50 protein-coding genes and 1 pseudogene (1 of these 51 running past the window's edge) are annotated in these 57,671 nt (G+C 72.3%); 28 read left to right on the forward strand and 23 right to left on the reverse strand.

What is annotated here, in order from left to right; genetic code table 11:
• The 3 genes from HF577_RS10690 to HF577_RS10700 all read right to left on the reverse strand — a co-directional run.
• The coding region (locus tag HF577_RS10690; protein WP_169395627.1) for an NAD-glutamate dehydrogenase domain-containing protein at nt 1-3,289 on the reverse strand (3,289 nt) is incomplete at its 3' end.
• A gap of 156 nt (nt 3,290-3,445) precedes the next feature.
• Nucleotides 3,446-3,910 carry a thioredoxin gene (gene trxA, locus HF577_RS10695; protein WP_312859063.1) on the reverse strand — a complete coding sequence of 155 codons (465 nt, stop codon included), beginning with the start codon at nt 3,908-3,910 and terminating at the stop codon, nt 3,446-3,448.
• A gap of 365 nt (nt 3,911-4,275) precedes the next feature.
• The gene (locus HF577_RS10700) at nt 4,276-5,064 is read right to left on the reverse strand and encodes a class I SAM-dependent methyltransferase (RefSeq protein ID WP_169395629.1); all 789 of its coding nucleotides are present in this window, start codon (nt 5,062-5,064) and stop codon (nt 4,276-4,278) included.
• 517 nt (nt 5,065-5,581) lie between these two features.
• On the opposite strand from HF577_RS10700, the gene HF577_RS10705 reads away from it, so the two are divergent.
• The 4 genes from HF577_RS10705 (at nt 5,582) to HF577_RS10720 (ending at nt 10,428) form a co-directional block, all read left to right on the forward strand.
• Entirely contained in the window at nt 5,582-6,598 is a 1,017-nt protein-coding gene (locus HF577_RS10705; RefSeq protein ID WP_169395630.1) for a P-loop NTPase family protein, read from the forward strand.
• Complete coding sequence (locus HF577_RS10710; RefSeq protein ID WP_169395631.1) at nt 6,595-7,689, forward strand: hypothetical protein; 1,095 nt, start codon at nt 6,595-6,597, stop codon at nt 7,687-7,689. Before HF577_RS10705 ends, HF577_RS10710 begins: the two co-directional genes overlap by 4 nt.
• A complete protein-coding gene (locus HF577_RS10715; RefSeq protein WP_169395632.1) occupies nt 7,686-9,494 on the forward strand; it encodes an ABC transporter ATP-binding protein in 1,809 nt (602 codons plus the stop codon). The genes HF577_RS10710 and HF577_RS10715 overlap by 4 nt, the downstream gene beginning before the upstream one ends.
• 64 nt (nt 9,495-9,558) lie before the next feature.
• Complete coding sequence (locus HF577_RS10720; protein WP_312859064.1) at nt 9,559-10,428, forward strand: class I SAM-dependent methyltransferase; 870 nt, start codon at nt 9,559-9,561, stop codon at nt 10,426-10,428.
• A 39-nt stretch (nt 10,429-10,467) separates the two neighbouring features.
• On the opposite strand, the gene HF577_RS10725 is transcribed toward HF577_RS10720, so the two are convergent.
• A complete protein-coding gene (locus HF577_RS10725; protein WP_169395634.1) occupies nt 10,468-11,268 on the reverse strand; it encodes an SDR family NAD(P)-dependent oxidoreductase in 801 nt (266 codons plus the stop codon).
• 196 nt (nt 11,269-11,464) lie between these two features.
• On the opposite strand from HF577_RS10725, the gene HF577_RS10730 reads away from it, so the two are divergent.
• The 8 genes and pseudogenes from HF577_RS10730 to HF577_RS10765 all read left to right on the forward strand — a co-directional run bounded on the left by HF577_RS10730 (nt 11,465) and on the right by HF577_RS10765 (nt 18,024).
• A complete protein-coding gene (locus HF577_RS10730; RefSeq protein ID WP_169395669.1) occupies nt 11,465-12,349 on the forward strand; it encodes a LysR family transcriptional regulator in 885 nt (294 codons plus the stop codon).
• 262 nt (nt 12,350-12,611) lie between these two features.
• The gene (locus HF577_RS10735; protein WP_169395635.1) at nt 12,612-13,679 is read left to right on the forward strand and encodes a TerC family protein; all 1,068 of its coding nucleotides are present in this window, start codon (nt 12,612-12,614) and stop codon (nt 13,677-13,679) included.
• Nucleotides 13,680-13,824: 145 nt separating this feature from the next.
• The gene (locus HF577_RS10740; RefSeq protein ID WP_169395636.1) at nt 13,825-14,232 is read left to right on the forward strand and encodes a hypothetical protein; all 408 of its coding nucleotides are present in this window, start codon (nt 13,825-13,827) and stop codon (nt 14,230-14,232) included.
• Between the two features lie 143 nt (nt 14,233-14,375).
• Nucleotides 14,376-15,053, forward strand: coding sequence for a DsbA family protein (locus HF577_RS10745; RefSeq protein ID WP_169395637.1), 678 nt, complete (start codon nt 14,376-14,378; stop codon nt 15,051-15,053).
• Nucleotides 15,054-15,055: 2 nt separating this feature from the next.
• Entirely contained in the window at nt 15,056-15,730 is a 675-nt protein-coding gene (locus tag HF577_RS10750; protein WP_169395638.1) for a vitamin K epoxide reductase family protein, read from the forward strand.
• Between the two features lie 58 nt (nt 15,731-15,788).
• Nucleotides 15,789-16,133 (forward strand): ArsR/SmtB family transcription factor, encoded by a 345-nt coding sequence (locus tag HF577_RS10755; RefSeq protein ID WP_169395670.1) that lies wholly within the window; start codon nt 15,789-15,791, stop codon nt 16,131-16,133.
• Nucleotides 16,130-16,741, forward strand: a pseudogene (locus tag HF577_RS10760) (cation transporter); the annotation flags it as partial. The gene HF577_RS10755 and the pseudogene HF577_RS10760, both read left to right, overlap by 4 nt.
• Nucleotides 16,742-17,025: 284 nt before the next feature.
• Nucleotides 17,026-18,024: a DUF1996 domain-containing protein gene (locus HF577_RS10765; RefSeq protein WP_169395640.1), complete on the forward strand. Its 999-nt coding sequence runs from the start codon at nt 17,026-17,028 to the stop codon at nt 18,022-18,024.
• Between the two features lie 10 nt (nt 18,025-18,034).
• Here the strand turns inward: HF577_RS10765 and HF577_RS10770 are convergent, their stop codons facing one another.
• The gene (locus tag HF577_RS10770; RefSeq protein ID WP_169395641.1) at nt 18,035-19,384 is read right to left on the reverse strand and encodes an MFS transporter; all 1,350 of its coding nucleotides are present in this window, start codon (nt 19,382-19,384) and stop codon (nt 18,035-18,037) included.
• Between the two features lie 210 nt (nt 19,385-19,594).
• On the opposite strand from HF577_RS10770, the gene HF577_RS10775 reads away from it, so the two are divergent.
• Complete coding sequence (locus HF577_RS10775; protein WP_169395642.1) at nt 19,595-19,882, forward strand: hypothetical protein; 288 nt, start codon at nt 19,595-19,597, stop codon at nt 19,880-19,882.
• Nucleotides 19,883-19,916: 34 nt separating this feature from the next.
• Here the strand turns inward: HF577_RS10775 and cydD are convergent, their stop codons facing one another.
• The 4 genes from cydD to HF577_RS39670 are packed head-to-tail and all read right to left on the reverse strand — an operon-like array spanning nt 19,917 to nt 27,738.
• Nucleotides 19,917-23,339: a thiol reductant ABC exporter subunit CydD gene (cydD, locus tag HF577_RS39195; protein ID WP_169395643.1), complete on the reverse strand. Its 3,423-nt coding sequence runs from the start codon at nt 23,337-23,339 to the stop codon at nt 19,917-19,919.
• 22 nt (nt 23,340-23,361) lie between these two features.
• The gene (locus HF577_RS10785; RefSeq protein WP_211174080.1) at nt 23,362-24,720 is read right to left on the reverse strand and encodes an NAD(P)/FAD-dependent oxidoreductase; all 1,359 of its coding nucleotides are present in this window, start codon (nt 24,718-24,720) and stop codon (nt 23,362-23,364) included.
• A 27-nt stretch (nt 24,721-24,747) separates the two neighbouring features.
• Nucleotides 24,748-26,124: a glucose-6-phosphate dehydrogenase gene (gene zwf, locus HF577_RS10790; RefSeq protein WP_169395644.1), complete on the reverse strand. Its 1,377-nt coding sequence runs from the start codon at nt 26,122-26,124 to the stop codon at nt 24,748-24,750.
• A gap of 33 nt (nt 26,125-26,157) precedes the next feature.
• The gene (locus HF577_RS39670; RefSeq protein ID WP_169395645.1) at nt 26,158-27,738 is read right to left on the reverse strand and encodes a GMC oxidoreductase; all 1,581 of its coding nucleotides are present in this window, start codon (nt 27,736-27,738) and stop codon (nt 26,158-26,160) included.
• A gap of 247 nt (nt 27,739-27,985) precedes the next feature.
• On the opposite strand from HF577_RS39670, the gene HF577_RS10800 reads away from it, so the two are divergent.
• From HF577_RS10800 to cydB, 3 genes are read left to right on the forward strand one after another with little or no spacing between them, the layout of a single operon-like run.
• The gene (locus HF577_RS10800; protein WP_169395646.1) at nt 27,986-29,827 is read left to right on the forward strand and encodes a glycoside hydrolase family 15 protein; all 1,842 of its coding nucleotides are present in this window, start codon (nt 27,986-27,988) and stop codon (nt 29,825-29,827) included.
• A 1-nt stretch (nt 29,828) separates the two neighbouring features.
• Nucleotides 29,829-31,214 (forward strand): cytochrome ubiquinol oxidase subunit I, encoded by a 1,386-nt coding sequence (locus HF577_RS10805; protein ID WP_169395647.1) that lies wholly within the window; start codon nt 29,829-29,831, stop codon nt 31,212-31,214.
• A gap of 12 nt (nt 31,215-31,226) precedes the next feature.
• The gene (gene cydB, locus HF577_RS10810; protein WP_169395648.1) at nt 31,227-32,447 is read left to right on the forward strand and encodes a cytochrome d ubiquinol oxidase subunit II; all 1,221 of its coding nucleotides are present in this window, start codon (nt 31,227-31,229) and stop codon (nt 32,445-32,447) included.
• A gap of 174 nt (nt 32,448-32,621) precedes the next feature.
• Here the strand turns inward: cydB and HF577_RS10815 are convergent, their stop codons facing one another.
• Nucleotides 32,622-34,424, reverse strand: coding sequence for an ABC transporter ATP-binding protein (locus tag HF577_RS10815; protein ID WP_169395649.1), 1,803 nt, complete (start codon nt 34,422-34,424; stop codon nt 32,622-32,624).
• Between the two features lie 80 nt (nt 34,425-34,504).
• On the opposite strand from HF577_RS10815, the gene HF577_RS10820 reads away from it, so the two are divergent.
• The gene (locus tag HF577_RS10820; protein ID WP_169395650.1) at nt 34,505-34,930 is read left to right on the forward strand and encodes a MarR family winged helix-turn-helix transcriptional regulator; all 426 of its coding nucleotides are present in this window, start codon (nt 34,505-34,507) and stop codon (nt 34,928-34,930) included.
• Here the strand turns inward: HF577_RS10820 and HF577_RS10825 are convergent.
• Entirely contained in the window at nt 34,919-35,869 is a 951-nt protein-coding gene (locus tag HF577_RS10825) for a LysR family transcriptional regulator (protein ID WP_169395651.1), read from the reverse strand. The two genes, HF577_RS10820 and HF577_RS10825, sit on opposite strands and share 12 nt — an antisense overlap.
• A gap of 117 nt (nt 35,870-35,986) precedes the next feature.
• On the opposite strand from HF577_RS10825, the gene HF577_RS10830 reads away from it, so the two are divergent.
• Nucleotides 35,987-37,222 (forward strand): MFS transporter, encoded by a 1,236-nt coding sequence (locus HF577_RS10830; RefSeq protein WP_169395652.1) that lies wholly within the window; start codon nt 35,987-35,989, stop codon nt 37,220-37,222.
• A gap of 7 nt (nt 37,223-37,229) precedes the next feature.
• Here HF577_RS10830 and HF577_RS10835 read toward each other — a convergent pair whose 3' ends face one another.
• On the reverse strand, nt 37,230-38,228 hold the full coding sequence (locus HF577_RS10835; RefSeq protein WP_169395653.1) for a zinc-dependent alcohol dehydrogenase family protein: 999 nt from the start codon (nt 38,226-38,228) through the stop codon (nt 37,230-37,232).
• A 78-nt stretch (nt 38,229-38,306) separates the two neighbouring features.
• On the opposite strand from HF577_RS10835, the gene HF577_RS39200 reads away from it, so the two are divergent.
• A complete protein-coding gene (locus tag HF577_RS39200; RefSeq protein ID WP_281359727.1) occupies nt 38,307-38,441 on the forward strand; it encodes a hypothetical protein in 135 nt (44 codons plus the stop codon).
• A 78-nt stretch (nt 38,442-38,519) separates the two neighbouring features.
• Here the strand turns inward: HF577_RS39200 and HF577_RS10845 are convergent, their stop codons facing one another.
• Nucleotides 38,520-39,947: an MFS transporter gene (locus tag HF577_RS10845; RefSeq protein WP_312859065.1), complete on the reverse strand. Its 1,428-nt coding sequence runs from the start codon at nt 39,945-39,947 to the stop codon at nt 38,520-38,522.
• Entirely contained in the window at nt 39,944-40,864 is a 921-nt protein-coding gene (locus tag HF577_RS10850; RefSeq protein ID WP_169395654.1) for an MBL fold metallo-hydrolase, read from the reverse strand. Before HF577_RS10850 ends, HF577_RS10845 begins: the two co-directional genes overlap by 4 nt.
• 101 nt (nt 40,865-40,965) lie before the next feature.
• On the opposite strand from HF577_RS10850, the gene HF577_RS10855 reads away from it, so the two are divergent.
• The gene (locus HF577_RS10855; protein WP_169395655.1) at nt 40,966-41,883 is read left to right on the forward strand and encodes an AraC family transcriptional regulator; all 918 of its coding nucleotides are present in this window, start codon (nt 40,966-40,968) and stop codon (nt 41,881-41,883) included.
• A 91-nt stretch (nt 41,884-41,974) separates the two neighbouring features.
• On the opposite strand, the gene HF577_RS10860 is transcribed toward HF577_RS10855, so the two are convergent.
• A complete protein-coding gene (locus tag HF577_RS10860) occupies nt 41,975-42,871 on the reverse strand; it encodes a universal stress protein (RefSeq protein ID WP_169395656.1) in 897 nt (298 codons plus the stop codon).
• Between the two features lie 179 nt (nt 42,872-43,050).
• Between HF577_RS10860 and HF577_RS10865 the strand changes: the two genes are divergently transcribed.
• On the forward strand, nt 43,051-44,829 hold the full coding sequence (locus tag HF577_RS10865; protein ID WP_169395657.1) for a GAF domain-containing sensor histidine kinase: 1,779 nt from the start codon (nt 43,051-43,053) through the stop codon (nt 44,827-44,829).
• Between the two features lie 12 nt (nt 44,830-44,841).
• Here the strand turns inward: HF577_RS10865 and HF577_RS10870 are convergent, their stop codons facing one another.
• Nucleotides 44,842-45,444: a cytochrome b gene (locus HF577_RS10870; RefSeq protein WP_169395658.1), complete on the reverse strand. Its 603-nt coding sequence runs from the start codon at nt 45,442-45,444 to the stop codon at nt 44,842-44,844.
• A complete protein-coding gene (locus HF577_RS10875; RefSeq protein WP_211174082.1) occupies nt 45,434-46,528 on the reverse strand; it encodes a catalase family peroxidase in 1,095 nt (364 codons plus the stop codon). Before HF577_RS10875 ends, HF577_RS10870 begins: the two co-directional genes overlap by 11 nt.
• A gap of 322 nt (nt 46,529-46,850) precedes the next feature.
• Between HF577_RS10875 and HF577_RS10880 the strand changes: the two genes are divergently transcribed.
• Nucleotides 46,851-47,615, forward strand: a complete 765-nt coding sequence (locus HF577_RS10880; protein ID WP_169395659.1) for an alpha/beta fold hydrolase — start codon at nt 46,851-46,853, stop codon at nt 47,613-47,615.
• Between the two features lie 62 nt (nt 47,616-47,677).
• On the opposite strand, the gene HF577_RS10885 is transcribed toward HF577_RS10880, so the two are convergent.
• The 5 genes from HF577_RS10885 to HF577_RS10905 all read right to left on the reverse strand — a co-directional run bounded on the left by HF577_RS10885 (nt 47,678) and on the right by HF577_RS10905 (nt 51,806).
• A complete protein-coding gene (locus HF577_RS10885) occupies nt 47,678-48,538 on the reverse strand; it encodes a sigma-70 family RNA polymerase sigma factor (protein WP_169395660.1) in 861 nt (286 codons plus the stop codon).
• Between the two features lie 244 nt (nt 48,539-48,782).
• Nucleotides 48,783-49,727 (reverse strand): alpha/beta hydrolase, encoded by a 945-nt coding sequence (locus tag HF577_RS10890; protein WP_407692199.1) that lies wholly within the window; start codon nt 49,725-49,727, stop codon nt 48,783-48,785.
• A gap of 227 nt (nt 49,728-49,954) precedes the next feature.
• Complete coding sequence (locus HF577_RS10895; RefSeq protein WP_169395662.1) at nt 49,955-50,689, reverse strand: DUF6319 family protein; 735 nt, start codon at nt 50,687-50,689, stop codon at nt 49,955-49,957.
• A 101-nt stretch (nt 50,690-50,790) separates the two neighbouring features.
• The gene (locus tag HF577_RS10900; RefSeq protein WP_169395663.1) at nt 50,791-51,297 is read right to left on the reverse strand and encodes an ATP-binding protein; all 507 of its coding nucleotides are present in this window, start codon (nt 51,295-51,297) and stop codon (nt 50,791-50,793) included.
• 62 nt (nt 51,298-51,359) lie between these two features.
• Complete coding sequence (locus HF577_RS10905; protein WP_169395664.1) at nt 51,360-51,806, reverse strand: STAS domain-containing protein; 447 nt, start codon at nt 51,804-51,806, stop codon at nt 51,360-51,362.
• A gap of 80 nt (nt 51,807-51,886) precedes the next feature.
• Between HF577_RS10905 and HF577_RS10910 the strand changes: the two genes are divergently transcribed.
• Complete coding sequence (locus tag HF577_RS10910) at nt 51,887-52,600, forward strand: HAD family hydrolase (RefSeq protein WP_312859066.1); 714 nt, start codon at nt 51,887-51,889, stop codon at nt 52,598-52,600.
• 15 nt (nt 52,601-52,615) lie between these two features.
• Here the strand turns inward: HF577_RS10910 and HF577_RS10915 are convergent, their stop codons facing one another.
• Complete coding sequence (locus HF577_RS10915) at nt 52,616-53,509, reverse strand: AraC family transcriptional regulator (RefSeq protein WP_246266220.1); 894 nt, start codon at nt 53,507-53,509, stop codon at nt 52,616-52,618.
• Nucleotides 53,510-53,698: 189 nt separating this feature from the next.
• Between HF577_RS10915 and HF577_RS38160 the strand changes: the two genes are divergently transcribed.
• The 5 genes from HF577_RS38160 to HF577_RS10935 form a co-directional block, all read left to right on the forward strand.
• Complete coding sequence (locus HF577_RS38160) at nt 53,699-54,022, forward strand: acyl-CoA dehydrogenase family protein (protein WP_246266207.1); 324 nt, start codon at nt 53,699-53,701, stop codon at nt 54,020-54,022.
• Nucleotides 54,023-54,322, forward strand: a complete 300-nt coding sequence (locus HF577_RS38165) for an acyl-CoA dehydrogenase family protein (RefSeq protein WP_312859069.1) — start codon at nt 54,023-54,025, stop codon at nt 54,320-54,322.
• A gap of 94 nt (nt 54,323-54,416) precedes the next feature.
• Nucleotides 54,417-56,237 carry a flavin-containing monooxygenase gene (locus tag HF577_RS10925; protein ID WP_312859067.1) on the forward strand — a complete coding sequence of 607 codons (1,821 nt, stop codon included), beginning with the start codon at nt 54,417-54,419 and terminating at the stop codon, nt 56,235-56,237.
• Between the two features lie 65 nt (nt 56,238-56,302).
• Complete coding sequence (locus HF577_RS10930) at nt 56,303-56,791, forward strand: universal stress protein (RefSeq protein ID WP_169395666.1); 489 nt, start codon at nt 56,303-56,305, stop codon at nt 56,789-56,791.
• Between the two features lie 101 nt (nt 56,792-56,892).
• Nucleotides 56,893-57,671: the 5' portion of a hypothetical protein gene (locus HF577_RS10935; protein WP_169395667.1), read on the forward strand. It continues 127 nt past the right edge of the window; 779 of the gene's 906 nt are visible here — the first part of the coding sequence; it begins with the start codon at nt 56,893-56,895; its stop codon lies off the right edge, out of view.

Consider the following 57,671-nt stretch of genomic DNA (forward strand, 5'->3'; position numbering starts at 1 on the left):
CGCCCTCCCCCACCACCTTCACCCGCAGCTCCCCGCCGTTCACGCGCACCGCGTCGTTCGCCTTGTCGCCGACGTCGGCGTGCGACTCCCCCACGGCCTTCACGTACGTGCCGATGCCGCCGTTCCACAACAGGTCCGCCGGCGCCCGCAGCACCGCCCGGATCAGCTCGGGCGGGCTGAGCCGCTCGACGGCATCGGCGATCCCCAGCGCGGCCCGCATCTCCGGGCCGACCGGCACCGCTTTGGCCGTCCGCGGCCACACCCCGCCTCCCGCGCTGATGGCTGCCCGGTCGTAGTCGTCCCACGACGATCGGGGCAATCCGAACAACCGCTCCCGCTCCCGGTGGCTGCGTGCCGGGTCCGGATCCGGATCGACGAACACGTGCCGGTGGTCGAAGGCGGCGAGCAGCCGGATGTGGCGTGACAGCAGCATCCCGTTGCCGAACACGTCACCGGACATGTCCCCCACGCCCACCACGCTGAACGGCTCCCGCTGGGTGTCCACCGCCAGCTCGCGGAAGTGCCGTCTCACGCTCTCCCAGGCGCCCCGGGCCGTGATGCCCATCGCCTTGTGGTCGTAGCCGACCGAACCGCCCGAGGCGAACGCGTCGCCGAGCCAGAAGCCGTAGGAGGCAGCCACCTCGTTCGCCAGGTCCGAGAAGCGTGCCGTGCCCTTGTCCGCAGCCACCACCAGGTAGCTGTCGTCACCGTCGTGACGCACCACGCCCTGCGGGGGCACCGCCGCCTCCCGACCGTCGACCATCGCCCGGTCGTCGGTCACGTCCAGCAACCCGCAGACGAAGGTCCGGTAGCAGGCCGCCACCTCGTCGGGGCCGGCGTCCGAGCGGCGCACCACGAAGCCGCCCTTCGCCCCCACCGGGACGATCACCGCGTTCTTCACGGCCTGGGCCTTCACCAGGCCGAGGATCTCGGTCCGGTAGTCCTGCGGCCGGTCCGACCACCGCAGGCCGCCCCGCGCGACCGGGCCGAACCGCAGATGCACGCCCTCCACGCGCGGTGAGTACACGAAGATCTCGAACATCGGCCGGGGTACCGGCATGTCCGGCACGGCACCCGGGTCCAGCTTGAACGACAGGAACGGGCGCTCCCGGTAGTAGTTGGTGCGCAGCGTCGCGGTGATCACGCTGAGGTAGGCCCGCAGGATCCGGTCCGCGTCCAGCCCGGGCACCTCGTCGATCAGGGCGGATGCCTGCGCGAGTGCCGTGCGGTACGCCCGGTCGCGCCGGGCCGGGCCCGGTGCCGGGTCGAACCGGGCCCGGAAGAGGCACACGAGCGCCGCCGTCACCGCCGGGTGGGCGATCAGGGTGTCGACGACGTACTGCAGCCCGAACGGGCCGCCGAGCTGGGCGGTGTAGCGGGCGTAGGCGCGCAGCAGCGCCGCCTCCTGCCACGGCAGTCCGGCGCGCAGCACCAGAGCGTTGAACCCGTCGACCTCGGCGTCGCCCCGCCACGCGGCGAGAAAGGCGGCGCAGAACAACCGTTGCGTCTCCTCGGGGTCCCGCCCGGCCACCGCCTCCCGGGTCGCGCCGTCGAGCCGCAGCCCGAAGTCGTAGATCCAGCACCGGCTGCCGTCGGGTCGGGTGAACTCGTGGGGCCGCTCGTCGAGCACCTCCACACCGAGGCTCTGCAGCACCGGGAGCACGGCGGACAACGTGACACCCGCGCCGAGCAGGAAGAGTCGGAACCGCATCTCGCCCGCGTCCGGGCCCGCGTCGATCGTCAGCTGCAGCTGCGGATCCGCACCCAGGTCGCGCACGACCCTGAGGTCGCCGAGCGCCCGAACCGGGTCCACGTCGTCCTTGTAGCCCTCCGGGACCCCGGCCACGTAGTCCGCGATCTCGGCGTCGTCCGCCCCGGCGACGTCGAGCACCCACTCGTCCCACGTCATGATCGCGGCGGCGAGCTGACCCTGCAGCCGGGCCTGGTCGGGCGGCGCGGCCGCCAGGTCGCAGTGCACGGTGAAATGGACGAGCGCCAGGTTCGATCGGCCGACCCGGGCCGTGTGCTCCACCCGCCACCCGTGCAGCTCGTGCATCAGCACCTTCTGCATGGCCAGCTGGGTCCGCGTGGAGTAGCGGTCCCGCGGCAGGTAGACCAGGCAGGAGAAGTACCGGCGGTAGGGTTCGCGGGCCAGGAACAGCCGCAGCCTGCGGGGCTGGGTGAGCGCAGGCACTCCGACGGCGATGTCCCGCAGGAGCTGCTCACCGGCCCAGAACAGCTCCTCGCGCGGGTACTCCGAGATCACCTCGAGCATCCGCTGCCCCGCGTAGGACTCCGGTGGCGCCCCCGCCGCACGGATCGCGGCCCGGACGCTACGCTCGATTCCCGGGATGTCCAGCACGCTCTCGTGCAGCGCGGCCGCCGTCAGCGCCCCGAGGAACCGGTGCTCCACCACCCGGCCGGCGCCGTCGACGAGCCGCAGGGCCAGCAACGACGGATGCTCCGGGCGGTACACCCGGCTCGGCGCGCTCGCCCGCGTGAGCACCAGCACCTGCCGGGCGGCGGGCCCGCCCGTGTCGAGCGCCTCGGGGAAGACGCGGGCGGCGACATCGCTCCTGCGCAGCAGCCCGAGCCCGGACGCGGGCACGGGCTGCGGCCCGGCCCGGCCGTCCGCGGTTGCGTCGCTCTCGTGACGGAGGTAGCCGAGGAGCGCGAACCGGCCGTCGGCCAGCCACCGCAACAGCCGGGCCGCGTCCTGCACCTCGGCGCGGGGCGACGCCGGGGAGAGGTCGGGCAGACCGGCGGCCACCGACCGCGCCGTCTCGACGAGCCGGGACCGGTCCAGTGCCACGGCACGCACGTCACGCAGCACCAACCGCAGCTCCGCCGCCAGCTCGTCGTCAGCGGGGAACGGCTCCAGCTCGATGCGTATCCACGTCTCGGCCGTGGTGCCCGGCGGCAGCCGGTCCGCCAGCGCGGCGGTCAGCACCTCGGTGAGCTCACCGCGTGCCGTGCGCCGCACCACCACGGTCGGATGGATCACCCGGCGGACCTTGGCCTCCACCCTGTCGAGGCCCGCGAGCAGGGACTCCACGACGAAGGGCATCTCGTCGGTGATGACGTCGACGATCGCTCCCGCGTCCGGGGATCCGGCGGTGCCGACCACGACCAGCGGGTCGTCCGGGGTCCGCCGGGCCGCCAGGTGGCGATGTCCACGCACGACGGCGAGGAGCTCGGGATCGATGTCCACGCCGATCGCGGCCGGACCGTCGGGCGCGAGGTGTCGCGCGTAGAGCCGGTGGAGATCGGCGTCGCGGGTCTGCCCCATGGCCTTCCCCCGAACCGGGTCCGACGGCAGAGCCTGGCACCTTAGTACCGGAACGGCGGCTGCAGTACCGGAACGACGGCTGCGGATCGCTCGACGGCGCGGGGAGATGACCGCCGACCGCGGCCGGCCCGGCGCTCCCACCAGGCCGGAAGGAGCTCAGTCGCGGTCGTCCGGGGTGCCTGGCGCCCCGATCGCGTTGTCGAGCCACGTGCGCAGCGCCGCGAGCGGTGCCGCACCGGCCTGGCGTGCGATCACCTGGCCGTCACGCACCACCATCAGGGTGGGCACCGCCTGCACCTCGAACCGCTGCGACAACCGCGGAGCGGCATCGACGTCGACCTTGACCAGCTTGACGTGGCCGGCTCGTTCCGTGGCGAGCTGTTCCAGCGCGGGGCTGACCATCCGGCACGGCCCGCACCAGGTGGCCCACAGGTCCACCAGCACCGGCAGCGTCGCGCGTTCGACGACCTCCGCGAAGTCGTCGTCGCCCGCCGAGGTGATCCAGGGCAGGGGACGGTGGCAGTTGCCGCAGCGGACGGACCCCCCGGCGGCTGAGGGCACCCGGTTGGCCTTCCCGCAGTGCGGGCATCTGATCGTCCCGCCCGGTGCGGCGGCGCTCACCGCGCCGCTCCCGCCCACTCGGCCTGCCGCTCCATCAGCACGTGCCGACCATCCCATGCCCGGAACCGCCCTGAACAGCGGTGGCCCCCATCCGTCGGGGGAGAACGGCTGCGCCGGGCACCGGCGGAGCCCACCCGGCGGCCGGGTGCTCCGTCGCGAGTGCATCCGGAAGCCGGGTCGTGAGATGAGCCATGCGAGCTCCTTCGGGGATGCCACGAGGAACCGTCTGCGTACCGTCCACGCGGCCCTGTGACAAATCGGCCCGCGTCGGCCGGCCGCTATTGCCCGACCGCATCGACGGACGTATGTCGGAGCGGAGTGGACAGTACGTCGACAGCTCGTCGACGGAATGCGACCGGGCCGCGCTACACGGGCGCGGCAACCACGAGGCGATAGCCGAGATCAAGCTCGGGGAGGTCGAGCAGGTCGGCGTGGCGCGTGTGCCACGCTCCACTGTCGAGATCCTCCCGCAGCCGTTGCAGCGCTGGTTCGACAACGTCCGCGGAGAGCAGAGCCAGCCCTGACATCGCCTGCCGAACAGCCGCATCGAGGTAGGCATACGGGCGCCGCCAGTAGGCGCCGAGGACTCCGTCGGTGCAGTCGGCAGGAATCGGCACCGGGACGACTTCGACCCGCCGACGACGACGGCGAAACTCGGCCACGACGGTTTCAACGCAGGCCAGTCCCGCCTCATTCCGCGCGATCTCGGGCAGGTAGTCGGTGATCAGCCAGAAGGAGGAGGCCAGCCACCCGGGGTCCCACGTCAGCACGACCTGGCGGCGCGAGACCCGGACCATCTCGGCGATGCCGGCGCCCGGGTCGGGCCAGTGGTGGACGGTGAGCACGGCCATCGCCGCGTCGGCGGACCGGTCGGACAGCGGCAGGGACTCGGCCGAGGCCCGGACGGCGGGGGCGGCGCCCACCTGGCGCTGCGCCAGCATCGTCCAGGACGGCTCGACGGCGAGCACGGTGGCGCCGGGGGGCTCGTACGAGCCGGCCCCGGCACCGATGTTGACGACCGTGCGGGCATCGCCGAGCGCCTGGGCGACCGCGCGCGCGATCCGCGGATCAGGACGCCGGTGCGCGGCGTACCCGCGGCCGAGATGCTCGTACGGGTCGGCCACGTTTATTCCGACGTGTGACCGGACGTTCATCCATTCATTCATGGTTACTGTTTGCCCACCCCTCGCTCGGCCGTCCGAACTGCGCGCCGCAGCACTGCGCCCGGCGTGATGAAGTGTCGCCACATTGCCTCGACAATATACGGACTTTGCCTGCGCCTGACCGAGCGTCAGGTAGATTCGAGTGGGCCGTCTTCGGACGGGAACTCAGCGTTCTATGACCAGGGGCGGCGCGGTCTTCGAGCCGGTTCCACGGAATGAGCCGTGGCAGCATGCCAGCCCTGAGATCACGAACCGCCCACAGGAGAAGCAGTGTTGATTTCCACCGATCCCAACCCTGCCGAGGTGGATTACGCCGGCCGCCCACCCGGCCCGGCCGACGGACGGCACACAACGCCGCCGCGGTCGCTGGTGACCACTCGTCGACCATGTATCCGCATTCGCTCGTGAGGTCACCGGGGTCCTCCCGGGCCAGGTTCACCGCCACCACGGACAGGAAGGAAAGCAAGGTGCCCGAGATCTCGCGGAGCACCTCTGCGAGGGGGAAGTAATGCAACAGTTCTCGGACGCCAAATGGAGCTTCGTCACCCGCGGCGTCGTCGATCGGGAAGCGACCAGGTTGGGGAGCCTGACTCGTGAGCCCCGGCTGGGCGACCTCGTGGCGGCCCGCGTGGTCAGCCTGAACGCGCACGACAGCCTGGAGAACGCCCACGGCCGACGGGTCCGTCTCTACCCGGGGGATGTCGTGGTGGGAGCGTACGGCAACCGGTACGCCACCGACTACTACGAGGGCTACCTGCCGACCGGTACCGCGGCGCACCTGCTCACCGCCGGTGGAGTCATCGGGCAGGTCGCCTCCGCACACGCCCACCGGAACGAGCCCACGGAGCTCGAGGTGCTCGGCTTCCTGACCGGGCCGACCGGCGCGCCGCTGTCGCTGGACGACTTCGCGGTCCCGCTGCCGGCGCCCGCGGCACCGGAGCTGGGCACGTTCGTCGTCGTGGGTTCCTCGATGAACGCGGGCAAGACCACCACGGCGTCCGCGTTGGTGCAGGGCTGGGCGCGAGCCGGACTGCGGGTGGGAGCAGGCAAGGTCACCGGTTCCGGCAGCGGCAAGGACCGCTGGATGTACGAGGACGCCGGAGCTGCGGCGATGGTGGACTTCCTCGACTTCGGGATGCCGTCCACCTTCGGCTACCCCCAGGAGCGGCTGACCGCCACGATGGTCGGCATCCGTGACGAGCTGGTGCGCCGGGGCGCGTCCGTCGTCGTGCTGGAGATCGCGGACGGGCTGCTGCAGTCCGAGACGCGCGCACTGACGGCCTGCCTGCCCGGTTTCGCCGACGCAGGCGTCCTGGCCGTGGCCGACGCGCTCAGCGCCGTCGCCGGTGTCGAGATCATGCATGCGCTCGGCGTCCCGGTCCGCACGATCAGCGGCCTGGTGACCGCCAGCCCGCTGGCGTCGCGGGAAGCCGTGGAGGCGACCGGGATTCCCGTGCTGTCCCCTTCCGAGCTCGTCACCGGCGGGGCGCTGGATCTGCTGAGCGCCGTGGCGGTGCCGGCGTGATGCGCGCCGCCGTCCACCTTCCGGACGGAGGCAGGGGGCCGGGCCGCCACACGGTGGTCGACCTGGACGTGCTGGAGCTCCGGGCGGCGGAGCTGGTCCTGCCCGAGGCCACGATCCGCGACGAGCGCGGCGGCGACCTGTTCGGCGACGGGTCACTCGTGTTCGACCACGCCCAGGGTGGTGGCCCGCTGGTCAGCCCGGAGCTGGACCGGCAGGCGAGGGCGTTCGGCGTGGTCAACGCGGCCTACCACACGCAGCGGGCGCTCCGGTTCGTCGCTGCCGTGCTCGGCCGTCCGCTCCCGCACCTGGTGGTGCGGATCGGCATGCACGACCAGCCGCGGCGGTGGGGTGGCGGCCACTACCGGCTGCCCGGGCAGGGTGCGCAGTCCGACCCCGAGGCGGTGAGCCCCGCGGGGGAGGTCCATCTCGGTGGTGGCGCCGGTTTCGTCAGCACGCACCACACGCAGCGGTACTTCCACGCGCCGGCGCACAACCCGGCCATCGTGAGCCACGAGGTCGGCCACCACCTCTGCCGGCACACCGCGGACTTCCGGCTCAACCGGCTCCGCCCACCCCAGCAGCAGACGAACAAGAAGACGGCGCTGGACGAGGGCACCGCCGACGTCTTCACCGCCGTCCTGCTCGGCACCCCCGACATCTACGGCTGGCACCGCCAGGCCGTTCCGGAGGGCGAGCAGCGGCGCCGCAAGCTCGACCGGCGCTGGACGATGGCGCATTTCCAGGGCGGGCGCGACCGCGACCCGCACACCGACGGCACCGTGTGGGCGTCGGCGTGCTGGACCGCCCGGCAGCGGGTGACGGAGGCGGGCTTCGATCCGGGCCGCTTCGACTCCCTGCTGCTGCGAGGCCTCGAACTGGCCGGGCGCGACGGCGGGAAGGGCCTCGCCGAGGAGGCGTTGCGGGAGCGGCGCCACTTCTCCCGGCTGGTGGCCGCCATGGTGCAGGTCGACCAGCACCTCGGCCCCGTGGTGCTGGGGGCCATGGCGGAGCACGGGATCCACCTCGGCATCAGCAACTCCGACCTGAGCCGAGCCGCCCGAGCCGGACAGGACCGGCTGGTGGACGCATGATCCAGGAAGCAGCCGACGGCGGCCTGCTCCGACAGCTCTGGCAGTTCCGCTCGTACGGCCGTCCGCACCTGCGCACGCTCTCCTTCGGGGTCGGGCTGCGCATGTGCGAGCTGGTCGCCGACCTGGCCCAGCCCTGGCCGCTGGCGCTGGTCGTCAACGGCCTGTTCCCCGGCGCCGGGTCGCACGGACCACCGGCACTGCTCGCCTCGTGGGTGGGCGGGTCGACGCGGAGCCTGCTGCTCGCTGCGGCCGTGGCGGTGCTGGTCATCACGCTGGCCTCGGGGGCCTTCGACTACCTCGGCGACCGCGTGATGAACGGCGCGGGCGAGAAGATGACCGCCGCCATCCGCAGGGACGCCTTCGCGAACTTGCAACGGCTGCCGATGGCCTTCCACGACCGGCACGCCGTCGGGGAGCTGACCAGCCGCGTCTCCACCGACACCGACCGGATCGAGACCAGCCTCACCGCTGTGTTCTCCACGCTGTTCCCCGGCCTGCTCTCCATCGTCGGGTTCGCGGTCGTGCTGCTGTCGGTCGACTGGCGCCTGGGGCTGATCGCCGTGGGGTGCGCCCCGCTGGTGTTCCTCAGCTCGGCGCGGTACTCCCGCCTCATCCGGCTGTCCGCCCGCCGGCAACGGGCCGCCGAGGGCCGGCTCGCGGGCTTCGTCGCCGAGTCGCTGCAGGGCATCCGCACCATCCACGCCTTCGGCAGCCACGACCTGCACGACGCCCGCTTCGCCGAGGACAATGACAACACCCTGAGCGCGGGGCTGCGCGCCGTCGAGCTGAGGGCCCGGTTCACGCCGCTCCTGGAGGGCATCACCGCCGTCGGCACGGGTGTGCTGCTGTGGGTCGGCGGCATCGGAGTACTCGACGGGTGGTGGAGCGTCGGCCTGCTCGTCGTCGTCACGAGCTACCTGCGCGACATGATCAAACCCGTGCGCGGGCTGTCCAAGCTCTCGATCACCTTCACCCAGGGCGCGGCCTCGGCGGAACGCGTCGCCGACATCCTGGCCCGCACGCCACCGCCGAACGGCCGTGCGCGGCGGCTGCCCACGCGGGCGGCCGGGCGGATCGACCTCCAGGACGTCGTCCTCGACTACGGCCGCGGCCCGGTCCTGCACCATCTGGACCTCACCATCCGCCCCGGTGAGCGGGTGGCCCTCCTCGGCCCGAACGGGGCGGGCAAGTCCACCGTGCTCGCCCTCATCGCCGGGCTCTACCAGCCGACCCACGGTTATCTGTACCTCGACGGCCACCGCATGACCCACCTGCCGGAGTCGTGGCGCCACCGGCAGGTGGCCGTGGTGCTCCAGGACACGTTCCTGTTCTCCGGCACCCTCGCGGAGAACATCCGCTACGCCCGCCCCGACGCCACGCCGGAGGAGGTCGCCAGGGCGGCGCAGACCGCACTGGTCTCGGACTTCGCCGACGATCTCCCCGACGGGCTCGACACCCGGCTCGGGGACGGCGGCGTCGGGCTCTCGGGTGGCCAGCGCCAACGCGTGGGCATCGCTCGGGCCCTGCTCCTCGACGCCCCCGTCGTGCTGCTCGACGAACCCACCGCGGGCTTCGACTCCCAGGCCGAGCGGGTCGTGGTCCAGGCGCTGACCCGCCTCGTCACCGGGCGCACAGTGGTCATGACCACCCACCGGCCCGCCCTCATCCGGCTGGCCACGCGGACCGTCGACCTGCACGACGGCGTCCTCCAGGACCTCGGCGGGGGCGCTGCCCCTGACGACCACGGCGAGGCCGAAGCGGTCCGGTCCTCCGGTGGGCCGGCCGGGAGGAGCGCCGCGTCGTGAGCACGCCGGGGCCGCCGGCCGATATCGGTGGGCTCCGGCGACGGCGATGCCCGAGACTGCGGGTGTGGGACATGAATCCGTGGGCGCCATCGCCGTGCATACCGACCCGTCCAACGTCGAGCAGTTCCGCGCCTGGGACGGCGACAGGGGATCGCACTGGGCCACCCACGCCGAGCGCTACGACGAGGGCGTCGCGGGCTACCAGGACCGGTTCCTCGCCGCGGCGGCGATCGGCACGTCCGAGACGGTGCTCGACATCGGGTGCGGCACCGGCCGGACGACGCGCGACGCCGCGCGACGCGCCTGCGCCGGGTCGGCACTCGGAGTGGACCTCTCGTCCCGGATGATCGCGCTCGCGCGCGGGCTGGTCGAGCGGGAGCGGGTGGGGAACGCGACGTTCCGGCAGGCCGACGTGCAGGTCCAGCCGTTTCCTGAACAGCACTTCGACGTCGCGGTCAGCCGCCACGGGTCGATGTTCTTCGGCGACGCCCCGGCCGCTTTCGCCAACATCGCGCGGTCGCTGCGCCCCGGCGGGCGCCTCGTGCTCCTGACCTGGCAACCGGCGCGGGACAACGAATGGATCAGCAGGTTCGGCGCGATCCTGGCCGCCGGCCGTGAGCCGCCCGCCGCAGCGCCGGACGCACCGGGCCCGTTCTCGCTGAGCGATCCCGAGCGGGTGCGCCGGGTACTGACCGCGGGCGGCTTCACGGACGTGCATCTGCAGAGCCTCACCGGGCCGATGTACTTCGGCCCCGACCCCGAGGACGCCTGCCGGTTCGTCGCCGGGCAGCAGGCCGGGATGCTCCGCGATCTCGACGCCGACACCCGGGCCCGCGCCCTCGACGCCCTGCTGGCCGACATGGCCGAGCACCGGACCGAGCGAGGTGTGCTGTACGGGTCGGCGACGTGGCTGATCCAGGCCCGGCGCGGCTGAGCGGTCGCGGTCCGGGCGGCGGTGCCGTCCCCGGGAGCCTCAGGCCGGGCGCTCCGCCACGGTGGGACCGGACCCCAGCTTCACGCCGGTGAGCTCGGCGCACGCGGCGAGCAGCCCCTCCTGCACCGTCTCGTCCCGGGCTGCGGGGTGGGTCGCCTTCCGGCGCAGGTGGTAGAAGTACCGGCCGCTCACCCTGGCTTCCGGATCGGCGCTCGCGGCGAGCCACGCCTGGGTGACCGGAGCCTGCACCAGGTCGTCCGGGGCGCCGGGGCCGCCCATTTTGGTCGGCACCCAGCCCGGTTCGACGGCGTTGGACAGCACGCCGGGCCAGCGACGGGCCATCGCGAAGGCGAGCACCGCGTCGAACAGCTTCGAGTCGGTGTAGGCCTGTGAGCCGTCCCACCGGCGCCGGGTCCACTGCAGGTCGTCCAGGGCGGGATCGCCTCCGGTCGCCATCCCCGAGCTCAGGTACACCAGTCGCCGGGGCGGGGTGACCAGTGCGGTGAGCAGGTAGGGGGCCAGGACGTTGACGGCGAAGACGTGGGCCAGCCCGTCCACCGTCTCGATGCGCCGAGGTTCGCGGTAGCCCACCGCGGCGTTGTGGATCACGGCGTCGAACGGACCCGACGCGTTCGCGTCGGCCGCGAGCGCGGTGGTCTGCTCGATGCTCGACAGGTCGGCGACGAGCACGCCGCCTGCTCCCGGCGCCGCGGCAGCGGTGTCCGCAGCGCGGGCGGCGTTGCGGGCGTGCAGGACGACATCGTGGCCTGCGGCGATGAGCAGGCGCGCCGCCTGGAGGCCCAGCCCGTCGGACGAGCCGGTGATCAGGATGCGAGACACAGCGTTCTCCTCGAAGCTCGGACGTGCGGTGCGTCGCGTGGCCGCCCGGGTCGCGATCCCCCGGGAGCACGCGGCCGGCGAGCGCGATCGACGTGGTCGTCGAACCTCAGGTTGTGACGGGAGACGCCATCACGTCCAAGACCTCTTCCCGCGTCGGCAATACCCTGGGGGTATCCCGGGGAGAGGGGTGAACATCATGGACGTGGACCTGCGCAAGCTCCGGTACTTCGTCGCGGTCGCCGAGCACCTGCATTTCGGGCGCGCCGCCGCTCATCTCCACATCGCCCAGCCCGTGCTGTCCCGCCAGATCCGGGCGTTGGAGGTGGAGCTGAAGTCCCAGCTGTTCGACCGCACCAAGCGCTCCACCGAGCTGACGCGGGCGGGCGAGCAGCTACTCGCCGACGCCCGGCCGCTGCTCGCGAGCGCCGCGGCACTGCAGCACAGGGTGCGGCAAGCCGGGCGAGGGTCCGAGACCTTCACGGTGGGCTTCATGCCCGGGCTCATCGTCACGCCGGCCGTGCGGGTCCTCGCGGCGCGGCACCCCGGCCTCACCGTCGACGTGTTCCGTACGAGCTGGACCGACCAGACCGAGGTCGTCCTCGACGGGCGGGTCGATGTGAGCTATGTGCGCCTGCCGGTCGACCAGCAGGGGCTGGGGATCCGGCCGTTGCTCGCCGAGCCGCGCGTCGCCGTGCTCCCGCTCGACCACCCGCTGGCCGCCAAGGACGGGATCAGCATCTCCGACCTCGCCGCCGAGCACCTGCTGCAGCCTCCCGACGCGGTGCCCGAATGGCGTGACATCGCCGTGGAGCTGCGCAGCGGCCGGCCGGTGGAGGCACCGTCGGTCACGTACACGGTGGAGGAGAAGCTCGAGCACGTCGCGGCCGGGCGCGGGCTGTCGGTCCTCCCGCTGTCGACTGCCACCTTCTACACCCGCCCCGACATCACCTCGGTGCCGATCGACGACATCGGGCCGAACCAGGTCTGCCTGGCCTGGGACAAGACCCGCGAGAGCCCGCTCATCCACGAGTACGTCGAGATCGCCACGGCGCTGCTGGAGGGGAAGGGCTGCGGCGACTGACGAGCCGCTCCGCGAGCAGCGGAGACGGACACTTCGGACGATCTTCGCGTGTCCCCCGTCACTCGCAATCGGTCCTGAGCCCGTAACATGGTTCGATAGCACCGCACCGCAGGGGAGTATCCCGTCAGCGGTGGCGTCGTCAGCACGGAACCGATCGCCTGTCGGTCCCCGGCGCCATCGATCAGCCTGTATACGCTCCTCGGGCTGGTGGGAGAGACCTCGGGCCGCTTCGTGTTGCCCGAGACATCCGGAGGTTCCACCTGTGAACGTGCCCACCTGGCTGTGGTTCGCCACCATCGGCGGCCTGTTGGCGATCATCATCGCCGACCTCTTCCTGGTCGACCACAAACCGCACACCGTCACGATCCGGGAGGCCACCCGCTGGGTGCTCTTCTACGTGGCGCTCGCGGTGGTATTCGGCGTCGGGATCTGGTTCTTCGCGGGAGGCGGCTACGCCGGCGAGTTCTTCGCCGGGTACATCACCGAGTACTCGCTGTCGGTGGACAACCTCTTCGTGTTCGTCGTGATCATGGCCGCGTTCAGCGTGCCGTCGGAGCACCAGCACCGCGTGCTGCTCGTGGGCATCGTGATCGCGCTGGTGATGCGCGGCATCTTCATCGCCATCGGGGCCGCCGCGATCGCGGCGTTCAGCTGGGTGTTCTACCTGTTCGCGGTCATCCTCGTGGTCACGGCCGTCAACCTCGCTCGGCAGGGCACCGAGCACGAGGGCGGCGAGCCAGCACCGGTGCGGCTGCTGCGCAAGTACCTGCCGGTCAGCGACGACTTCCACGGCACCAAGCTGTTCACCCGGATCAACGGCAAGCGCCTGGTCACGCCGATGCTCATGGTGATGCTGGCGATCGGCTTCACCGACCTGCTGTTCGCGCTCGACTCGATCCCCGCCATCTTCGGCCTCACGCAGGAGCCTTACCTCGTCTTCACCGCCAACGCGTTCGCGCTGATGGGTCTACGACAGCTGTTCTTCCTGCTCGGCGGGCTCCTCAGCCGGCTGGTCTACCTGTCCTACGGGCTGTCGGTGATCCTCGCCTTCATCGGTGTGAAGCTGGTGCTCGAGGCACTCCACGAGAACAACCTGCCGTTCATCAACGGCGGCGAGCCGGTGCCCGTCCCCACGGTCGGCATCGAGCTCTCGCTCAGCGTGATCATCGGCGTGCTGGTCATCACCACCATCGCGAGCCTGATCAAGGCCCGGCGCGACCCCTCGGTCATCCACGCGCCGGGCGCCCCGGCCACGGACTCGCCGGACCAGCCGGTTCCCGACGCCAAGGAGCAGGCAGCCGAGCTGGACCGCAACAACGCCGGCAACTAGCCGCTCCACCGCTTTCCGGAACTGCAGCAAAGCCACGTTCATGCCACCTCGTTGCATGAACGTGGCTTTGCTGCAACCGGGGCCCGGGCCCCTGCACCGGTCCCCCGATCGGGAGCGCAGGCGCCTTGCTACCGTCGCCGCCACTGTGAGCACCGCCGACGTGAGACCCAGCCGCCGAGGGCCCGCGCTCTCGGCCCGGTGGACCGTCCGCCTCGTGCTCGCACTCCTGCTGCTCGTCCAGGGCGGTATCGGCGCGGCGCTGTCCTCGTCCGACCCCGGCCCCGCCCCGGCGGCGCCGACCGCCGCGTGCCAGCACGGCGCACCGGCCCACGACGTGCTCTGCGGGCCCGCACACGGTGTCGTCGGCGCGGCGCAGCGCCTGGCACCCCGCGACCGCGGCGTGCTCGCCGTGGGTGCCGCGGTGGCCGTGCTGCTCGTCGGCCTCCTCGTCGCCCCGTCGTCCCGGCGCGGTCCGGACGGTCCCCCGTGGGCGCGCCGACGCGCACCGGTCGGCCGTCACCTGTTGCAGTCGCTGGGCATCGTCCGCGTCTGATCAGCCGTCGGAGTAGCGCTGCGTCGCCGCTGCGACCACGCCGCCACTCCCCCGGAGCCGTCGACCGGCTCCTCCCGACGCGTGCCGGACGGATGCCGGCCCACGTCCTCGACTCCCTTCGAACCCCGAGGAAGACCCAGCTCATGAACAGAAACGTGGTACTGACGGTCGGGCTCGTCGTCGCCGCGACGATCGGTTTCGTGGTGGCGCTGACCCTGTCCGGGCCGACCGCCCCCGCCGACGACGCGGCCCCGGTGGCCGCGCCCGGGGCCGTGGCCCCGGCCGAGCTACTGGTCCGCCCCGACAGCCACCTGCTGTCCACCGCTCCCGACGGCAAGGTCACCTTCGTGGAGTTCCTCGACTTCGAGTGCGAAGCCTGCCGCGCCGTGTTCCCCGCCGTCGAGCAGCTGCGGGAGGAGTACGCGGGCCGGGTGAGCTTCGTGCTGCGCTACTTCCCGATCCCCAGCCACGCCAACGCCGAGAACGCCGCCGTCGCGGTGGAGGCCGCTGCCCGGCAGGGCCGGCTGGAAGCGATGTACCAGCGGATGTACCGGACCCAGCCCGAGTGGGGCGAGCAGCGGGAGTCGCAGGCCGGCGTCTTCCGGGGCTTCGCCGAGGACCTCGGCCTGGACATGGGCGCGTACGACCGGACCGTCGCCGAGCCCGCCACCCTGGAGCGGGTCCGCTCCGACCAGAAGGACGGCATCGCCCTCGGGGTGGAGGGCACCCCGACGTTCTTCGTCAACGGCACCCGCCTCGAACCCCGCACGACCGACGACCTGCGCGCAGCCATCGACCGCGCCCTGACCGAGGCGGCGTGACGATGGCGGCACCGACTGCGGTTCCCGCCGGCGGGGGTCCTCCCGGGCCGAGCGCGCCGTCCACGGCCGCCGAGCCGCACGCCCGGTTCCTCGGCCGGGCGACCGGGTGGGTCCTCGCCGTCGGCGGGACGGTGGGCGCGGTCGCGGCGCTCGCCCTGATCCTCGACCGGATCGCGCTGCTGAAGGACCCGGCGTACGTGCCGAGCTGCTCGATCAGCCCGCTGCTGTCCTGTGGGCCCGTGATGGCGTCACCGCAGGCCGAGCTGCTCGGGTTCCCCAACCCGCTCATCGGGCTGGTCGCGTTCCCCGTCGTCGCCACCACCGGCGTCGTCGTCCTCACCGGCGCGGCGCTCCCGCGCTGGTACTGGCTGGCGCTGCAGGGCGGCGCCACGGCCGGGGTGGTGTTCGTGCACTGGCTGATCGCGGCGAGCCTCTACCGCATCGGGGCACTGTGTCCCTACTGCATGGCGGTGTGGGTCGTCACGATCGCCACCTTCTGGTACCTCACGCTGCACAACCTCTCGGCGGGGCGGCTGCCGGTCCCGGACCGGTGGCGGGGGGCCACCGCCGGCCTGGCCCGCTACCACTCGACGGTTCTCGCCGCCTGGTTCCTCGTCATCGCCGCGATGATCGCGAACGCCTTCTGGCCCTACTGGGTCGGCCTCGTCGCCGCCTGACTTCGTGACCGCCCGCCTTCCGATCATCGCCACGCGGCGCTAGCATCGCCGCGTGGCGATGGATTGTTGCGGGAACGACCTGACGCCGGCCGTGGCGCTGTTCCGGTCGCTGGGCGATCCGGCGCGGCTGGCCATCGTGCGGCGGCTCGCCGAGGGAGAGGCCCGGGTCGTCGACCTGACGCGCGTGCTCGGCCTGGCCCAGTCGACCGTCTCGAAGCACATCGCGTGCCTGCGGGACTGCCGGCTGGTGGACTTCCGCACCGAGGGTCGGCAGTCGTTCTACTCCCTGACGCGCCCGGAGCTGATCGACCTGCTGCGCAGCGCGGAGCGGCTGCTGACCGAGAGCGGCGACGCGGTGGCGCTCTGCCCGGTCTACGGCGATCCGGCCGAGGTGGCGCCGTGAGCCGCCCGGCCGTCGCCCCGGACCGCCGGGCCGTCCTGCGCCGCCGGATCCGGCTGCTCGTCGCCGCGACGATCACCTACAACGTCGTCGAGGCGGTCGTCGCGGTCACCGCGGGGACCATCGTCTCGTCGGTCGCGCTCGTCGGCTTCGGCCTGGACTCGGTCATCGAGGTCGGCTCCGCGGCCGCGGTGGCGTGGCAGTTCGCGGCGCCGGACCCCGAGCGCCGGGAGCGGGTCACGCTGCGGGTCATCGCCTGCTCGTTCTTCGCGCTCGCCGCCTACGTGACCGTGGAGGCACTGCGCACGCTCATCGGTGGTGACCGGCCGGGGCACTCCACCGTCGGTATCGTGCTGGTCGCGGTCAGCGTGGTGATCATGCCGGCGCTGTCGTGGGCCCAGCGGCGCGCCGGGCGAGAGTTCGGCTCGGCCAGCGCGGTGGCCGACTCGAAGCAGACACTGCTGTGCACCTACCTGTCGGCCGGCGTCCTCGTCGGGCTCGTGCTCAACGCGGTGCTCGGCTGGTGGTGGGCCGATCCGGCCGTCGCGCTCGGCCTGGCCGTCGTCGCCGTCCGGGAGGGTCGCGAGGCGTTGCGTGGCGAGACGTGCTGCCCGCCCGTCCTGCTGAGTGACGAGAGCAACGCCGTCGAGGGGAGCGACGCCCGCGGCGCGATGCACGAGCGCGGTTGCGGCGGCGCGCCCGGCTGCACCTGCTGCTAGAGCGGTTGTCGCCGTCCACCGGGCCGCCCGGGAGCCGGCCGGCCGCGACCGGTTGGCCATTACGGATCCCTGTGATGATCACGACCGCGCCGACGGCCCCCGCAGCAGAGGCCTAACCTCGGAGCCAGTGATCATGCGGTCCGCACCATCGGGGCCCGCAGACACGGGAAGGGGGCGTGGTGATCGGTTCGGGGGGCAGGCCGGTCCGTTCCGAGTGGACCGGGTACGTGGTCATCGCGGTCGTCGTGGTCCTCTGGGCGGCCCTGGTCTCCTGCGACGTCGGTGGCGGTGGCGGGGGCCACGGCGACCACGAGGGGCCCGTCGCCGCGGACTTCGTGCAGATCGCCGACGTGGCACCCGCGCCACCCTCGCCCGCGGCCGCGAGCACGGGGTCGGCCGGCACGTTCAGCGAGGACTGCGGCCGCAACCAGCAGGGCATCCGCAACGCCGACAACCTGATCACCAGCCCTGGCGAGTCCGGGGGCGCTCACCATGCCCACGACTACGTCGGCAACGTCTCCACGAACGCGTTCTCCACCGACGACAGCCTCGCGGCCGCGGCCACGACGTGCGCCGACGGCGACCGCTCGACGTTCTTCTGGCCGGTTCTGCTGGTGTCCGACGGCTCGGCGGCAACCGCCACCAACGGCGACAACCTGCGCGTGCGGATCCCGGACTCGGTACTCGTGGAGTTCCGCGGCAGCCCGGTGAGCAACGTCGTGCCGATGCCGCGCTTCCTGCGGGTGCTCGAGGGCAACCCGCACGGGCTGACCGCAGGCGGGGCCGACACGGAGCACGTGCAGTGGAGCTGTTCCGGGGACCGGGAGCGCGTCACCCGGCAGTACCCGCTGTGCCCGGCGGGCCAGCAGGTGGTGCGCATCTTCGACTTCCCCAGCTGCTGGAACGGCAAGACCCTCGACAGCCGCGACCACCACTCCCACCTGCTGTACCCCGGGCCGTCCGGGCTCTGTCAGGGCGGGACGTTCCCGGTGCCGCAACTGCACATCGAGGTGGCCTACACGGTCCCGCCGGGCGCCCAGTACGCCGTCGACTCGTTCCCCGAGGAGCTGCGCAGCCCCATCAGCGACCACGCCGGATACGTGAACGTCATGACGGACGCGCTCATGGCGAAGGTCGTCGACTGCCTCAACTCCGGGCAGCACTGCACCTCGTGACCGTGGGCCCTCAGGCGTCCGCTTCGAGCCGCAGGTCGCGGCCGCGGGTCTCCGGCATCCGGATCGCGGTGACGAGGGTGACCAGCATGATCGCCGTCATGTAGACCACGACCCCGATCCACCCCGCGAACAGCTGCACGAGCACCCCCGACAGCAGCGGCGCGATGCCGCCGCCGAGCACCGCCGAGAACTCGCGCCCGAGCGCGACGCCCGCGTAGCGGTAGCGCGAGCCCGAGAGCTCGGCGAACGCGGCGGCCTGCGAGCCCACGGTGCCGTACGCGGCGAAGACGAAGCCGATCACGATCACGATCACGACGAGTGCGGGGTTGCCGGTGTCCAGCAGCAGGAACGCCGGCGCCGGGAACACCACGAGGAACGCGGCCACCGCGATGATGACCGGCCGGCGGCCGAACCGGTCGGTGAGCACGCCGGTGACGAACGCCGACACGCAGCCGAAGAGCGCTCCCACGAGCAGCGCCTGCGGCACCAGCCGCGAGTCCACCCCGACGGTCTGGATCAGGTAGCTGCCGATGAAGACCTGGAACACGTACGACTGCGTGTTGCCGCCGATGTTCAGTGCGAAGGTGCGGAAGAACGGGCGGCGCCCGACGGTGAACACGCTTCTGATCGGCGAGTCGAGGACGTCGCGCTCCTGCTCCTGCTCCCGTTTCGCCTGCTCGAAGACGGGGGCGTCGCGCAGCTTCCGGCGCAGGACGTACGCGGCGAGGGTCACGAACGCGCTCGAGAAGAACACGATCCGCCATCCCCAGGCGAGTAGCTGCTCGTCGGGCATCAGCTGCACGAGGATCCAGACCACGGCACCGAGCGCGGTGCCCGCCGAGGCGCCAACGAACACGAGCGAGGCGTACCGGCCGCGACGCTCGCGGGGGGCGGTCTCGGCGAGCAGCACCACACCGCCCGCCTGCTCGGCCCCCGCTCCGAACCCCTGGAACAGCCGCAGCAGGACCAGCAGCGCGGGCGCGAGCACCCCGACCTGCTCGTAGCTCGGCAGAGCACCGATGAGGAACGTCGAGATGCCCATCAGGAACAGCGTGGCGACGAGCACGAACTTGCGGCCGAGCCGGTCGCCGTAGCGCGAGAAGAACAGTCCGCCCAGTGGCCGGGCGAGGAAGCCGACCGCGTAGGTGGCGAACCCCGCGATGACGCCGACCGCCGGATCCGCGTCGGGGAAGAAAATGCGGTTGAAGACGAGGGCGGTGGCGGTGCCGTAGATGACGAAGTCGTACTGCTCCAGCGCGGTCCCGATGAGCCCGCCCCACGCCGCGGTGCGCAGGTTGCGCCGGTCGACCCGGTTGCCGGAGCCGTCGTCGATCGTGTCCGCTGCCGCGTCCTGCGTCATCGCCGGCCCCCTGTCATCAGCGGCCGGCACCGCTCCGGCCGGCGTGATCGTAAGTGGGATGCGGTGCCGGCGCCGGGCGGCGCCGGCACCCGGTCAGCCGTGCCGGTCATCCCCGCCGGGTGATGTGGACCTACCGGCGACGTTGCGACGCTCCCGCCGGCGGGGCGGGTCTGCCGCACGTCGTGACCGTGCCGAGCCAGGCAGCAAGAGATGACCGACCGTCGGACCGACCCGTCGCTCGAGGACCTCGACCGCAGGCTGGTGATCGGCGCCGGGGTGGCGTTCGCCGTCGCGGCCCTGGCCGGACTGGCCGGTGCCGTGATGGGTGGCGTCGCGGTGCTGACCGCGAGCAGCCGCTGGTACCGCCGCGCCGACCTGACCCCCCAGGAGCTCGCGAACCTGAAGTGGCAGCAGGCGAAGGCGGCAGTGGGGGCGGGGGCAGGCGCCTGGAGCGACGCGGAGCGCTCGTCCTACTCCCCGCGATCGAAGCGCGGCTGACATCCGAGCACGGCGCGGCGAGGCCCCGGGCCGGTCACGTCCGCTCGCTGACCGCGGGAGGTGCGTCCCTGCGGGGCGCCGGGGCCGAGAGGCTCACCCGCGGGAGCCCCGGTAGCTCCTCGGGGCGGTGGGTGACCACGAGCGCCGTACGTCCGGTGGTCACCCGCAGCAGGTCGGCGCACACGTGCGCCGCGGTGACGGCGTCGAGGTGGGCCGTCGGCTCGTCCAGCAGCAGCACCGGCCGGTCGGCGAGCAGCGCCCGCGCGAGACCGATGCGTTGTCGCTCGCCGCCGGAGACGGCACCACCGTGCCTGCCGACCGCGGTCTCCATCCCCTCGGGCAGGCAGGCCAGCCACTTGCCGAGCCCCGCACGGCGAAGCGCGTGGACGATCTCGTCATCGCCTGCCTCCGGGCGGGCGAGCAGGAGGTTCTGCCGCAGGGTGCTGTCGAACAGGTGCGTGGCGGGGCCGCACCACGCGATCCGGGCGCGCAGGTCGTCCCCGAGTACCTCGCGGGTGTCGATCCCGTCGAGGTGCACGGCGCCGGCCCACGGTTCGAGGGTGCGCAGGAGCGCGGCCAGCACCGTGGTCTTGCCGCTGCCCGTCGGGCCGGTGAGGACGAGCCGCTCGCCCGCGGGGAGGCGCAGGTCCAGGCCGGCCACCGCGTCCCGGTCGGAGCCCGGCCACCGGACGGAGAGCGCGCGGGTGTCCAGCCGCTGCCCCGGCGGCACCGCACGTGGGCGGTCCGGTTCGGACACGGCAGCGGGCGCCCGCTCCAGCTCGGCGAGCCGACGTGCCGCCGGCAGCGCGGTCGCGAGCCGCTGCGCGGCGTCCGGCAGCGCCGCGACCAGCTCGGCGGTGGCCAGCGGGGTCAGCGCCAGCACCGCCAGCGCCGTGCCGGGGAGCACGCCCGCCCGCACCGCCGCCACGCCGAGCGCCGTGCACAGCACGGTGGCACCCCCGACGGCCAGCACCGTGAGCGCGACGCCGAGGCCGGTGGCCGTGGCCGCGCGCCGGTGCAGCGCGAGCAGCCGACCGTCGAGGGTGGCCAGCGTGCGGCGGCGGTCGCCGGCGGCGCCGAATGCGAGCAGGTCGGGGCTCCCGTCCAGCAGTTCGACCACCGCGCCGACGACCGCGCCCCGGGCCGCCGCGGTGCGCCGGGCCGCCCGCCGGGCGAGCGACACGGTGAGAGCCGGGGCGACGACGCCGGCAAGGACCAGGCCCGCCGCGAGCACGACGCCCGCCTCCGGGAGCAGTACGGCGAGCAGGGTGACGGTGCCGGCTCCCACCACCGCGGCGGACGCCGCCGGCACCAGTGCCCGGACCAGCACGTCCTGCTGGGCGTCGACGTCGCCGACCATCCGGGCCAGCAGCTCGCCCGACCGCAGCCGCCCGCTCACGGCCGGTCCCAGCCGGACGAGCGCGTCCCACAGCCGGACCCGCAGCACCGCGAGCACCCGCAGGGCGACGTCGTGCGACGCCAGCCGCTCGGCGTAGCGGAGAAGGCCCTTGGCCAGCCCGAACGTCCGCACCGCGACGATCGCCACGATGAGCGTCAGCACCGGCGGCTGCAGTGCCGCGGCCGAGATCAGGTACGCCGAGGTGGCCGCGAGCGCGACCGCGGACCCCAGCGCCCCGCTGCCCGCGAGCACCGCGACGGCGAGCCGGCCCCGGTGCGGGTGGACCACGGCGAGCAGCCCCCGCAGGCCGGCAGCCGGTGAGTCCGGCACCCCCGCGGCCGCGGGCTCCGGATCCGGCGGGCGGGCCGGAGCCGGTCCGGGCGCGGGTGCCGGCTCCGTGCCTGCTGGGACGGTGCCTGCCGGGATCGGGGCAGCCGGGGCTCCGGGCAGCGCGACCACCCGGTCGCACAGGCCGAGCACCGCGCGCCGGTGGCTCACCACCACCGTGGTGCGGCCGGCGAGCGCCGCCGGCAGCGCGGCCAGCAGCGCGGCCTCCGACTCCGCGTCGATGCCCTCCGTCGGCTCGTCGAGCAGGAGCAGCGGGCGGTCGGCCAGCAGCGCCCTGGCGAGCGCGACGCGCCGCTGCTGGCCGGTGGAGAGCCCCTGCCCGCGCTCGTGCACCGCGGTGTCCAGTGGCAGGCCCAGCGCGACGGACGCGGCGACGGCGGCCACCCGGGCGTCGCTGGCGTCGGGGGCGCCCAGCCGCAGGTTCTCCCCCACCGTGCCCTCCACCAGCACCGGACGCTGCGGCACCCAGGCGACGCGGCGCAGCCAGTCGTCCCGGTCCACGTCGGCGAGGTCGGTCCCGGCCACCGTCACGGCACCCCGGTCCGGCCGCCGCCAGCCCAGCAGCAGGTCGAGCAGCGTGGACTTGCCCGCACCGCTGGGGCCGGTGAGGCCGAGCACCTCGCCGGGAGCGATCGTGATCGACACCGCGTCGAACACCGGTCCGGAGCGCCCGTCCACCCCCACCGCGTCGAGCCGGACCGCCCCGTCCGCGGGGTCGGGTGCGGGCTCCGCCCGTCCCGGTGCCGGCTCCGCGCACGGCGTGTCCAGCACCGCGAGGATGCTCTCCGCCGCGACCGCACCCTCGGCGCTGTCGTGGAACCGGGCGGCCACGGCGCGCAACGGCTGGTACACCTCGGGCGCCAGGATGATCACCAGCAGGCCGGTCGCCAGGTCGAGCTGCCCGCCGACGAGGCGAAGCCCCACCGACACCGCGACCAGCGCCACCGACAGCGTGGCCAGCAGTTCCAGCACGAGCGACGACAGGAACGCCACCCGCAGGCCCCGCATCGTCTCCACGCGGTACCGCTCGGACATCGCCCCGATCTGCTGCCCCTGCCGGCGCGCGCGCCCGTACGCGGTCAGCACGTCGAGCCCGGCGACGACGTCGACGAAGTGGTGGCCCAGCACCGCCAGCGCACGCCACTGCCGGCCCGTCCTTGCCCGCGTGTGCAGCCCGATGAGCACCATGAACACCGGGATCAGCGGGACGGTGACGCCCACGACCAGCGCCGAGACCCAGTCGGCCGTGAGGATCCGGACGGCGACGACGAGCGGCACCACGGCGCCGACGAGCAGCTGGGGGAGGTAGCGGCCGACGTAGCCGTCGAGGCCGTCGACACCACGGCTCGCCAGGGTCGCCAGCCCTCCCGTGGCGGGGAGTCCGGGGTGGCGCGGGCCCAGCCGCAGCACGTGGTCGAGCACCGCGGCGCGCAGCTGCGTCACCGCCGCTGCCGCTGCCCGCTGGGCGGCGACCTCCGCCCCCCAGCTCAGCGCGGCCCGGCCCAGCACGACGGCGGACAGGGCCATGAGCGGTGCCGCGAGCTCGGCGACCCCGGCGCCGCCGAGGAACCCGCTGGCGACCGTCGTCGCGAGCAGCTCGGCCTGCGCGATCACCAGGAGCGCGGTGGCCACCCCGATCGCCGCCCCCACCCCGACGAACCGGCGGACGGCCGGGGCGTGCCGCAGCAGCCGCCTGGTCGGTGCGGTCATGGAGGCACGGGGGGCACGGTCGTTACGGCCCGACGGCCGGCAGGTCCTTGCCCGGCGGCGCGTCGTAGACGGTGCGCAGCTCGTCGATCTGCTGCGTCGTGTACGTGCACTGGTGGCGGTTGTCCCGGATGAAGACGTTGGCCCACGTGATCACCGCGCTGAAGCGGTTTCGGTAGCCGGTGAGGAAGGCGAGATGGATGAACAGCCACGCCAGCCAGCCGGGGAGCCCCGCGAAGTGCACCGGGCCCGCCGAGACGATCGCGTTGCCGCGGGACAGGTAGGCGGCCGAGCCGAGGTCGTGGTAGCGGAACGGGCCGACCTCCGGGGCGCCCGGGTTCTCGATCCGGTGCCGGATCCGGCGCCCGGCGTGGGTTCCCGCCTGCATCGCGACCTCGGCCACGCCGGGCAGCCCGCCGAGGGACATCATGTCCCCGATCACGGAGATGTCGGGGTGGCCGGGGATCGTGAGGTCGGGGTTCACCTGGATGCGCCCGGCCCGGTCGCGCTGGGCGCCGGTGGCTGCCGCGATGGCCGCGGCCAGCGGCGGTGCCTCCACCCCGGCGGCCCAGAGCACGGTGCCCGCGTCGTACCGGGTGGTCGCCCCGGCCTTGTCCTGGACGTCCAGGCCGAGGCCGTCCACGGAGGTGACGTGGGTGCCGAGGTGCAGCTCCACGCCCATCTCCTGCAGCGCCGCCGCGGCCTTGGCCGACAACGCCTTGCCGAAGGACGCGAGCGGGGCGCTGCCACCGTCGAACAGCAGGACGCGGGCGTCCTCCGGGCGGATGCGCCGGAACTCCGACCGCAGGGTGCGGGTGGCGAGCTCGCGGATCTGTCCGGCCAGCTCCACCCCGGTGGGCCCGGCGCCGACCACGGCGAAGGTGAGCCAGCGCCGCTGCTCCTCGGGATCCGACGCGGTCTCGGCGAGCTCGAACGCACCGAACACCCGCCGCCGGATCTCCAGCGCGTCGGCGATGGTCTTCATCCCGGGCGCCCACTGCGCGAACTCGTCGTGCCCGAAGTACGACTGCTGCATGCCGGCCGCGACGATCAGGTCGTCGTAGGGCAGCGTCATGGGCTCGCCACCGGGGCGCAGCGCGAACACGCTGCGGGCCGCCGGGTCCACGTCGACGACCTCGGCCAGCACGCACTCGACGTCGCGTCCCTTGAAGACCTCCCGCAGGGGCGCGGCGATCTGGCCCTCGGAGAGGATCCCGGTGGCGACCTGGTAGAGCAGCGGCTGGAACAGGTGGTGCTGTGCGGAGTCGACGATCGTCACGGCGATGTCCTCGCGGCGCAGCGCACGAGCGGCGTAGAGCCCGCCGAAGCCGCCCCCGACGATCACGACGCGGTGGACGGTGCCCCGATCCAGATCATCTGCCACGGTGTCCTCGCTTTCCTGCTCGGCGGGTCACCCCGCCGGGTCGTGCCAGTCGTCGCCGTTCGGCAGCAGGCCGTCGGCCTCCTTCGGCCCCCACGTGCCGCGCTGGTAAGTGTGCACGGGGACGATGTCGCCCAGCACGGGGTCGACGACGCGCCAGGCTGCTTCCACGGTGTCCTGGCGGGCGAACAGTACGCGGTTGCCGCTCAGGGCAGCTCCGATGAGTCGGTCGTAGGGGCGCATGTCCGACGCGCTGTCCTCGGCGAACACGAGATCCTGCAGCTGAGGCTCGCGCCCGGCGCCGGGTTTCTTCCCCGCGAGGGCGAGCCCGATCTCCGTGTTGGGCCAGATCCGGAACCTCAGCGTGTTCTTCAGTCGCGTCCGCCCGACTCCGAACACGTCGAAGGGCACGGGCCGGAACCGGATGCTGACCTCCGTCGCGGTCACGGGCATCGTCTTGCCTGCGCGGATGAGGATCGGCACCCCCGCCCAGCGCCACGAGTCGAGCGCGAGCCGGACCGCGACGTAGGTCTCCACCGTCGACGCCGGGTCGACGCCCTCCACGTCGTGGTAGCCCTCGTACTGGCCACGGACGGCGTCCGCGGGCGTCAGCGGGCGCAGTGCCGAGATCACCCGCGACTTGGAGTCGAGCCACGAGTCGGGGCCCGACCCGTCGGGCGGGTCGGCGATGACGCTGGCGAGCACCTGCAGCATGTGGTTCTGCACGACGTCGCGGATGGCGCCCGTGCGGTCGTAGAACCGCCCGCGGTCGGCCACGTCGAACGCCTCGGCCATCGTGATCTGGATGCTCTCGACGTGGTCGCGGTTGAGCAGCGGCTCGATCATCGAGTTGGCGAACCGCGCGACCAGCACGTCGTTGAGCGGGTCGAGTCCCAGCCAGTGGTCGACGCGGTAGATCGCGTCCTCGGGGAAGTGGTCGTGCATCGTCTTGTCCAGGGCGATGGCGCTCGCCAGGTCGGAGCCGAACGGCTTCTCCACCATCACCCGGGCGCCGTCGGCGCGCCCGGCCCCCGCGATGCCCTCGGCGATGCGCGCGAACAGGACCGGCGGTACCTCGAGGTAGAACAGGGCCTGCCCGCAGCCGCCCATCTCCCGCGACATCGCGTCGTAGGTGGCGCTGTCGTCCAGGTCCCCGTCGACGTAGCGGAGCAGTTCGAGCATCGTCCTGGCCGACGGTGACTCCGGATCCATGCCGTTGTCGCGCAGGGACTGCGCCGCGTACTCGCGGAACCGCTCGAGGTTCCATCCGCTGCGGGCCACCCCGATGACGGGGACGGTGAGCACCCCCCTGTCCACCAGCCCCACCAGCGCGGGGAACGTCTCCAGCTTGGCGAGGTCACCGGTCGCCCCGAAGATGACCAGCGCGCCCACGTGGTCGGTAGCCATCGTTGCTCCTGTCCGTCGGGTGGATGCTGCGGGTCAGCCGAGACGTTCGAGCACGTGGTCACCGACGCGCAGGGCGTTCGCCATCGCCGTCAGGGACGGGTTCACCGCACCGATGCTCGGGAAGAAGCTCGTGTCGACCACGTAGAGGTTGTCGACCTCGTGCGCCCGGCAGTGGACGTCGAGGGCGGACGAGGCCGGGTCGGTGCCGAACCGGACGGTGCCCGCCTGGTGGGCCGTGGCCCCGATCGGCATGCCCTTGTGCAGGTAGATGCTGTGGTCGAGCAGGTGGTTCTCGTGCATCCCCAGGTCGCCGAGCCGTCCCTGCAGCTCGTGGCGCAGCCGTTTCAGCCCTTCCGTGTTGTGCTTCTCGTCGAGTGCGAGATGGATGCGCCCGTCGCCGTCGAGGGTGACCCGGTTCTCGGGCAGGGGGAGGTCCTCGCCGCAGAGCCAGAAGTCGACGGCGTGGCGGGCGAGCTCGTCGAAGGGCATCTCGGGGGCGACCCGGCCCGCCCAGCGCGGGGCGTTGGCCCGGACCTGCTCGGCGTCGGACTTGCCGAGCATCTGGATGCCGCCCATCGGGTGGTCGAAGTCCTCCGAGCCGAGGTACCAGTCGTGCAGGGCGAGGGTCTTCTGGAACCGGGTCGGGTTCGGCTCCTTCGACACCGCCATCAGCGCCACGTTGTTGTGCCGCATGTAGTGCCGCCCGACCACGCCCGAGCCGTTGGCCAGCCCGTCGGGATGCCGGTCGGTGGCCGAGCGCAGCAGCAGGGCGGCGGAGTTCACGGCACCGCACGCGACCACCACGACGTCGGCGCTGAAGCGGACGCTCTCCCCGTCGTCCAGCTCGGTGACCACGGCCGTGACCGAGCGGCCGCTCGGGTCCGTCTCCAGCCGGGTCACGTAGGCACCGGTGAGGAGCTCGACACCCCCGTGGAGCAACGCGGGATCGACGCAGATGACCTCGGCGTCGGACTTCCCCCTGACCAGGCACGGGAACCCGTCCACGCGGTCGCAGCGGATGCACGTGCTGCCGTGGGCGGCACCGCCGTGGGGATCCTGCGTCAGCCGCACCCCGATCGGGAGGTGGAACGGGTGCAGTCCCTGCTTCTCGAGGTCGTCGGACAGCTGCTGGATCCGGGGCTCGTGCGCGACGGGAGGGAAGAGGTAGTCGGCGCTCGCCGGCCCGCCCGTCGGGTCCTCGCCGTGGCGCCCGTGCACCTCGTAGAGGTGTTCGGCCTCGGTGTAGTAGGGCTCGAGGTCGGCGTAGTCGATCGGCCAGGCCGGTGAGATCCCGGAGTAGTGGCGCAGCTCGCCGAAGTCCTGCGGGCGCAGCCGGAACAGCGCGGCGCCGTAGAACTTCGTGTTGCCGCCGACGTAGTAGTTCACCTCGGGAGGGAACTCGTGGCCGTTGCGGTCGAGCCACATCTCGGGAGCCCGGTACCGGGCTCTCACGAAGACCTCGGTGGAGTCCCAGTTCGCCCGCTCCCGCGGCAGGTAGCCACCGCGTTCGAGCATCAGGACCCGCTTGCCCGAGGGGGCGAGCCGGTGGGCGAACGTGCCGCCGCCCGCACCCGTGCCGATGACGATGACGTCGTAGTGGCGGTCCTCGGACACCGGGCCTCCTCGGGTGACGCTGTCGTGTCGCGCTCACCGTGCGGCGGCTCACCGGGGCAGCGCATCACCTTCCCTGTGTGACCCGGACCCCACCGACGGTGCGCGCGGCCCCCGGTTCACCGGCGTGCGGACGGCCGAATCCGGGCCGGCTCGACCGGGCGACGGGGACGCTCCTCCATATCGGGTGATGCACGAGCGCCTCGCCGTGACGACGGTGGGCTGCCGGGCCCATCCGCAGGAGGCAGCCATGACCGAGGCAGCGATCGCCGACCACGGCCTGATCGGCGATCTCCAGACCGCCGCGCTGGTCAGCACGGACGGCTCCGTCGACTGGTTCTGCTGTCCCCGGTTCGACTCGCCGAGCGTGTTCGGCGCCCTCCTCGACGACGAGAAGGGGGGGCATTTCCGGATCCGGCCACGGGCCGACTACGACTCGCGGCAGCTGTACTTCCCCGACACCGCCATTCTCATCACCCGGTTCACCACCGCTGCCGGGATGGGCGAGGTGGTCGACTTCATGCCGCCGGCGGGCAAGGTGCCCACCGCGAACCACCAGCTGGTCCGGATGATCCGCTGCGTCCGGGGCGAGATGACGTTCGACATCGACATCGCACCACGCTTCGACTACGGCCGCCGGGCCCACCGCACGGACGTGACGCACAACGGGGTGGTCTTCGCCACCGACACGTTGACCCTCACCCTGCACGTCGTACGGGAGCCCGGCGACGAGCGGATAGCCCAGGTCCGCGTCGCGGAGAACGACATGCACGTCGAGCTCAGCCTGAAGGCCGGCGACGTCCGGGGGGTGGTGCTGGAGTCGGGCGCCGACGGCCCGCCCCGGGAGATCCGGGTGGCCGAGTTCCAGCAGATGCACGACGACACCGTCCGGTACTGGCGCAACTGGCTCTCCCGCTGCACCTACACCGGGCGCTGGCGCGAGACCCTGCAGCGCTCGGCCATCACCCTCAAGCTCATGACCTACGCCCCGACCGGGGGGCTGGTGGCCGCGCCGACGACCGGGCTCCCCGAGCAGATCGGGGGCGAGCGCAACTGGGACTACCGCTACACCTGGGTGCGCGACGCGTCCTTCTCCGTCTATGCGCTGCTCCGGCTCGGGTTCAAGGAGGAGTCCGCGCAGTTCAGCCAGTGGCTGCGGGAGCGCGCCGACGAGCGGGTGGGCGGCGAGGGCGGGCCGCTCAACATCATGTACCGCGTCGACGGGTCCTCCGATCTGAAGGAGGAGTCCCTGGAGCACTGGTCGGGCTACCGGGGCTCGCGTCCGGTCCGGATCGGCAACGGTGCGTCCGACCAGCTCCAGCTCGACATCTACGGGGAGGCGCTCGACAGCATCTACTTCGCCGACCGGCGCGGGCTCGAGGTCGGGCACCGCGGCTGGATGGCCGTGCGCGAGCTGCTGAACTGGCTCGCCGACCACTGGAACCAGCCGGAGGAGGGCATCTGGGAGACCCGCGGGGGGCGTCAGGACTTCACCTACGGACGGCTGATGTGCTGGGTGGCGTTCGACCGGGGGATCCGGATGGCGTCCGTGCACGGGCGTCCGGCCCCGCTCATCAGGTGGACCGAGGCGCGCGACGCGATCTACGAGCAGATCATGGAGAAGGGCTGGAACCGGGAGTCCGGGGCGTTCGTCCAGCACTACGGCAGCACGACGCTCGACTCGTCGTTGCTGCGGATGTCCAGCGTCGGGTTCGTCTCCCCGTACGACCCGATGTGGGCCTCCACGCTGCGGGCGATGGAGGACGAGCTGGTCATCGACAGCCTGGTCTACCGCTACGACCCCGAGGCGTCACCCGACGGGCTGGAGGGCTCGGAAGGCACGTTCTCGCTCTGTTCGTTCATGTTCGTCGACGCGCTCGCGCGGGCGGGCCGGCTGGACGACGCCCGGCTCGCGTTCGAGAAGATGCTCACCTACTCCAACCACGTGGGGCTCTTCTCCGAGGAGATCGCCCTGTCCGGCGAGCAGATCGGCAACTTCCCGCAGGCCTTCACCCACCTCGCCCTGATCGACGCCGCGATCACCCTCGACGAGGCGCTCGACCGGGGCCGGCCGGCGCTGACGGGCGACTGACGTGGACGCGGTCGACCTGGCCCGGTTGCAGTTCGCGAGCACGTCGATCTACCACTTCCTGTTCGTGCCGCTCACGATCGGGCTGGCGCTGCTCGTGGCGCTCCTGCAGACGCAGTGGTACCGGACCGACCGGCCGGAGTACCTGCGCCTGACCCGGTTCTTCGGCGTGCTGCTCGTGATCAACGTGGCCGTCGGCGTGGTCACCGGGCTGGTGCAGGAGTTCCAGTTCGGGATGAACTGGTCGGGCTACTCGCGGTTCGTGGGCGACGTGTTCGGCGCCCCGCTCGCCATGGAAGGCCTGGCGGCGTTCTTCCTCGAGTCGGTGTTCCTCGGACTGTGGATCTTCGGCTGGAACCGGCTGTCCCGGCGGGTGCATCTCGCCACGATCTGGCTGGTCGCGCTGGGCGGCGTCCTCTCGGCCGCGTTCATCATGGCGGCGAACTCGTGGATGCAGAACCCCGTCGGCTACGTGATCAACCCGGACACCGGACGCGCGCAGCTCACCGACATCGGGGCCGTGCTGACCAACCCCGTGTTCCTGCGCAGCTACCTGCACGTGCTGCTCGCGTCGCTGGTCACCGCGGCGGTCGTCATGCTGGCCATCTCGGCCTGGCACCTGCGCCGCCGTCCCGACGACCCGGGTTTCCGCAGCTCGGCGCGGCTCGCCCTCGTGGTGCTGGCGCCGGCCACGGTGCTCAACCTGCTGGTCGGCAGCGAGCTCGGGGTCACCGAGGGCGAGTTCCAGCCGATGAAGATCGCCGCGGCCGAGGCGCAGTGGGAGACCTGCCAACCGTGCTCGTTCTCGATGTTCCAGATCGGCGGCGGCAACAACGACCAGACCCCGGACAAGATCATCGCGGTTCCCCACCTGCTGTCGCTGCTCGCCACGAACTCGTGGGACGGCCAGGTGGTGGGCATGAACGATCTGCAGGCCCAGTACGAGCAGCAGTACGGACCCGGGAACTACGTGCCCAACGTCTTCATCCAGTACTGGGCGATGCGGGTGATGGCCTACCTCGCCACCCTCATCGTCCTGGTGGCGCTCTGGGGCCTGTGGCGGTGGAACCGTCTGGGATCGTCGCCGTGGTTCCTGCGGGCGGCCCTGTGGAGCCTGCCGCTGCCCTTCCTGGTCAACACCGCGGGCTGGGTCCTCACCGAGAACGGCCGCCAGCCCTGGATCGTGCAGGGGCTGCAGCTCACGCGGGACGGCGTCTCACCCTCGGTGGGCACGGCCACGATCGTCGTCAGCCTGGTGGTCTTCATCGTGCTCTACGGAGCGCTCGCCGTCGTCGACTGGCTGCTGATGGCGCGCTACGCCCGTCGCGAGCTGGAGCCCGAGACACCCCCGGCCGAGGTCGAGCAGCCGGCCCACGCGCCGAGCTACTGAGCGGGAGCCCTGATGACGACGCTCGCGATCGTCTGGTTCATCGTCCTGACCGTGGTCTGGACGGGGTTCCTGCTGCTGGAGGGCTTCGACTTCGGGGTCGGGATGCTGCACCGGCTGGTGGGCCGCGACGAGGAGGGCCGCTCGCTCGCCATCCGGACCATCGGCCCGGTGTGGGACGGCAACGAGGTCTGGCTGATCGTCGCCATCGCGGGGACCTTCGCCGCGTTCCCCGCCTGGTACGCGACGGCGCTCTCGGCCTTCTACCCGCTGATCCTCATCGTGCTGGTGGCGCTGATCCTGCGCGGGGTGTCCTTCGAGTTCCGGTCGCACGCGGCGACCGCGCGGAGCCGGAACCTCTGGTCGTGGGCACTGGCCGTCGGGAGCCTGGTCGCCCCGCTCGGCCTCGGGATCATGCTCGGCGGGTTCCTCGGCGGGATCCCGATCGACGCCCGGGAGGAGTTCGTCGGCGGGTTCGGCGACCTGTTCCGGCCCTACGCCGTGCTGACCGGTGTGACGATCGCGCTGGTCTGCCTGCTGCACGGCGCCGTGTTCCTCGCGATGCGGACCACCGATGACATGCGCCTGCGTGCGCTTCGCATCGCGAAGGTCCTCGGGCCCGTCGTGGCGCTCCTCGTCATCGCCTGGGTCGCTCTGACCCGCTTCGACCAGGGGGGCGCGCTGCTGTCGGTGATCGAGCTCGCCACCGCGATCGTCGTGATCGCCGCCGCGCTGCTGGTGCACGCGGAACGGGAGGTGGCGGCGTTCACCGCCACCCTCGCCACGGCGGCGGGCATCGTGGTGTCGCTCTTCTCCGAGCTCTACCCCCGCGTGATGGTCTCCAGCCTCGACGCGGCGAACGACCTCACGATCGCCACCACCGCGTCGTCGCCCTACGCGCTGGCGGTGATGACCGTCGTGCTCGGCGTGCTGCTGCCCGTCATCCTCGTGTACCAGGGCTGGACGTTCTACGTGTTCCGGAACCGGGTGAGCCGGGCCGACCTCACCGACGACGACGGCGGCGGCGGGGCCGGCCCGCCGCCGCGGCCCCCCACGGCCGATGTGGACGCACCGACCGTCCGGCCGGACCGCCGGGAGCTGCACCCGGTCCGGCCCGAGTTCCGGTTCGTCACGTGGCTGCTGGCCTGGGCGGCGGCGCTGGTGGTCGCCCTCGTGCGGGGCCGGGGAGGTCCGGGCACCCGTTCGCAACCGGCCGGCGGTGAACGGCCCCGCTGAGCCCCGGCCACATGCGGCCCCGGTCAGGGGACTCGCCCGCGCAAACCGGGCGACTCGCGCACGGGAAACGGGCGACTCGCGCAGCCGGAAGGGGCGACTCGCGGAGCTTGCGCGGGCGGCCACGGCGCCGGGACTGCGCCGAGCCGAGGGTCACGCGGAAGTGATGTGGTCGGCTCAGGCGGCCAGGCTGGCGTAGCGGCCGTGGCGGGCGACCAGGCTGTCGTGGGTGCCCGACTCCACGATGCGGCCGTGGTCGATCACGACGATCTGGTCGGCGTCGCGCACCGTGGAGAGCCGGTGGGCGATGGTGATCGTCGTCCGGCCGCGGCTGAGCTCGTCGAGGGCGCGCTGCACGGCCCGCTCGGTCTCGGTGTCGAGCGCGCTGGTCGCCTCGTCGAGCACCAGCACCCGCGGGTTGCGCAGCACGGTGCGCGCGATGGCGATGCGCTGCTTCTCCCCGCCGGAGAACCGGTGGCCGCGGGAGCCGACCACGGTGTCGTAGCCCTCGGGCAGGCCGGCGATCAGGTCGTGGATCTGCGCGGCCCGCGCCGCCGCCTCGATCTCGGCGTCCGTGGCGTCGGGCCGGGCGTAGCGCAGGTTCTCCCGGACGGTGGTGTGCAGCAGGTAGGTCTCCTGGCTGACCACGCCGACGATCCGCGCGAGGTCGGCCAGACGCATGTCGCGCAGGTCGACGCCGTCGATGGTGATGCGGCCGGCGTCGGGGTCGTGCAGGCGCGCGACCAGGGAGGCCAGCGTGCTCTTGCCCGACCCGGTCTCCCCCACCAGTGCGAGCGTGGAGCCGGCGGGGACGTCCAGCGAGACCCCGGCGACGGCGGCGACGTCGCTGCCGGGATAGGTGAAGGTGACGTCCTCGGCGCGGACGTGCCCCTCGACGCGGGCGGCGTCGATGTCCACGGGCGAGACCGGGTCGTCGACCTCCACCAGGAGGTCGAGGTACTCGAAGATCCGGGCGAACAGCGCCAGCGAGCTGACCAGCGACACGCCGACGTTCAGCAGGCCGAGGATCGGCCGGAAGAGCCCGGCCTGGAGCGTGGTGAAGGCGACCAGCGTGCCGATCGTCATCGCCCCGGCGGTGAAGGGCAGGCCTGCGCTGAGGTAGATGACGGCGGGGATCGCGGCGAAGACGACGGTGGTGGCGGCCATCCGCCAGCGTCCGGCGAGCTGGGAGCGCAGTTCGAGGTCGACCAGCCGCTCCGACGAGCTGGTGAACCGCTCCACCAGCGCGGGTCCGGTGCCCATCGTCTTCGTGAGCTGCACCGCGCTGATCGACAGTCCCTCGTCGATGATGACGTTCAGGTCGGCGAGCTCGCGCTGCTGGGCAGCGGTGATGGCGCGCCGCAGCCGGGCCACGCGCCGGGTCAGCCAGATCGACGGCGGCAGCACCACCAGCGAGACCAGCGTCAGCTGCCAGCTCAGGGCGAGCATGGCGACCAGGGTCCCGATGACGGTGGTGAGGTTCGAGGCGAGCGAGGTGGCCGTCGAGGTGACGACGCTCTGCATGCCGCCGATGTCGTTGGTGATCCGCGACTGCACCTCACCCGTGCGGGTGCGGGTGAAGAAGGCGATCGACTGGCGTTGCAGGTGGCTGAAGACGTCGGTGCGCAGCCCGTGCATGACCTTCTGGCCGACGCTGGTGGAGATCCAGGTCTGCACGACGCCCAGCGCGGCGGTCACGGCGGCGACGGCGACCATGCCGAGGACCAGCCAGACCAGGAGGGTCACGTTCTGGTGCGGCAGGGCGTCGTCGATGACGGCGCGCAGCAGGAACGGCGAGGCCAACGCGACGACGGACGACACGACGATGGTGACGGTGACCGTGGCGATGGACCAGCGGTGCGGGATGAACAGCCCCGCGATCCGGCGCAGGGACACCTCCTTCGCCTGCGCCTTCTCCGCACTGCTGACGGTGCGGCGGCCTGATCGTAGGAGTTTGTTGGTCGAGACTTCGGACGCCAAGTTCGGTACTCCCTCTGCTGGAACTTGCTGAGGTTACCTCAACATGAGGGAACAACAGTACCGCTTGCTACGGTATTCCGGTGAGCGAGGCGCCCGAGGAGACCGAGGAGACGATCGCCGAGACGTTCCGCGGGGTCGCGCGCCAACTACGCCACCAGACCCAGCGGACGCTGGCCCCCTGGAACGTCACACCGTCCCAGGCCCGCGCGCTGGGCGTCCTCACCCGGCACGGGTCGATGCGGCTCGGCGCCCTCTCCGAACACCTGCGCATCGCCGCGCGCTCCGCCACCGAGGTGGTGGACGCGCTGGCGGAGGACGGGCTGGTCGAGCGGCATCCCGACCCCTGTGACCGCCGCGCCACCCTCGTCGCCGTGAGCGCGCGCGGCGCCGAGGTGGCCGCCGGCATCCGCGCCGCACGGGCCGCCGAGGCCGAGGAGTTCTTCGCCAAGCTCGACGACGCCGACCGGGCGTCCCTCGCCCGGATCCTGCGCGCCCTACGGACCTGAGGTTCGGCGTCCACCACTCGACGGCGGCACGTGCGGCCATCCGACGGGGATGCGGCCGGAGAACTGCTCCGACAGAAGTGAGAGCAGGGCCCGCGCGGCTGCGCCGGTCGCGCGCGCCGTCGGTGCCGCCACCGAGAGCGGCCAGTCCAGGTCGGCACCGACGATCCTGACCTGCCGCAGGTCGTCGCCGGGCCGCACCGCCACTCCGGGCAGCAGGGCGACGCCGATGCACTCCCTGACGAAGTCGGCGGCGGCGACGATGTCGGTGATCTCGATGGCGACGTGGCGATGCAGACCCGCGGCCGCGAAGGCGCGGTCGGTGACGCTGCGGTTGCCGTAGCCGATCGGGAAGTCGACGAACGGCTCGTCGGCGAACATCTCGATGCGCACCTCGTCCTCCTCGGCGAGCCGATGGCCGGCCGGGACGACGAGGTCGAGGGGCGTCGAGGCGAGCTCACACCAGTCGACTCCGCCCGGCGCGCGGCCCGACATGGAGACGAACGCCAGGTCGAGGCGTCCGTCAGCCAGCGCCTCGACCAACCCTTGCGAACCGGACGGAGCTACCGAGATCTGCAGGACGACCTCGGGGTGGCGGCGGTGGTAGCGGCCGAGCAACCCCGGCAGGTCCAGCGTGCCGAGCGAGGACATGGTGCCGACCCGCAGGGTGCCGCGCAGTCCCCCGCGGACCTGGTCGAGGGCGTCACGAGCGTCGCGGGCCGCGTCCAGGGTCGCCCGGGCACCCGGCAGCAGTGCAGCCCCGGCGTCGGTCAGCGCGACCCGCTTGGAGGTGCGGTGCAGCAGCTCGGCGCCGAGCTCACGTTCCAGAGCCTTGATCGCCGCCGACACCCCGGACTGGACGACGTGCAGCCTGGCCGCGGCCCGGGTGAAGTTCCGCTCCTCGGCCACGGTCACGAAGTACTGCAGGTGGCGCAGCTCCACGGGCAACGATCGTAGTTTCTGATGGTTACGAGCACCACGATTCATTGGACACGATCGGTCTCGGAACGGAACCTGGAGTCGTTCCACCCGCCGTCACGATGATCCGAAGAAGGAACGATGTCGGTCTCCATCCCCCAGCAGGCGCGGACAGCCGCGCCCGCGTCCCGACGGCACGATGTCGGCTTCTGGCTCGTCGCGTTCAGCTTCCTGACCGCCATGGCGTTCTCCACCGTTCCGACCCCGCTGTACGCGATCTACCAGCAGCAGGACGGCTTCTCGACGCTCACGGTCACCATCGTGTTCGGCGCATACGCCGTCGGTGTGGTGACCAGCCTGCTGCTGGCCGGCCACGTCTCCGACTGGCTCGGCCGCAAGCGTGTCCTGATCGCGGCGCTGGCCGTGCTGACGGTGTCGGCGCTGATCTTCCTGATCTGGCACGCGCTCCCCGCCCTGCTGGTGGCACGGCTGCTGTGCGGGCTCGGCGTCGGCATGGTCACCGCCACCGCCACCGCGTTCCTCAACGAACTTCATACGGCCGGGCGTCCTGACAGCGGTCAGGGGCGATTCGAGCTGGTGTCTACTGCGGCCAACATCGGCGGCCTCGGCGTCGGCCCTCTCGTCTCCGGCTACCTCGCACAGTTCGTCGCCGCGCCGCTGCGCACCCCGTTCGCGGTCTTCACCGTGCTGCTCCTGCTGAGCATCGTGGCGGTCTCGCTCAGCCCGGAGACGGTGCAGCGCCCGGCTGAGCGGCCCCGCTACCACCCGCAGCGGGTCACCGCCGACCACGGCGACCGCGCCGGTTTCGTCGCGGCCGCCGCCGGCGCCTTCCTCTCCTTCACGATCTTCGGACTCGCCACCTCGCTGGATCCCGGCTTCGTCGCGGGCACGCTGCACCAGCCGGGGCGCCTGCTCGCGGGCGCGGTGGCGTTCGTCGTCTTCGGCGCAGCCGCGCTGGCCCAGTCGACCACCACGTCGATGCCGCTCGGCACACGCAACGCCCTGGGTCTGGCCGGCGTGGCGATCGGCGTGATCGCGCTGGTGACGGGCATGGAGATCACCTCGTTCGCCGCGTTCCTGATCGGCAGTGCCGTCGCCGGTGCCGGCGCAGGCGTCCTGTTCAAGTCCGCGGTCGGCACCGTCGCCGCGATGGCCGCCCCGGCGGTCCGTGGAGAAGCGCTGGCCACGCTGTTCTTCGTCTCCTACGTCGGGCTGATCCTGCCGACGCTCGCGCTGGGCATCGCCAGCAGGTTCGTGGACGCCCGGACCTCCATGGTCTGGTTCGGCGCCGTGATGCTGCTGCTCGCCGCCGGTGCCGCGGTCCTCGCCCGGCGGGTGCGCACCCGCTCCGCCTGATCCGGGGTCACGGGACGAGGACGGCCGCGCCGGTGACGCGGTCCGCGGCGAGGTCGGCGAGCACCCGGTCGGCCTCGGCGAGTGGGTGCGGTGTGACAGTGGGCCGCACCCGCAACGTGGCCGCGAGCCGGATGAACTCCTCGCCGTCGGCCCGGGTGTTGGCCGTGACGCTGCGCAGCTGCTTCTCCCGGAACAGCTCGTCGGCGTAGACCATCCGCGGCACGTCGGTGAGATGGATGCCCGCCACCGCGAGGGTGCCGCCCTGGTCCAGGGCCCGCATCGCCACCGGGACGAGATCACCGGCCGGGGCGAAGAGCACAGCGGAGTCCAGGGCCTCGGGCGGCTCCGCCTCCGCGGGCCCGGCCGAGGCGGCCCCGAGCTCGATGGCGAGCTCGCGCGCCTGCGCCGAGCGGGTCAGCACGTGGACCGTGGCGCCCTGCGCGATCGCGACCTGGGCGACGACGTGCGCAGACGCCCCGAAGCCGTAGATCCCGAGCCGGCCTCCCGGCGGCAGCTCCGCCCGTCGCAGAGCCCGGTAGCCGACGATCCCCGCGCACAGCAGTGGAGCCGCCTGCGCGTCGCCCAGCGCCGCGGGCAGCCGGTAGGCGAACGCCTCGGGCACCACGGCGTGCTCGGCGTAACCGCCGTCGGCGTCCCAGCCGGTGAACCGCGCCGCGAGGCACAGGTTCTCCCGCCCGGTGCGACACCACCGGCAACGCCCGCAGGTGCCGCGCAGCCAGGCGATCCCGATCCGCTCACCCACAGCGAAGCGGCCGGCTCCCGCGCCACGCGCCTCGACGAGACCGACCACCTCGTGGCCGGGCACTGTGCGCCGCCGGCGCGGGAGCAGGTCTCCCTCGGCCAGATGCAGGTCCGTTCGACACACCCCGCACGCCAGCACCCGGACCCGGACCTCCCCCGGACCGGGCTCCGGCACCGGCAGCTCCACCGACCGCAGCGGGCCGCTCTCGACCGGCCCGGGAGTCTCCACGACCCATGCGCGCATGGCCCCACCGTGCCCCGGCACGGAGGGACACGGCAGGGCCGTTGGTGGTGTTGCGACCGGCGCGCCACCCTCGTCGCCGTGACCGCGAGCGGCGCCGAGGTGGCCGCCGGGATCCGCGCCGCGCGGGACGCCGAGGCCGAGGAGTTCTTCGCCAAGCTCGACGACGCCGACCAGGCATCGCTCGCCCGGATCCTGCGCGCCCTACGGACCTGAGGTTCGGCGTCCACCGCTCGCCGGTGGCGGTGCCCGGCGGGGACGACCAGGTCGAAGCCACGAAGCCGCGACCGGGGCTCACTGCCGACCCGGCCGGGCTGTGGGCAGGAAGAACGCGATGAACAGCCCGACCACCATCGCCCCGGCCGCGATCAGGAACGACAGGCGGAAGCCGTCGATGCTCGGGACCGCGGCCCCGTTCACGTCGTTCGCAGTGCCGGCGAGGACCGTGCCGACGGCGGCGCTGGCGATCGTGGCGCCGACCGAACGCATCAGGGCGTTGAGGCCGTTGGCCGCGCCCGTCTCCGATGCCGGGACCGCACCGACGATCAGGGCAGGCGGCGAGGAGTAGGCGAGGCCGATGCCAGGGCCCAGGATCAGCACGATGACCAGGCTCTGCCACGGCGCGCTCATCAGGCCGAGGCCGGCGACGTAGCCGATCGCGATGATCGCCATGCCGAGGATCAAGGTGACCTTGGATCCGTACGCCGCGGACAGCCGGGCGTGGACGGGGGTCGTGAGCAGCATCGTCACGCCGAGCGGTGCCACGAGCAGGCCCGCGACCACCATCGACCGGCCGAGTCCGTGGCCCGTGGCCTCCGGCAGCTGGAGCAGCTGGGGAAGGACCAGCGTGACGACCAGGAACGACGCGCCGACCATGATCGAGGCGAGGTTGGTGAGGAGCACCGCGGGGCGGGCCGAGGTGCGCAGGTCCACCAGCGGTGCGCCCAGGCGCAACTCCAGCACGCCCCACAGGACCAACACGACCGCCCCCGCGGCGAACGTCCCGAGGACGGGACCGGAGGTCCAACCCCAGTCGCCGCCCTTGGCGATCGGCAGCAGGACGAGGACGAGACCGGTGGACAGCCCGATCGCGCCGAGCATGTCGAAGCTGCCCTGCGCGCGGGCCGGCGACTCGGGGACGACGAGGACAATGAGGGCGATGCAGAGGACGCCGAGGCCTGCGGAGCCGTAGAACAGGACGTGCCAGTCGGCGTGCTGGGCGACCAGGGCGGCGGCGGGCAGACCGAGGCTGCCGCCGATTCCCATCGAGGAGCTCACCAGCGCCATCGCCGAGCCGGCCTGCTCACGGGGCAGTGTGTCCCGGATCAGGCCGATGCCGAGAGGCACCGCGCCCATCGCGACGCCCTGGAGGGCCCGGCCGGCGACCATCGTGGGCAGGTCGCTGGTGAGGGCGCTGACCAGCGCGCCGACGACCATCACCGCGAGGCCGAGGACCAGCATGCAGCGCTTGCCGTAGAGGTCGCCGAGGCGACCGAGGATCGGTGTGGCGACGGCGCCGGAGAGCAGGGTCGCGGTGACGACCCACGTCGCGTTGCTCGCCTCGGTGTCCAGCAGCTGCGGCAGCTCCTTGATCACCGGGACAGGCAGGGTCTGCATCACGGCGACGACGACGCCCACGAAGGCGAGTGCCGGGCCGAGGGCCCGTGGTGCTCCGGCCGAGTGCCGGTCGGACGCGCGGCTGTGAACCAGCGCGTCACTCACGGACGGACGGGGCTGAACGCAGCCCACGGCCCGAGCACGAACCGGCCGTTCTCCTGCCGGATCTCCAGGGCGCCGGCCCCACCGAAGTGCGCGGGGACCACCAGCTCCCGTTCGTCGACCGCCCGCTGCAGGACCCGGCGGCGGCTCGCCACCGCCTGCTCCGGTGCCAGGCAGGCGTTGCTGTTGCAGCAGGGGTCGAGGATCTGCAGGGGGCTGTGCAGCAGGTCGCCGACGAAGACCGCCCGGTCGCTGCCGGACGCCAGCCGCAGGACGGAGGAACCGGGGGTGTGGCCCGGCGCCGACTCCAGAGTCAGGTTCTCGTCGATGCGGTGCTCGCCGTCCCACAGCTCGACCAGCCCGGCCTGGTGGACCGGCGCGACACTGTCCTCGTAGATCAGGCGCTCGACCTCCTGCGTGCCCCCTCCGTACGAGTTCTGCGGGCCGAAGTGGAAGTCGTCTGCTGCCGGGATGAGGTACTGGGCGTTCGGGAACGTCGGTGCCCAGGTGCCGTCGGCGCCGAAGGTGTTCCATCCGACGTGGTCGACGTGGAGATGGGTGTTGACGACGACGTCGATGTCCTCCGGGCGGACACCGGAACCCCTCAGCCGACCGAGGAGATCGTCCTGGCGGTGGTGGAAGTACGGCGCCATGCCCGGCCGCTCGCGCCCGTCGCCCGCCCCGGTATCGACCAGGACGGTTCGCCCGGTGCTGCGCAGCACCCAGGACTGCAACGCGATGACCGTCCGGCCGGTGTCGGGATCCCAGTGGTCCGGTGCCAGCCGGCCCACGTTCTTCTCCCACGTCCGGGCAGGTGCTCCCGGGAACATGTCGGATGCCGGCAGGAACGGCTGGTGCCACTCGACGATCCGGATGACCTCGACGTCACCCAGCACCAGGATTTCGGGATCACTCTGCATGCGTTCGACGCTAGGTTCCTCGAGCGAGCATCTCGATGCGTGATCTGCTCAGGAAGATACGTGCTCCGCTCACGGCCCATCCACACGGATATCGTGACCGCGTGGATGTGGTCAGCGACGCAATCTCGGCCGTGCACCTCGGGCACCCGTCGTCCCAGCGCGTGCGCACGGGCGGGAGCTGGTGTGCGCGGCTGGACCCGTACGCCGGCGCGGGCTTCTACGTCGTCCTGAAGGGCAGCTGCTGGCTGCGGACCGACGGCGGCACCCTGGTGCCCCTCGGGGTCGGTGACGCGCTGCTGCTCCCGCACGGCACCGGCCATGTGATTGCCGACTCCCCGATCGACGCGTCGGTGGCGGCGGAGAAGGCCGTGCCGTTCGAGCGGTGGTTCGCGGAGACCGGGCCGCGCGACGAGACGGAGCTGCTCTGCGGCAAGTACCGGCTCGACTGCAGCCGCCTGCACCCGCTCATGGCGGAGCTGCCCGAGGTCCTCCACCTGCCCAACCGGGTGGGCGGTCACCTCGAACTCCGCGCGGCGATCGACCTGCTGTCCGGCGAGCTGGACCAGGTGCGTCCCGGCTCGTGCGTCGCGCTCCCGAACCTGCTCGACCTCCTGCTCGTCTACATGATCCGTTCCTGGATGGCCGAGGCCACCAGTGGATCCTGGCCCGGCGCACTGGCTGACCCGGTCACGGCCGCCGCGCTGCGGGCCGTCCACTCGGACCCGGCGGCCCCGTGGACGATCGATCGCCTGGCTGCTGCCGCGGGCGCCTCGCGCGCCACGCTGTCGCGCCGGTTCACCGCGTTGGTCGGCCGTCCGCCGATGGCCTATCTGACGTGGTGGCGCCTGATCCTCGCCGCCGGCCTCCTCCGGGACACCCCGAACACCCTGGCCAGCATCGCTGATCGGGTCGGCTACGGCAGTCCGTACGCGCTCTCGCACGCCTTCGAGAGGGAGTTCGGCACCACACCCGGGCGGTACCGGGTGGAGGCAGCGGGTCGGTCCGGCTTCCCCACGTGACACTGTCATCACGATGCACGTCGTTCGCCGCGTTCCTGATCGCCGGGGTCCTCGCCCGGCGGGTGCGCATCCCGCGCCGCCTGATCCGGGGTCACGCCTTCTTCTCAGCGGGAGGGCGGACGACCGCGACCGAGCAGTGCGCCCGGTGCAGCACCGCGTGGCTGACCGAGCCGAGCAACAGCCCAGCCGCCGCGCCCCGGCCGCGGGACCCCACCACCACCAGCTGCGCCCGGCGGGACTCCTCCACCAGAGCGCGCGCCGGACGGTCGGGCGTGACCAGCCGCTCCACCGCGACGTCGGGATACTTCGCACCCCAGCCGGCCAGCCGCTCGGCCAGCACCTCCCGCTCCTCGGCCTCGATCACGTCCCAGTCGAGAAGCGGCACGACCCGGTCCAGGACCTGGTCCCACCAGGCATGCACGGCCACCAGCGGCACGCCGCGGCGGCTCGCCGCGTCGAACGCGAAGGCCACCGCAGCCTCGCTGAGCTCCGAGCCGTCGACACCCGCCACCACCGGACGCTCACGGTCCTCGACGGAGTCGTCCTCCTCGCGGCGCACCAGTACCACCGGGCACTCCGCCCGCGAGACCATCGCCACGGAGACCGAGCCCACCAGCAGGCCGCTCACTCCCCCGTACCCCCGGTCACCGAGGACGACCAGCTGCGCCCGCCGGGACTCCGCCTCCAGCACCGGGATCGGGAACCCGACGACGAGCTGCTGCTTCGCCTCGACCCCCGCCGTCTCCCCGGCCACGGCGACCGCTTCCGCCAGCTGGCGCCGCGCCGCCTTCAGCATGATCTCCCGATAGTCCGAGCCGAGCCCGACCTGCCCGAGGGGATGCTCCTGGTTCCAGTCGAAAGCCGTCACCACCCGCAACGGCACACCACGACGCACGGCCTCGGCCGCCGCCCAGGGCACCGCATCGAGCGCGCTGTCCGAGCCGTCGATCCCGACGACCACCGTCCGGCCGGAGTACTGAGCGTCCATGGTGTTCCTCCTCGGTCCCTGGTCTCGAGTGTGTCCCGAGCCCGGAGAGCCCGGCACCGGCCGACGGCCCTGGTCAACGGGACCTGCGACCCGGGTGATGCGAGTCTCGCCGCCCGCCGGCTGCATTGCCCGCTCTGGCGGCCGATGGTACGAAGGGCGCGTTCGAGCTGGGAGAACTCGTGTCTGCTGACCACACCGCACCCGACGACGCCTCCGAGGGCTCCGGGCAGGGTGCGGGCGGTGCCGATCTCGGTCGGAGCCATCTGACCTTCCCCGACCTGCCCCGCCTGGAGCTCGACCAGCTACTGGGCCAGCTGGTCGACCGCGCCCAGGAGGTCATGGCCACCCAGGGCCGTCTCCGCGGGCTGCTCACCGCCAACCAGCTGATCATCACCGACCTCACACTCCCCGTCGTCCTCCGACGAATCGTCGACGCCGCCCGCGACCTCGTCGGCGCCCGCTACGCCGCGCTCGGGGTCATCTCCCCCGACGGCGGGCTCTCCGAGTTCGTCCACACCGGAATGCCCCCCGACGCCGTGGAACAGATCGGGCATCTCCCCGAGGGCAAGGGACTGCTCGGCGCGCTCATCGAGGACCCCCACCCCATCCGGCTGCGGCGCATCGCCGACGACCTCCGCTCCTCCGGCTTCCCCCCGGGCCACCCACCGATGAACAGCTTCCTCGGTGTCCCCATCCGGATCCGCGACGAGATCTTCGGCAACCTCTACCTCGCCGAAAGCACCAAGGGCACCTTCAGCGCCGAGGACGAAGAGCTCACCAGCGCCATCGCCGCCACCGCCGCGGTGGCCATCGACAACGCACGCCTCTACGAGTCCGCCCGCACCCACGGTGAATGGCTCCAGGCCTCGGCCGCGATCACCAGTGAACTGCTGGCCTCACCCACCACCGAGCGGGCCACCCACCCGCTGCAGCTGATCGCCGAGCACAGCCGCGAGATCGCCGGCGCCGACCTCGTCACCGTCGCCCTGCCCACCGGCGACACCGGGGACGAGCTGTGCGTCGAGGTCGCCGTCGGCACCGGGGCGGAGCGCCTGATCGGCAGACGCGTACCGCTGTCAGGTTCCCTGGAAGGCACCGTGCTGCGCACCGGACGACCGCTGCGCCTGGCCCACCCCGACAACGAGACACGACTGGGATCGGTGGCACCGGAGGATCTGGACGTCGGCCCCGTCCTGGTCCTGCCCCTCGTCGGGTCCCGCCGGGTCCAGGGCGTCCTCAGCGCCGCACGCCTGCGCGGACGCACCGCCTTCAGCGCCCCCGACCTCGACATGGCCGGCAGCTTCGCCAACCACGGCGCCATCGCCATCGAACTCGCCCAGGCCCGCGCCGAACAACAACGCGCCGCCATGCTCGACGAGCGCGACCGCATCGCCGCCGACCTGCACGACCACGTCATCCAGCGACTCTTCGCCGCCGGGCTGTCCCTGCAGAGCGTCGCCATGTCCCTCGGACCGGGCCCCACCACCGACCGCGTGCTCACCACCGTGGCCGACCTCGACGCCACCATCACCCAGATCCGCACCACCATCTTCCAACTCCACGACCTGCCCCGAGCCGACCCCGCCGGCCTGCGCGCCCGTCTGCTCCACGTCGCCACCGACGCCGCCAAAGCCCTGGGATTCGAACCGGCCGTCCGGTTCACCGGCGCGGTGGACACCCTCCCCACCGACATCGCCGAGGACGTCATCGCCGTCCTGCGCGAAGCACTCTCCAACATCGCACGCCACGCCCACGCCCACGCCGCCGACGTCGACCTCACCACGCGGCCCGACCGGCTCGTCCTCACCATCCGCGACGACGGCATCGGCATCACACCCACCACCCACCCCAGCGGGCTGGCCAACCTCCACCGCCGCGCCCAACGACACGGCGGCACCTTCGACGCCGGCCCCCGCAAGCCCACCGGCACCGTCCTGACCTGGTCGATCCCGACGTAGGACCAGGCCGGCCTAGCGCGGTGGTGCCTCGCTGCCGTATCCCGGGGCGCGCCAGAACGCCATCCTGTCCAGCACCCGGTCCCTGATCACGATGGTGTGCACCAGCACGCCGGCCAGGTGCGCCGCGAACGTCAGGTAGAGCAGGTAGGCCGCGGCGATGTGGGCGCGCAGGAGGTCGGCGAACAGGGTGATGTTCTGCGGCGCGATGTGCGGCAGGTACAGCGACCCGAAGAGGACGATCGGCTCGCCGGACGCGGACACCATGGCCCAGCCGATGAGCGGCTGGACGAGCAGGAGCGCGTAGAGCAGCCGTTCCGAGTACTTCGCGGCGAGCCGGTCCAGCCGCACCATCCCCGGTGGGAGGGGTGGCGGGGTGTGGGTCAGCCGCCAGCCGATCCGTACCAGCACGAAGAGGAGGATCGCGATGCCCAGCGGCTCGTGAACGGTGACGAGGAAACGGAAGTCGCCGACCGAGGTCACCATGAACGCGCCGATGAACAGGATCGCGACCACCATGACCGCCATCGTCCAGTGCAACAACCGCGCGACCCGGGTGAACCGGACCGGAGCGGGCGTCGCCGACGGGGTCGTGGTCGGCGTCGGTTCACTGCTCATGATCCACCTTGGTGATCCGGGGCCCGCTCGGCTGCTGTCCGACCTGGACCTCGCTGGGCCGATGGGGCTCGCGCGTCCTGCGCTGGTAGGACTGCGCGTACACGGCGGACCGCGCGGCGAGCAGCGGGTCGTCCGACAGGGCGATGCCATCGGGCAGCACGGTCGGGTCGAAGTTGACGTCCCGCGCGTTGCCGGGGGCCTCGGTCTGCAGTGAGTCGATGGTGAGCGTGCCCACCTCGACCTGGCGCCGGTTGGCGGGCCAGGCCGTCGTGGCGTCGTTCGTCGGGTCGCCCGGCTCTCCGACCGTGATCAGGAACCGCCAGTGCACGGGGCCCTGCATCACCTTGGCGACGAGCGCGTCGAAGAGGTAGTCCTTGCCCGGCGCCGCGCCCGCGCCCATCGGCTGGGACGGTTCTTCGGGCATCATCGTCCAGCGCACGGGCACGGTGTCGCCTGCCGAGTTGGTGAAGCGGAAGGCGTTCAGCCCGTGGAACGGGCTGTTGTACAGCCCGCTCGACGGCGGGCTCTTGCTGATCACCGCCATGGCGCGGGCGGTCTCGGGGTACTTCGCCAGGAACGCCGCGACCTTCGCCGGGTCGGGCTTGCCCGTGCCCGGCACCGGCTGGGTGGCCAGCAGCCGTTCGTAGAAGCCCTGCGGCACCCGGTCGGTGAACACCGGCACGTTCACCATCGCGGTGCGCCACTGCGCGCCGTCCGGCAGGTGGAACAGCACGGCGAGACCGCGGACGGTGGAGTTGGCGTCGGCGACGGTCGGCATCCCGCCGGAGATGGAGAACCGTGCGGTGACCGGTGTCGTACCGCGCTGGAAGAGGGCCGCCCGGGACAGTGCGGTGCCCGCGCCGTTGCTGGTGAAGACCCCGGCGGCGCTCACCCCCTTGGCGTGGTTGCGGCGGAACCCGTCGTGCTTGCCGAACACCTGCTCGAAACGATCCACGAACCGGGACGTCGTCAGGGTGTCGGGCGTGAACCAGCCACCGGCTCCGAGGAAGGCGCCGACGTTCACCGCGCTGACTCCGCCGACGGCGGCCAGGCCGAGCAGAACGGTGCGCCGGTTCAGCGGCATCCGACCGGCGGGCGATCCAGCGTCCGATTGGTCACCAGGTGGCGGTATGGGGTTGATTTCGTCGTCCACGGACTCTCTTCTCGCTGCTTTCAGATTGCTTACACACACGGTCCGGTGCGGAGCGTGTTCTCTGAATCCAGGATACGTACTGTCCAGTTTCCAGAACTGATCCAGCAGTCGCCGTCACGACATCGTCATTTTCCGAGGCCCGGAGAGCCGCCGGCAGGCGGCCGGCTCCGGATCGACCCAGCGCGACCGATCAGTTCCCGGGCGTCAGCTGGTCTGCCCTTCGCACCCACACGACCACAGCGAAAGGCGGACCATGGCCACCACGACCGGCACCGAAGGTGCCTACGTCACCGTCAACGGCCTGCGGATGTACTACGAGATCCACGGCAGCGGGCGGCCACTGATCCTGCTGCACGGCGGGATGCTCACCATCGACCTCTCGTTCGGGCGGGTGTTGCCCGCTCTGGCCGAGCAGCACCAGGCCATCGCCGTCGAGCTGCAGGGGCACGGGCACACCGGGGACATCGACCGGCCGCTGCAGCTGGACCTCCTGGCCGACGACGTGGTTGCGCTGATGGACCACCTCGGCCTCGAACGGGCCGACCTCTGCGGCTTCAGCCTCGGCGGCCTGGTCGCCACCGAGCTGGTGGTGCGGCATCCGGAGCGGGTCGACCGGCTGGTGCTGGCGGCCACCCACTTCCGCCCCGACGGCTACCACCCGGAGATCCTCGACCCGCGACAGGACTCCCCACGCCTGCCCACCGCGGCCGACTTCGCCGAGATGCAGCAGGCGTACGCCGCCGTCGCGCCCGACCCGGGCCACTTCGAGGCCTTCCTGGAGAAGGCCCAACCGCTGGTCAGCGACTTCCGGGGCTGGTCGGACGAGCAGCTACGGGCGATCACCGCGCCCACCCTGCTCGTCATCGGTGACACCGACTTCGTTCGCCGAGAACACGCCGACGCCATCCAGGCCCTGCTGCCGGACGCCCGCCTGGTGGTGCTGCCGGACTGCACGCACATGGCGGTGACGCGGCACGCGGATGTGCTGGGCGTGCTGCAGGAGTTCCTCGACCGGTAGGCCGGCGCGCCGGCACCGGCATGTCCGGCGGCGGGCGCCCCGCGCTCGGGGCGCCCGCCGGCTCACGGGGCGACGGGGATCCCGGCGGGCTCGGCCGGGTTCAGCACCCACAGGAGCTCGTCGATCCCCCGCGCCGAGGGGGTGATGCTCAGCAGCGCGACCCTGGTGGCACCGTGTGAGACGAGCACCGCACCCGGCCGGCACCTCCGCGCGAGGGCCATGGGGAACGTCGCGGCACGGGTGCGGCCGGCCAGGGGGTTGCGCGCGGTACGAACAGCTCCCCCGCCGACCGGGCAGCTCCGGGCACCGGAGGCGAGCAGCTCTTCGAGGACGGGGAGGTTGCCCGTCTGCGCGGCGGTGAGGAACGCCTCCAGGAGATGCCGGTGCTCGCTGCGGCCCACGGGGTCACACCGCCCGAAGGCGAGGTGTCTGCGGGCGCGGCTGACGAGCTGGCGGGCGTTGACCTCGCTGAGCTCCAGGATGGTCGCGATCCCCGGGTACCCGTAGTCGAAGGCTTCCCGGAGAACGTAGGCCGCCCGTTCCGTGGGTGAGAGCTTCGCCAGCAGCAACAGGACCCCCAGCTCCAGCGCCTCGCCCCGTTCGGCGCCGATCTGAGGATCCGCGCCGGTGTCCACCGGCTCGGGAACCCCGGGGCCGAGGTAGGTCTCCCGTCGGCGCCGCGCGGATCGGAGGACGTTGATCGCCATCCGGGTGGTCGCGGTGATGAGGAACCCCGGCGGATCCATCACGGCCGTGCGATCGGTGGTCTGCCACCGCAACCAGACCTCCTGCACGATGTCCTCGGCTTCCAGCGAACAGCCGAGCATGCGGTAGGCGACGCCGAAGAGCCGGGGGCGCAGCCCGACGAAGACGGAGGCGGCCTGGTCGAGTGTCGACGGCGTCTCGCGAGAACCCGAATTCATGATCGCGATTCGCCCTCCGCAGCCTCCCGTTCCTGCCGTCTTCGATACTAGATGCGCATACTGCTCGAATTGCCGGTAATTGGGCCGTACAGCCCGGCCCGGGCCACCATTCGGCGGAGCCCCGGAAATCAACTCGAAACGGTTGACCACGCCCGGGCAGATTCCGGGTGATCACCATTTCTCGCGGTAGCAACGCGCGGACGGTGCCGCCGTGCGGCGGCACCGCCCAGCGGGCGCACGACGATCACCCAGTGGCGAGAGCCTTCCGCAGGACGGCTGTCGCCTGCTCGACGGCGGCGGTGGCCGCGTGGGTCCCACGGACGGGGTTGAGCAGCATGAAGTCGTGGATGATCGCGTTGTAGCGCACGCTCGTGGTCGGCACACCCGCTTGCGTCAGGCGGCGCGCGTAGGCCTCCCCCTCGTCACGCAGCACGTCGTTCTCGTCGACGATCACGAACGCGGGCGGCAACCCGGCGAGCTCGTCCAGGTCCGCCCGCAGTGGTGACGCGGTGATCTCACCGCGCCTGCCGTGGTCGGGCAGGTAGGCGTCCCAGAACCAGGCCATTGCCTTCGCGGTGAGGTACGGCCCGTCGGCGAACTGCCGGTAGCTCCCGGTGTCCTGGGCGGCGTCGGTCACCGGGTAGTACAGCGACTGGTGCCGGAAGGTCACGTCGCCGCGCTGCTTGGCGAGGATCGCGAGGACCGCGGTCATGTTGCCCCCGACCGAGTCACCCGCGACGACGAGCCGGGACGCGTCGAGCCCCTCGGTCCGGCCGTGCTCGGTGATCCACCGGGCGGTGGCATAGGCCTGCTCGATCGCCACCGGGTACTGAGCCTCCGGGGACCGGTCGTACTCCACGAACACGACCGCGGCGTCCGCACCGACGGCGAGCTCGCGGACGAGCCGGTCGTGGGTGTCGGCATTGCCGAGGATCCACCCGCCGCCGTGGACGTACAGGACAGTCGGCAGGTCGTCCGGCGCGCCGACCGGCTTGACGATGCGGACCCGCACGTCGCCGACCTCGGCCGGCACCGTGATCCATGTGTCGTCGACGTCGAGCTTGTCGACCGGCGCCGCCTGGATGTCGTCGAGAACCTTCCGGGCGCCGTCCGCGCCGAGCTCGTACAGGAACGGCGGCTCGGACGTCGCGTCGGCGATCTCCTGAGCCGCAGGCTCGAGAATGGGCATGCTCATATCCGGTGGGTTTCCTTCCCCTGGTGTCGTGTCGACCTTCCGGGCAGTTCCGATCACTCGCCTGGTGGGCAGCGTGAATCGGACCCTGCGCAGTAGGACCGGGCAGGCACCGTTTCTGTGACAGGGAAGGAAGAAAGCGGAAGAAAGCGGAGAGCGGATGCGCCGGTCGCCGGGCCGCGCGGACGGGTGCGGTGCCGTCCGCGCGACGCGACTGCCGACGATCAGCTGCTGAGCTCCTGCAACGCCCGCTGGGCGGCCTCGAGCTCGGCGCGCAGCCGCTCCACCCGGTCGAGCTGGCGCTGCCGGGCCGCCTCGAGTGACGCCTCGATCGCCTCGGCCACCACCGGCGGCAGCGACCGGGCCGCCCTGGCGACGTCGGCAGGCTGCACCGAGGTGGGCCGCACGGTGCGCTTCTTGCCGACCATGACCTCGACGGTCCACTCCCCCTCGGCGGTGGCGCTCAGGGTGACGGTGACCTCGACCGGGCGGGCGGCGGTCCGGCCCCCCGCGGGACGGGGACGATCCGGGGTCCTCTCCGCGGCGGGCGCGGGCGTGCTCTGCCGATCGGGCACCGCCGGTGGGCTCTGCCGCTGTGCCACGGCCGGGGTGCTCTCCGGCTCGGACTGCTGCTGCGGCCTGCTCGGCGGGGAGGGCGGCTCGCTCTCCGGTGCGGTTCGTTCCGGAGCCCGCGCCGCGGGCTGCGGGGCCGGCTTTCGGGCCGGCCGGATGCGCGTGAGCTCGCTCGGCGAGCAGAACATCGTGTCGCGCTTGCCTGCCGGGCGGACCTGGATGAAGTCGCCCTCGGCCATGTCGTCGATCGAGATCACCTTCGCCGAGCCACCGGCGGGGACGCCGACCGCGGCCGAGGTGAACCACACCGTGAACGGTTTGCCGCCCGACAGCTCCGTGCGCGCGGCCGCCAGGTCCTGCTCCGAAAGCGATTTCGGTGCGGCCATCGTGAGTAGCTCCCCCTTGCCTCGAGTGGGCTGCATTGTGCACCGGGGGTCCGACAGAACCGGTGGCCGGTCCGGCGGAGATCAACAGCGGCCGGGCGGGCTCAGCTCCGGGGTGCGGCCTGCGGTACCGACGGCGTGCGGATCACGAGTGTGGTGCCTGCGGCGGTCGGCCGGAGGACCACCTCGGCCATGCACGACCGGATCAGCGGCAGCCCCCGGCCGCGGTCGGACGGTCCCGGCACCGGTGGCCGCCAGGTGCCGCGGTCGCGGACGGCCAGCACGATCTGCCGTCCGCCGTCAGGGGCCGGGACGACCTCGGCGTCGATCTCGACGGGGGCGTGGTCGGGACGCGCGGTGCTGCGCGCCTCGATGCCGTAACCGTGCTCGACGCTGTTGCTCACCGCCTCGCTGACGGCGAACACCACGTCGTCGAGCTGGTCGCTGGGCCACCGGTGCTCGGTCAGCCACGTGGTGAGGCGGTCGCGCGCCAGCGACGGCGCCACCCACTCCGCGCCGAGGCGCACCCGGAGCACCGCGTCGACAGCGGCACGGCGGAACGCATGGGGGCGTGGGGCCCACTCGTCGCGGTCGCACGGAGGCACCATCATGGGCGCTGACCTGGGTGACGGCGCCGACCTGGGTGACGCGTGAGGCTGCCCACGACGCCCCGTCAGCGGTCGCGCAGGGCGTCGGCGACGTCGTGGTAGAGCTCCAGGAACCCGTCCAGCCCGCTGCGCTCGATCGGGCGGACCACGGGCCGGCTCGAGTCGACCACGATCCGCAGCGGCTTGTAGCCACGCTGCTCGACAGCCTCCCGGGCACTCGTGGTCAGGGTGTGCAGCCCCGGTGACCCGAGGAACCCGACCTCGCTGAGGTCCACCACAAGCACCCGCCCGTCCAGCCGCTCGAACGCATCCGAGATCGCATCGTGCAGACGCGGCGCTGTCAGGCCGTCGACATCGCCCCGCACGGCCAGGATGACCGCATCAGGCCGATCCCGCACAGCGACAGCCATCAGCTGCTCTCGCGGCGGGGCCTGCTGCGCCTGGTGCCGGTGCGGCAGCTCCGGCTGCTCCCGGCACCCCTCAGAAGGGGGCTGCCCGTCCTCCTGGACCATGCCGCGCACCCTACGGTCAGCCTCCGGGTGGCCGAGCACACCCCCGGCCGGCGGTGGGTGACGGCTACCGTGTCGGAGACGTGGGACAGGCCGATGAGCACCGACGACAGGACGCGGACCGCGTGGTGCGTCCGCTGGTGACGCTCGATCTCTTCAGCGCTCTGATCGACTCCCGGACCGGGGGCGGCACCGCCTTGTCCCGGCTGGCACGCGAGCGGAGCTGGAGCGTCACGGGGGAGGCCGTCTACTCCGCGTGGGACTCCACCAACAAGGAGCTGCAGCGGCAGTGCCGGACGTGGGTCCCGTTCCGGGAGCTGTCCGAGCAGGCCCTCGCCGCCACCTACCGCGACCTCGGCCTCCCGGGTGATCCCGCGGAGGATACCGAGCGGCTGCTGGCCTCGGTCGCCGACTGGCCACTGTGGCCCGACGTCGCGGCGGGACTGCCCGTACTGGCGAGCGGCTCCCGGGTCGGCGTGCTGTCCAACGTCGACGACGACATCTTCGCCCGCACCCGGGTGGCTCCCCTCGTGGCCGACGGCGACGTACTCACCTCGGAGAGGCTGCGCAGCTACAAGCCCTCGCCCGCCCTCTACCACGAGGCGGCCCGGCGGGCCGGCCGCGGATATGTGCACGTCGCGACCTCGGCCCGCGACGTCCGCGGCGCCCTCGACGCGGGCATCAGCACGATCAGGTTGCGCCGCCCGGGCCCCCGGGTCGACCCCGACGGCCCGGTTCCCCCGTTCGAGGCCGCCGACCTGGCCGAGACCGCCGCGCTGCTCCCGCAGCTGCGCTGACGGGCGAGGCGGCCGTCAGCGATGGGCGGGTGCGGTGTCCGCCGCGCGGTACCGGCCCGGCGCGACGCTGTACCTGCGGCGGAACGCGGCCGCGAACGCGAACTCCGTCGAGTAGCCGACCTTCCTCGCGATCGCGGCGAGCGGCGCGTCGGACTGCCGCAGCAGCCGGGCGGCCGAGCTGAGCCGCCAGCCGATCAGGTAGGTCATCGGCGGAGTGCCGACCGCGGCGGTGAAACGCCGGGTGAACGCCGTGCGCGACATCCCGGCGACGTCGCTGAGCTGTTGCACGCTCCACTGCCGCTCCGGGCGCCCGTGGATCTCGCGCAGCGCATCGGCGATGCCCGGCTCGGTGGTCAGCGGCCAGTCGGACGGGCTGGTCTGCTCCTGGAGGTGGCGCAGGATGTGCACGATCATCAGGTCGATCAGGGCGGCCCGGCTGGCGTCGGTGCCCGGGCCCGGCGTGGTGTAGTCGGCACGCAGCATCTCCACCACCACGCGCAGCTCCGGATGGCGTTCGTAGTCCGGCGTGAACGCGAGGACGCTCGGCAGGTGCCGGAGAAAGCCCGGCACCTTTCCGTGCTCGAGCGGATAGGTGCCGCAGAGGAACTCGAAGTCGACCGGTACGGGCGGGGGCGGCACGTCCGCCATCACGACCTCGGGCAGCTCGGCGAGCGCGCACGGGGTGCGCGAGATCCCGTGCGCTGCGCCTGCGGCGGTGAAGACGACATCGCCCGGCCGCACGGCGACCGGCTCCGCCTCCTCCGTGACGAGCCAGCCCTCGCCCGCCAGCATGACGTGGAAGCCCAGCACGGGAGTCCGCGGGAAGCGGACCCCGTGTGCGGACCCCTCGGCGATCCGGCGCCCGTTGGCCCGCCCGACCCGGACGCTGCTGATCGCCGCGGTGATCATGTCCACCCGAATCATGGTATCCGGACACGTATGCGGCCGGGCCGCACGAGCATGGCGGCCCCCGGTGCCCCGATGCTTGGGTCGAACCGTGATCGACGTGCTGGCTGCGAACGCCGACAAGACCGAACATCAGGAACGGCCCACCGCGGAGAGTCTGCAGGCCGCGATGTGTGGGCGGGCCTGGGAGCGATGGTCGACGGGACGTTCTCCTTCGTGCAGATCCCGATGGCCGACCTGACCGTCGAGCGCACCTGGGACATGGCCGGCATGCGCGGCACCGGCAGCCACACGGTGGTGGCCGACGGCGTGCTGGTCCCCGCGGAACGCGTGGGCGCCCTGCGGCTGCCGCCCGATCTCGGCGCCGCCCAGCTCTTCGGGATCTGCGCGCTGGCCCCGGTGGTGGGCGCGACGTTCGGGGCGCTGGACGTCGTCACCGCGATGTTCGCCTCGGACCGCAAGCCGTACATGACGTCGTACTCGCGCATGGGCGAGTCACCGGGTGCACGCCAGTGACTGGCGGCGGCGACCACGCTGGCGCAGCGGGCCGAGCGCACGATGCTGGCCGTCGCCGCGGAGGTCGACGCCGGCACCGACCTGACCGCGCGGGACGGCAGCAGGCTGCACCTGAACCTGACCGAGGCGGCGGGCGACTGCCGCGCGGCGCTCGACCAGATGCTCGACCTGCACGGCGCGACCGGCTTCCGGACGTCCTCCTCGTTGCAGCGCTTCTGGCGCGACGTGTCGGTGGCCGGTCGCCACCCGCTGCTCAATCCCTACCTGGCGATGGAGGGCTACGGCAACGCCCTCGTGTGACGCCGACCGGTCGGGGTGATCATGCCCGCCAGGAGTGCCAAGCTGGCACGAGCGAGGGACACCAGGGCCCTCCCTGACGTACCCCGGAGCGTGCGTGAGCGTCACCGATCCGCCGATGCGGCCGGACGGCACCGTCATCGACAAGGCGGCGCTGCGCCGGAAGTACCTCGAGGAACGCGACAAGCGGCTGCGGCCCGACGGCAACGACCAGTACCAGCGCCTCACCGGGCGGTTCGCCCACTACCTCGCGGATCCCCACACCCCGAGGACCGAACGTGAGCCGAGGACCGACGACTGCACGGTCGTGTTCATCGGCGGCGGCTTCGCCGGCCTTGTCACCGGGGCCCGGCTGAAGGAAGCCGGCGTCGAGGACGTCCGGATCATCGAGAAGGGCGGCGACTTCGGCGGCACCTGGTACTGGAACCGGTACCCCGGAGCGCAGTGCGACACGGCGTCGATGGTGTACATGCCGCTGCTCGAAGAGACCGGCCACATGCCGACCGAGAAGTACGCGCACGGGCCGGAGATCCTCGAGCACTGCCGGCGCATCGGTAAGCAGTTCGGGCTGTACGAGGACGCGCTGTTCCACACCGAGGTCACCGACCTGCGGTGGGACGGGCAGCGGGCGCGCTGGGTCGTGCGCACCGACCGGGGCGACCACTTCACCGCGCGGTTCGTCGCGATGGGCACCGGACCGCTGCACGTCCCGAAGCTGCCCGGGATCCCCGGCATCGACTCGTTCGCCGGGCACTCGTTCCACACCAGCCGCTGGGACTACGACTACACCGGAGGTGATCCCTCCGGTGCGCCGATGGACGAGCTGGCCGACAAGCGCGTCGCGATCATCGGGACCGGTGCGACGGCCGTCCAGTGCGTGCCCCACCTGGCTCGCGCCTGCCGGGAGCTGTTCGTGTTCCAGCGCACCCCGTCGTCGGTCGACACCCGCGGCAACCACCCGATCGACCCCGAGTGGTTCGAGCGGATCGCCACCCCGGGCTGGCAGCAGCGCTGGCTGGAGAACTTCACGGCCAACCAGAGCGGCGGCGCGGCCGACGAGGACCTGGTGATGGACGGCTGGACCGAGATCGCCCGGCGCGTGCGGGCCAGGGCCAGGACGATCCCCAAGGCGGAACGCACCCCGATGACGCTGCTGGCCGCCTTCGAGGACTCCGACCACGAGAAGATGGAGGAGATCCGCGCCCGCGTCGACGCGGTCGTGACGGACCGGGCCACCGCCGAGAACCTCAAGGCCTGGTACCGCCAGCTGTGCAAGCGGCCGTGCTTCCACGACGAGTACCTGCAGGCCTTCAACCTGCCCGGCACGCACCTGGTCGACACCGACGGCAAGGGCGTGGAGCGGGTCACCGAGAACGGGGTCGTCGTCGCCGGCACCGAGTATCCGGTCGACTGCATCATCTACGCCTCCGGCTTCGAGGTGGGCACCGCGTACACCCGCCGGGCCGGGTACGACCTGACCGGGCGCGACGGCGTCAGGCTGTCCGAGTACTGGGCCGATGGCATGCGCACGCTGCACGGCATCCACGTGCGCGGCTTCCCGAACGCATTCGTCGTCCAGCCGACCCAGGGCGCGAACCTGATCTCCAACATCCCGCACAACCTCACCGAGTCGGGCCGGACGATCGCGATGACGATCAAGCACGCCCTGGACAACGGCTTCGACGAGATCGAGGTCAGCCAGGAGGCGGAGGACGCGTGGGTCGCGCTCCTGCTGACGGAGCCGGGACTGATGGGGCGGTCGCCGGACTGCACGCCGGGCTACTACAACAACGAGGGCCAGGACTCCGGTCCGCGGGCGCTGTTCAATGTCGGCTACCCGCAAGGTCCGAGCGCCTTCTTCCGGTACATCGACCGGTGGCGCACGACCGGTACGTTCGACGGCCTCGAGTTCCGATAGCGCATCGATCGGGTCATGGTCGGCGTCGCGGCGGTTCGCCCCGCCGCGACGGGGAACCCGACCCGATGCCTACCGGTCCGGTCGTGGTCGCCTTCGACGGCTCTCCCGCCGCGTTGCGTGCCCTGCAGGAGGCCGCGGAGCTGCTCGCCCCGCGGCCCGGTCTCGTCGTGGTGGTCTGGGAGGCGGGTGTCGCCTACGACTTCGCCTCGATCCCGAGCGCCTCGCTCGACCTCCCGCCCGCCCAGTTCGACCTGCGGCCGGCCGCGGAGCTGGACGAGGCGCTGGCCGCCAACGCCCGCGAGATGGCCCGGCGCGGGGCCGCGATCGCCACCTCGCTCGGGATGCCGGCCGAAGGGCTGGCCGTCGCCGACGTCATGACCGTGGGCGACACGCTCGTGCAGCTGGCGAGTGAGGTCGACGCCGCCGCGGTCGTGGTCGGCCGCCACGGGCACAGCGCGCTGCGTGACGTGCTGCTGGGGAGCACGGCGAACCACGTGATGCGGAACGCCCCGTGCCCGGTGGTCGTCGGGCGGCAGGCCGACAAGGACGGCTGACCGCCACATCCTCCCCGCAACCTGCTGACCGAGATCGCCCGATCTGCGTACGATCCGCCCTCGGAAGGATCATCCGGATCGACCGCATCGGGAGGGCGTGGATGCGCCGGTTCGGGCAGTGGCTGGTGGACAACGCCGACGGGATGCTGGCGCTGACGATCGCCATCACCGTCGGGGCGCTGGGGGTGCTCGACGTCCTCGGCGGCGAGGAGATCAACGCGGCGATCCTGCTGACCCTGGCACTGCTCGCGGCGACCCTGCTGCGCGACCGCAAGATCGCCACCAACAACCTCAACCAGTCCGCCGCGGTGCGGCTCGTGCACGGGGCCGAGGTGGATCGCATGAACAGCGAAGCCCACCGCGACGCGGGCCAGTGGATCTTCAAGGGCGGTACCGGCTCCAGCTTGCGCAGCGTCACCCTCCGCGCGTGTGTCGAGGCCGCCCGCGAGGCCAACCGCCCGGTCCGCATGCAGATCGAGATCATCGACCCGACCGACGAACAGCTGTGCCGCCGCTACGCCGAGTACCGGGCGTCGCTGCGTACCGGCCCGGACCGGGACCAGCCCGAACCCGCACCCGAGACCACCTCGCGCAACGCCTTCGCCACCGTTCTGGCGATCTGCTGGTACCGCCAGCGCTTCGTGCTCCTGCAGCCGGAGATCGGGCTCTCGAAGGTGATGACCACGTTCCGCTGGGACATCTCCCCGACGTTCGCGCTCATGACCCAGGAGGACCGCAACGCGCCCGCGATGTTCTTCGACCGCGGGATGTCGCACTACCGGGCCTACCTGCGCGAGCTCACCATGAGCTTCGAGCAGTCCCGCAGGTTGAACCTCTCCCGGATCGAGGAGCATCGCCTGTCGGACGAGCCGACGCCGGA

It is taken from the genome of Pseudonocardia xinjiangensis (genome assembly GCF_012911925.1).
Lineage (GTDB): Bacteria > Actinomycetota > Actinomycetes > Mycobacteriales > Pseudonocardiaceae > Pseudonocardia > Pseudonocardia xinjiangensis.

Bases quoted from the DNA above. Each gene is read 5' to 3' on its own strand.
- HF577_RS10700 (WP_169395629.1), bottom strand. From the start codon at position 5,064: ATGAACGTCCGGTCACACGTCGGAATAAACGTGGCCGACCCGTACGAG.
- HF577_RS10705 (WP_169395630.1), top strand. From the start codon at position 5,582: ATGCAACAGTTCTCGGACGCCAAATGGAGCTTCGTCACCCGCGGCGTC.
- HF577_RS10715 (WP_169395632.1), top strand. From the start codon at position 7,686: ATGATCCAGGAAGCAGCCGACGGCGGCCTGCTCCGACAGCTCTGGCAG.
- HF577_RS10730 (WP_169395669.1), top strand. From the start codon at position 11,465: ATGGACGTGGACCTGCGCAAGCTCCGGTACTTCGTCGCGGTCGCCGAG.
- HF577_RS10745 (WP_169395637.1), top strand. From the start codon at position 14,376: ATGAACAGAAACGTGGTACTGACGGTCGGGCTCGTCGTCGCCGCGACG.
- HF577_RS10750 (WP_169395638.1), top strand. From the start codon at position 15,056: ATGGCGGCACCGACTGCGGTTCCCGCCGGCGGGGGTCCTCCCGGGCCG.
- HF577_RS10755 (WP_169395670.1), top strand. From the start codon at position 15,789: ATGGATTGTTGCGGGAACGACCTGACGCCGGCCGTGGCGCTGTTCCGG.
- HF577_RS10770 (WP_169395641.1), bottom strand. From the start codon at position 19,384: ATGACGCAGGACGCGGCAGCGGACACGATCGACGACGGCTCCGGCAAC.
- HF577_RS10775 (WP_169395642.1), top strand. From the start codon at position 19,595: ATGACCGACCGTCGGACCGACCCGTCGCTCGAGGACCTCGACCGCAGG.
- cydD (WP_169395643.1), bottom strand. From the start codon at position 23,339: ATGACCGCACCGACCAGGCGGCTGCTGCGGCACGCCCCGGCCGTCCGC.
- zwf (WP_169395644.1), bottom strand. From the start codon at position 26,124: ATGGCTACCGACCACGTGGGCGCGCTGGTCATCTTCGGGGCGACCGGT.
- HF577_RS10800 (WP_169395646.1), top strand. From the start codon at position 27,986: ATGACCGAGGCAGCGATCGCCGACCACGGCCTGATCGGCGATCTCCAG.
- cydB (WP_169395648.1), top strand. From the start codon at position 31,227: ATGACGACGCTCGCGATCGTCTGGTTCATCGTCCTGACCGTGGTCTGG.
- HF577_RS10830 (WP_169395652.1), top strand. From the start codon at position 35,987: ATGTCGGTCTCCATCCCCCAGCAGGCGCGGACAGCCGCGCCCGCGTCC.
- HF577_RS10835 (WP_169395653.1), bottom strand. From the start codon at position 38,228: ATGCGCGCATGGGTCGTGGAGACTCCCGGGCCGGTCGAGAGCGGCCCG.
- HF577_RS10850 (WP_169395654.1), bottom strand. From the start codon at position 40,864: ATGCAGAGTGATCCCGAAATCCTGGTGCTGGGTGACGTCGAGGTCATC.
- HF577_RS10860 (WP_169395656.1), bottom strand. From the start codon at position 42,871: ATGGACGCTCAGTACTCCGGCCGGACGGTGGTCGTCGGGATCGACGGC.
- HF577_RS10870 (WP_169395658.1), bottom strand. From the start codon at position 45,444: ATGAGCAGTGAACCGACGCCGACCACGACCCCGTCGGCGACGCCCGCT.
- HF577_RS10875 (WP_211174082.1), bottom strand. From the start codon at position 46,528: ATGCCGCTGAACCGGCGCACCGTTCTGCTCGGCCTGGCCGCCGTCGGC.
- HF577_RS10880 (WP_169395659.1), top strand. From the start codon at position 46,851: ATGGCCACCACGACCGGCACCGAAGGTGCCTACGTCACCGTCAACGGC.
- HF577_RS10885 (WP_169395660.1), bottom strand. From the start codon at position 48,538: ATGAATTCGGGTTCTCGCGAGACGCCGTCGACACTCGACCAGGCCGCC.
- HF577_RS10890 (WP_407692199.1), bottom strand. From the start codon at position 49,727: ATGCCCATTCTCGAGCCTGCGGCTCAGGAGATCGCCGACGCGACGTCC.
- HF577_RS10895 (WP_169395662.1), bottom strand. From the start codon at position 50,689: ATGGCCGCACCGAAATCGCTTTCGGAGCAGGACCTGGCGGCCGCGCGC.
- HF577_RS10900 (WP_169395663.1), bottom strand. From the start codon at position 51,297: ATGATGGTGCCTCCGTGCGACCGCGACGAGTGGGCCCCACGCCCCCAT.
- HF577_RS10905 (WP_169395664.1), bottom strand. From the start codon at position 51,806: ATGGTCCAGGAGGACGGGCAGCCCCCTTCTGAGGGGTGCCGGGAGCAG.
- HF577_RS10915 (WP_246266220.1), bottom strand. From the start codon at position 53,509: ATGATCACCGCGGCGATCAGCAGCGTCCGGGTCGGGCGGGCCAACGGG.
- HF577_RS38160 (WP_246266207.1), top strand. From the start codon at position 53,699: ATGGTCGACGGGACGTTCTCCTTCGTGCAGATCCCGATGGCCGACCTG.
- HF577_RS10930 (WP_169395666.1), top strand. From the start codon at position 56,303: ATGCCTACCGGTCCGGTCGTGGTCGCCTTCGACGGCTCTCCCGCCGCG.